The 54,614-nt window shown below is 74.7% G+C and carries 58 protein-coding genes (1 of these 58 cut by a window edge); 18 read left to right on the forward strand and 40 right to left on the reverse strand.

Going from position 1 to position 54,614, the window contains the following annotated elements; translation table 11 throughout:
* Window positions 1–1,137, reverse strand: the 5' portion of a protein-coding gene (gene fahA, locus Sya03_RS07715) for a fumarylacetoacetase (RefSeq protein ID WP_203937493.1). Its footprint begins 15 nt before the window's first position; the window shows 1,137 of its 1,152 coding nt (coding positions 1–1,137); its start codon is at window positions 1,135–1,137; its stop codon lies off the left edge, out of view.
* The gene (locus tag Sya03_RS07720) at window positions 1,134–1,979 is read right to left on the reverse strand and encodes a hypothetical protein (RefSeq protein WP_203937494.1); all 846 of its coding nucleotides are present in this window, start codon (window positions 1,977–1,979) and stop codon (window positions 1,134–1,136) included. Before Sya03_RS07720 ends, fahA begins: the two co-directional genes overlap by 4 nt.
* A 70-nt stretch (window positions 1,980–2,049) precedes the next feature.
* Here Sya03_RS07720 and Sya03_RS07725 point away from each other — a divergent pair, with 70 nt between their 5' ends.
* Both Sya03_RS07725 and Sya03_RS07730 read left to right on the forward strand, forming a co-directional pair.
* Entirely contained in the window at window positions 2,050–3,216 is a 1,167-nt protein-coding gene (locus Sya03_RS07725) for a homogentisate 1,2-dioxygenase (RefSeq protein WP_203937495.1), read from the forward strand.
* A 230-nt stretch (window positions 3,217–3,446) separates the two neighbouring features.
* On the forward strand, window positions 3,447–4,613 hold the full coding sequence (locus tag Sya03_RS07730; protein ID WP_239107190.1) for an ROK family transcriptional regulator: 1,167 nt from the start codon (window positions 3,447–3,449) through the stop codon (window positions 4,611–4,613).
* 22 nt (window positions 4,614–4,635) lie between these two features.
* On the opposite strand, the gene Sya03_RS07735 is transcribed toward Sya03_RS07730, so the two are convergent.
* Genes Sya03_RS07735 through Sya03_RS07755 form a run of 5 tightly spaced genes read right to left on the reverse strand, consistent with a single transcriptional unit; the run spans window position 4,636 to window position 7,866 of the window.
* Window positions 4,636–5,721 carry a tetratricopeptide repeat protein gene (locus Sya03_RS07735; RefSeq protein ID WP_203937497.1) on the reverse strand — a complete coding sequence of 362 codons (1,086 nt, stop codon included), beginning with the start codon at window positions 5,719–5,721 and terminating at the stop codon, window positions 4,636–4,638.
* A 30-nt stretch (window positions 5,722–5,751) separates the two neighbouring features.
* Window positions 5,752–6,141: a PPOX class F420-dependent oxidoreductase gene (locus tag Sya03_RS07740; protein ID WP_203937498.1), complete on the reverse strand. Its 390-nt coding sequence runs from the start codon at window positions 6,139–6,141 to the stop codon at window positions 5,752–5,754.
* Entirely contained in the window at window positions 6,138–6,626 is a 489-nt protein-coding gene (gene ispF, locus Sya03_RS07745) for a 2-C-methyl-D-erythritol 2,4-cyclodiphosphate synthase (protein WP_203937499.1), read from the reverse strand. Before ispF ends, Sya03_RS07740 begins: the two co-directional genes overlap by 4 nt.
* Window positions 6,627–6,630: 4 nt before the next feature.
* On the reverse strand, window positions 6,631–7,338 hold the full coding sequence (gene ispD, locus Sya03_RS07750; protein WP_203937500.1) for a 2-C-methyl-D-erythritol 4-phosphate cytidylyltransferase: 708 nt from the start codon (window positions 7,336–7,338) through the stop codon (window positions 6,631–6,633).
* Between the two features lie 42 nt (window positions 7,339–7,380).
* The gene (locus Sya03_RS07755) at window positions 7,381–7,866 is read right to left on the reverse strand and encodes a CarD family transcriptional regulator (protein ID WP_041832964.1); all 486 of its coding nucleotides are present in this window, start codon (window positions 7,864–7,866) and stop codon (window positions 7,381–7,383) included.
* A 327-nt stretch (window positions 7,867–8,193) separates the two neighbouring features.
* Here Sya03_RS07755 and Sya03_RS07760 point away from each other — a divergent pair, with 327 nt between their 5' ends.
* On the forward strand, window positions 8,194–8,997 hold the full coding sequence (locus Sya03_RS07760; RefSeq protein WP_203937501.1) for a hypothetical protein: 804 nt from the start codon (window positions 8,194–8,196) through the stop codon (window positions 8,995–8,997).
* 4 nt (window positions 8,998–9,001) lie between these two features.
* Here Sya03_RS07760 and Sya03_RS07765 read toward each other — a convergent pair whose 3' ends face one another.
* Genes Sya03_RS07765 through Sya03_RS07785 form a run of 5 tightly spaced genes read right to left on the reverse strand, consistent with a single transcriptional unit; the run spans window position 9,002 to window position 12,848 of the window.
* Window positions 9,002–9,448, reverse strand: a complete 447-nt coding sequence (locus tag Sya03_RS07765; protein ID WP_203937502.1) for a DUF6023 family protein — start codon at window positions 9,446–9,448, stop codon at window positions 9,002–9,004.
* 17 nt (window positions 9,449–9,465) lie between these two features.
* Window positions 9,466–9,921 (reverse strand): DUF6023 family protein, encoded by a 456-nt coding sequence (locus Sya03_RS07770; protein ID WP_203937503.1) that lies wholly within the window; start codon window positions 9,919–9,921, stop codon window positions 9,466–9,468.
* Entirely contained in the window at window positions 9,903–10,973 is a 1,071-nt protein-coding gene (locus Sya03_RS07775) for a type III polyketide synthase (protein WP_203937504.1), read from the reverse strand. Before Sya03_RS07775 ends, Sya03_RS07770 begins: the two co-directional genes overlap by 19 nt.
* 5 nt (window positions 10,974–10,978) lie before the next feature.
* Window positions 10,979–12,145, reverse strand: coding sequence for an acyl-CoA dehydrogenase family protein (locus Sya03_RS07780; RefSeq protein WP_203937505.1), 1,167 nt, complete (start codon window positions 12,143–12,145; stop codon window positions 10,979–10,981).
* A complete protein-coding gene (locus Sya03_RS07785; RefSeq protein WP_203937506.1) occupies window positions 12,135–12,848 on the reverse strand; it encodes a methyltransferase domain-containing protein in 714 nt (237 codons plus the stop codon). Before Sya03_RS07785 ends, Sya03_RS07780 begins: the two co-directional genes overlap by 11 nt.
* A 46-nt stretch (window positions 12,849–12,894) precedes the next feature.
* Here Sya03_RS07785 and Sya03_RS07790 point away from each other — a divergent pair, with 46 nt between their 5' ends.
* From Sya03_RS07790 to Sya03_RS07810, 5 genes are all read left to right on the forward strand, one after another.
* Window positions 12,895–13,737, forward strand: a complete 843-nt coding sequence (locus tag Sya03_RS07790) for a UbiA family prenyltransferase (protein WP_203937507.1) — start codon at window positions 12,895–12,897, stop codon at window positions 13,735–13,737.
* 94 nt (window positions 13,738–13,831) lie between these two features.
* On the forward strand, window positions 13,832–14,599 hold the full coding sequence (locus tag Sya03_RS07795; protein WP_203937508.1) for a copper chaperone PCu(A)C domain-containing protein: 768 nt from the start codon (window positions 13,832–13,834) through the stop codon (window positions 14,597–14,599).
* 37 nt (window positions 14,600–14,636) lie between these two features.
* Window positions 14,637–16,067, forward strand: coding sequence for a DNA repair protein RadA (gene radA, locus Sya03_RS07800; protein ID WP_203937509.1), 1,431 nt, complete (start codon window positions 14,637–14,639; stop codon window positions 16,065–16,067).
* An 88-nt stretch (window positions 16,068–16,155) separates the two neighbouring features.
* Complete coding sequence (gene disA, locus Sya03_RS07805) at window positions 16,156–17,349, forward strand: DNA integrity scanning diadenylate cyclase DisA (RefSeq protein ID WP_203937510.1); 1,194 nt, start codon at window positions 16,156–16,158, stop codon at window positions 17,347–17,349.
* Between the two features lie 2 nt (window positions 17,350–17,351).
* Window positions 17,352–17,885, forward strand: a complete 534-nt coding sequence (locus Sya03_RS07810; RefSeq protein WP_203937511.1) for a dihydrofolate reductase family protein — start codon at window positions 17,352–17,354, stop codon at window positions 17,883–17,885.
* On the opposite strand, the gene Sya03_RS07815 is transcribed toward Sya03_RS07810, so the two are convergent.
* The 3 genes from Sya03_RS07815 to Sya03_RS07825 all read right to left on the reverse strand — a co-directional run bounded on the left by Sya03_RS07815 (window position 17,882) and on the right by Sya03_RS07825 (window position 19,777).
* The gene (locus Sya03_RS07815) at window positions 17,882–18,643 is read right to left on the reverse strand and encodes an adhesin (RefSeq protein ID WP_203937512.1); all 762 of its coding nucleotides are present in this window, start codon (window positions 18,641–18,643) and stop codon (window positions 17,882–17,884) included. The genes Sya03_RS07810 and Sya03_RS07815 overlap by 4 nt on opposite strands.
* An 82-nt stretch (window positions 18,644–18,725) precedes the next feature.
* Window positions 18,726–19,268: a peptide deformylase gene (locus Sya03_RS07820; protein WP_203937513.1), complete on the reverse strand. Its 543-nt coding sequence runs from the start codon at window positions 19,266–19,268 to the stop codon at window positions 18,726–18,728.
* Window positions 19,265–19,777 carry a glycine cleavage system transcriptional repressor gene (locus Sya03_RS07825; protein WP_203937514.1) on the reverse strand — a complete coding sequence of 171 codons (513 nt, stop codon included), beginning with the start codon at window positions 19,775–19,777 and terminating at the stop codon, window positions 19,265–19,267. The genes Sya03_RS07820 and Sya03_RS07825 overlap by 4 nt, the downstream gene beginning before the upstream one ends.
* 63 nt (window positions 19,778–19,840) lie before the next feature.
* Between Sya03_RS07825 and Sya03_RS07830 the strand changes: the two genes are divergently transcribed.
* From Sya03_RS07830 to Sya03_RS07840, 3 genes are all read left to right on the forward strand, one after another.
* Window positions 19,841–20,749 (forward strand): HhH-GPD family protein, encoded by a 909-nt coding sequence (locus tag Sya03_RS07830; protein WP_203937515.1) that lies wholly within the window; start codon window positions 19,841–19,843, stop codon window positions 20,747–20,749.
* Window positions 20,750–20,959: 210 nt separating this feature from the next.
* A complete protein-coding gene (locus Sya03_RS07835) occupies window positions 20,960–21,946 on the forward strand; it encodes a glycosyltransferase family 2 protein (RefSeq protein ID WP_239107192.1) in 987 nt (328 codons plus the stop codon).
* Window positions 21,943–23,139 (forward strand): mannosyltransferase family protein, encoded by a 1,197-nt coding sequence (locus tag Sya03_RS07840; protein ID WP_203937517.1) that lies wholly within the window; start codon window positions 21,943–21,945, stop codon window positions 23,137–23,139. Before Sya03_RS07835 ends, Sya03_RS07840 begins: the two co-directional genes overlap by 4 nt.
* 15 nt (window positions 23,140–23,154) lie before the next feature.
* On the opposite strand, the gene Sya03_RS07845 is transcribed toward Sya03_RS07840, so the two are convergent.
* Complete coding sequence (locus Sya03_RS07845) at window positions 23,155–23,739, reverse strand: TetR/AcrR family transcriptional regulator (RefSeq protein ID WP_203937518.1); 585 nt, start codon at window positions 23,737–23,739, stop codon at window positions 23,155–23,157.
* Window positions 23,740–23,766: 27 nt separating this feature from the next.
* Window positions 23,767–24,774 carry a helix-turn-helix transcriptional regulator gene (locus Sya03_RS07850; RefSeq protein WP_203937519.1) on the reverse strand — a complete coding sequence of 336 codons (1,008 nt, stop codon included), beginning with the start codon at window positions 24,772–24,774 and terminating at the stop codon, window positions 23,767–23,769.
* A 113-nt stretch (window positions 24,775–24,887) separates the two neighbouring features.
* Here Sya03_RS07850 and Sya03_RS07855 point away from each other — a divergent pair, with 113 nt between their 5' ends.
* Entirely contained in the window at window positions 24,888–25,349 is a 462-nt protein-coding gene (locus Sya03_RS07855; RefSeq protein ID WP_203937520.1) for a VOC family protein, read from the forward strand.
* A gap of 65 nt (window positions 25,350–25,414) precedes the next feature.
* Here Sya03_RS07855 and Sya03_RS07860 read toward each other — a convergent pair whose 3' ends face one another.
* The 6 genes from Sya03_RS07860 to nadC form a co-directional block, all read right to left on the reverse strand.
* Window positions 25,415–27,943, reverse strand: a complete 2,529-nt coding sequence (locus tag Sya03_RS07860) for an ATP-dependent Clp protease ATP-binding subunit (RefSeq protein WP_203937521.1) — start codon at window positions 27,941–27,943, stop codon at window positions 25,415–25,417.
* 356 nt (window positions 27,944–28,299) lie between these two features.
* Complete coding sequence (locus Sya03_RS07865) at window positions 28,300–28,653, reverse strand: histone-like nucleoid-structuring protein Lsr2 (RefSeq protein ID WP_203937522.1); 354 nt, start codon at window positions 28,651–28,653, stop codon at window positions 28,300–28,302.
* A gap of 92 nt (window positions 28,654–28,745) precedes the next feature.
* Window positions 28,746–30,254 carry a lysine--tRNA ligase gene (gene lysS / locus Sya03_RS07870; protein WP_203937523.1) on the reverse strand — a complete coding sequence of 503 codons (1,509 nt, stop codon included), beginning with the start codon at window positions 30,252–30,254 and terminating at the stop codon, window positions 28,746–28,748.
* Between the two features lie 14 nt (window positions 30,255–30,268).
* Entirely contained in the window at window positions 30,269–31,048 is a 780-nt protein-coding gene (locus tag Sya03_RS07875) for an SAM-dependent methyltransferase (RefSeq protein ID WP_203937524.1), read from the reverse strand.
* A gap of 44 nt (window positions 31,049–31,092) precedes the next feature.
* The gene (locus tag Sya03_RS07880) at window positions 31,093–31,851 is read right to left on the reverse strand and encodes a type III pantothenate kinase (protein ID WP_203937525.1); all 759 of its coding nucleotides are present in this window, start codon (window positions 31,849–31,851) and stop codon (window positions 31,093–31,095) included.
* Window positions 31,852–31,861: 10 nt separating this feature from the next.
* On the reverse strand, window positions 31,862–32,779 hold the full coding sequence (nadC, locus tag Sya03_RS07885) for a carboxylating nicotinate-nucleotide diphosphorylase (RefSeq protein ID WP_203937526.1): 918 nt from the start codon (window positions 32,777–32,779) through the stop codon (window positions 31,862–31,864).
* A gap of 111 nt (window positions 32,780–32,890) precedes the next feature.
* Between nadC and Sya03_RS07890 the strand changes: the two genes are divergently transcribed.
* Window positions 32,891–34,114 (forward strand): RNA-guided endonuclease InsQ/TnpB family protein, encoded by a 1,224-nt coding sequence (locus Sya03_RS07890; RefSeq protein WP_203937527.1) that lies wholly within the window; start codon window positions 32,891–32,893, stop codon window positions 34,112–34,114.
* Window positions 34,115–34,128: 14 nt separating this feature from the next.
* Here the strand turns inward: Sya03_RS07890 and Sya03_RS07895 are convergent, their stop codons facing one another.
* The 6 genes from Sya03_RS07895 to Sya03_RS07920 all read right to left on the reverse strand — a co-directional run bounded on the left by Sya03_RS07895 (window position 34,129) and on the right by Sya03_RS07920 (window position 40,080).
* Entirely contained in the window at window positions 34,129–35,760 is a 1,632-nt protein-coding gene (locus tag Sya03_RS07895; protein ID WP_203937528.1) for an L-aspartate oxidase, read from the reverse strand.
* A 52-nt stretch (window positions 35,761–35,812) separates the two neighbouring features.
* The gene (locus Sya03_RS07900; protein WP_203937529.1) at window positions 35,813–36,721 is read right to left on the reverse strand and encodes a septum formation family protein; all 909 of its coding nucleotides are present in this window, start codon (window positions 36,719–36,721) and stop codon (window positions 35,813–35,815) included.
* Between the two features lie 76 nt (window positions 36,722–36,797).
* Window positions 36,798–37,226, reverse strand: a complete 429-nt coding sequence (panD, locus tag Sya03_RS07905) for an aspartate 1-decarboxylase (RefSeq protein ID WP_203937530.1) — start codon at window positions 37,224–37,226, stop codon at window positions 36,798–36,800.
* Between the two features lie 11 nt (window positions 37,227–37,237).
* A complete protein-coding gene (gene panC, locus Sya03_RS07910; protein WP_203937531.1) occupies window positions 37,238–38,065 on the reverse strand; it encodes a pantoate--beta-alanine ligase in 828 nt (275 codons plus the stop codon).
* Window positions 38,062–38,808 carry a Rossmann-like and DUF2520 domain-containing protein gene (locus Sya03_RS07915; protein WP_203937532.1) on the reverse strand — a complete coding sequence of 249 codons (747 nt, stop codon included), beginning with the start codon at window positions 38,806–38,808 and terminating at the stop codon, window positions 38,062–38,064. Before Sya03_RS07915 ends, panC begins: the two co-directional genes overlap by 4 nt.
* 87 nt (window positions 38,809–38,895) lie before the next feature.
* On the reverse strand, window positions 38,896–40,080 hold the full coding sequence (locus tag Sya03_RS07920; protein WP_203937533.1) for a phytase: 1,185 nt from the start codon (window positions 40,078–40,080) through the stop codon (window positions 38,896–38,898).
* Between the two features lie 66 nt (window positions 40,081–40,146).
* Between Sya03_RS07920 and Sya03_RS07925 the strand changes: the two genes are divergently transcribed.
* Together Sya03_RS07925 and Sya03_RS07930 are read left to right on the forward strand one after the other, a co-directional pair.
* The gene (locus Sya03_RS07925; protein ID WP_203937655.1) at window positions 40,147–41,109 is read left to right on the forward strand and encodes an SAM-dependent methyltransferase; all 963 of its coding nucleotides are present in this window, start codon (window positions 40,147–40,149) and stop codon (window positions 41,107–41,109) included.
* The gene (locus tag Sya03_RS07930; protein ID WP_203937534.1) at window positions 41,097–42,248 is read left to right on the forward strand and encodes an NADH-quinone oxidoreductase subunit D; all 1,152 of its coding nucleotides are present in this window, start codon (window positions 41,097–41,099) and stop codon (window positions 42,246–42,248) included. Before Sya03_RS07925 ends, Sya03_RS07930 begins: the two co-directional genes overlap by 13 nt.
* Before the next feature lie 4 nt (window positions 42,249–42,252).
* Here the strand turns inward: Sya03_RS07930 and Sya03_RS07935 are convergent, their stop codons facing one another.
* From Sya03_RS07935 to Sya03_RS07950, 4 genes are all read right to left on the reverse strand, one after another.
* A complete protein-coding gene (locus Sya03_RS07935; protein WP_203937535.1) occupies window positions 42,253–44,304 on the reverse strand; it encodes a hypothetical protein in 2,052 nt (683 codons plus the stop codon).
* A 78-nt stretch (window positions 44,305–44,382) separates the two neighbouring features.
* A complete protein-coding gene (locus Sya03_RS07940) occupies window positions 44,383–45,378 on the reverse strand; it encodes a glycine betaine ABC transporter substrate-binding protein (protein WP_239107193.1) in 996 nt (331 codons plus the stop codon).
* 162 nt (window positions 45,379–45,540) lie between these two features.
* Complete coding sequence (locus Sya03_RS07945) at window positions 45,541–46,257, reverse strand: ABC transporter permease (RefSeq protein ID WP_203937537.1); 717 nt, start codon at window positions 46,255–46,257, stop codon at window positions 45,541–45,543.
* A complete protein-coding gene (locus Sya03_RS07950; RefSeq protein ID WP_203937538.1) occupies window positions 46,254–46,940 on the reverse strand; it encodes an ABC transporter permease in 687 nt (228 codons plus the stop codon). Before Sya03_RS07950 ends, Sya03_RS07945 begins: the two co-directional genes overlap by 4 nt.
* Window positions 46,941–46,942: 2 nt before the next feature.
* Here Sya03_RS07950 and Sya03_RS07955 point away from each other — a divergent pair, with 2 nt between their 5' ends.
* Window positions 46,943–47,950 (forward strand): ABC transporter ATP-binding protein, encoded by a 1,008-nt coding sequence (locus Sya03_RS07955; RefSeq protein WP_203937539.1) that lies wholly within the window; start codon window positions 46,943–46,945, stop codon window positions 47,948–47,950.
* A 130-nt stretch (window positions 47,951–48,080) separates the two neighbouring features.
* Here the strand turns inward: Sya03_RS07955 and Sya03_RS07960 are convergent, their stop codons facing one another.
* From Sya03_RS07960 to folP, 7 genes are all read right to left on the reverse strand, one after another.
* On the reverse strand, window positions 48,081–48,575 hold the full coding sequence (locus Sya03_RS07960) for a hypothetical protein (RefSeq protein WP_203937540.1): 495 nt from the start codon (window positions 48,573–48,575) through the stop codon (window positions 48,081–48,083).
* Between the two features lie 65 nt (window positions 48,576–48,640).
* Window positions 48,641–48,934 (reverse strand): hypothetical protein, encoded by a 294-nt coding sequence (locus Sya03_RS07965; protein ID WP_239107194.1) that lies wholly within the window; start codon window positions 48,932–48,934, stop codon window positions 48,641–48,643.
* 41 nt (window positions 48,935–48,975) lie between these two features.
* Window positions 48,976–50,277: an ABC transporter permease gene (locus Sya03_RS07970; RefSeq protein WP_203937542.1), complete on the reverse strand. Its 1,302-nt coding sequence runs from the start codon at window positions 50,275–50,277 to the stop codon at window positions 48,976–48,978.
* Between the two features lie 125 nt (window positions 50,278–50,402).
* Window positions 50,403–50,894, reverse strand: coding sequence for a DUF3180 domain-containing protein (locus tag Sya03_RS07975; protein WP_239107195.1), 492 nt, complete (start codon window positions 50,892–50,894; stop codon window positions 50,403–50,405).
* A gap of 1 nt (window position 50,895) precedes the next feature.
* Window positions 50,896–51,417: a 2-amino-4-hydroxy-6-hydroxymethyldihydropteridine diphosphokinase gene (folK, locus tag Sya03_RS07980; RefSeq protein WP_203937543.1), complete on the reverse strand. Its 522-nt coding sequence runs from the start codon at window positions 51,415–51,417 to the stop codon at window positions 50,896–50,898.
* Window positions 51,414–51,776, reverse strand: a complete 363-nt coding sequence (gene folB / locus Sya03_RS07985) for a dihydroneopterin aldolase (protein ID WP_203937544.1) — start codon at window positions 51,774–51,776, stop codon at window positions 51,414–51,416. The genes folK and folB overlap by 4 nt, the downstream gene beginning before the upstream one ends.
* On the reverse strand, window positions 51,769–52,578 hold the full coding sequence (gene folP / locus Sya03_RS07990) for a dihydropteroate synthase (RefSeq protein WP_203937657.1): 810 nt from the start codon (window positions 52,576–52,578) through the stop codon (window positions 51,769–51,771). The genes folB and folP overlap by 8 nt, the downstream gene beginning before the upstream one ends.
* A gap of 293 nt (window positions 52,579–52,871) precedes the next feature.
* On the opposite strand from folP, the gene Sya03_RS07995 reads away from it, so the two are divergent.
* Window positions 52,872–53,156 (forward strand): hypothetical protein, encoded by a 285-nt coding sequence (locus Sya03_RS07995; protein WP_203937545.1) that lies wholly within the window; start codon window positions 52,872–52,874, stop codon window positions 53,154–53,156.
* A 14-nt stretch (window positions 53,157–53,170) separates the two neighbouring features.
* Window positions 53,171–53,533 carry a hypothetical protein gene (locus Sya03_RS08000; RefSeq protein ID WP_203937546.1) on the forward strand — a complete coding sequence of 121 codons (363 nt, stop codon included), beginning with the start codon at window positions 53,171–53,173 and terminating at the stop codon, window positions 53,531–53,533.
* The last annotated feature ends 1,081 nt before the right edge of the window (window positions 53,534–54,614 follow it).

Genomic DNA, 54,614 nt, shown 5'->3' on the forward strand with positions numbered 1-54,614 from the left:
AACCGTCCCGGTGACCTCGCCGAAGCCGATCGTCGTGCCGTCGGGGCCCGGAGCGGTGGCGGTGATCGACACGGTGTCGCCGTCCTCCAGGAACGTGCGCAGCGAGCCGTCCGCCAGCCGGACCGGCCCGGCCGCCGTCAGCTCCAGGAACGAGCCGACCTCCTCGCGCTGCGGGCCCGAGACGGTGCCGGAGGCGAACAGGTCGCCGGTGCACAGCGACGCGCCGTTGACGGTCAGGTGGGCCAGCTGCTGGGCGGGGGTCCAGTACATGCCGGCGAACGGGGGCCGGCTGACCCGGGTGCCGTTCCACTCGACGGCCAGCGACAGGTCGAGCCCCAGGTGTTCGTCGGCGCGCAGGTAGTCGAGCACCGGCGGGTCCTGCGCCGGCGCGGGCGTCCAGGCGTGCGCGAGCGCCTCCAGCGGCACCACCCAGGGCGCCACGCTGGTGGCGAACGACTTGCCGCAGAACGGGCCCAGCGGCACGTACTCCCAGGCCTGGATGTCGCGGGCGGACCAGTCGTTGACCAGCACCACGCCGAACACGTGGTCGGCCAGGCCGGACACCGGCACGCGGGTGCCGAGCCGGGTCGGGGTGCCGACGACGAAGCCGACCTCCGCCTCGATGTCGAGCCGGGTCGACGGCCCGAACGCGGGTCCGCCGTCGCCGCGGCGCTGCCCCCACGGGCGCACGATCGGCGTGCCCGAGACGGTGACCGTGCCGGCCCGGCCGTGGTAGCCGATGGGCAGGTGCCACCAGTTCTCCGGGATGTCCGGCTGGTTCGGGCGCAGGATCTTGCCGACGTTCGAGGCGTGCCACGCCGAGGAGTAGAAGTCGACGTAGTCGGCCACCTGGAACGGCAGGTGCAGCTCGCAGTCGGCCAGCGGCACCAGCGTGCCGTCGCCCGCCCGGGCCAGCTCGCGCACCCGGGCGCGCACCGCCGACCAGGCCGCCCGGCCCTGCGCCATGTGCGCGTTCAGGGTGGGGGTGCGCAGGGCGCCGCGCGCGTCGATCAGGCCGGCCGCCTCGGCGGCGTCGAGGTCGAGGACGTCGTCGTGCACCCGGACGCCGATGCGCCGCCGCCCGCCGTCGACGCTGAACACCCCGTACGGAAGGTTGTCCAGCCCGTAGAGAGTCACTCGTGTCCTCCGTTGACCAGCCCGAGGCGGACCATGTCGGTGAGCGGCTCGAGCACGCTGCACGAGCCGAACCCGGCCCAGAGCGGCCGCTCGTCGTGCCGGCGCGCCTTGGCCGGCTCCACCAGCGGCAGCGGGTGCGTGACGGCCAGCGCCTCGGACACGGCGGCCACCTCGGCCCCCTCGTCCGCCTCCAGCGCGGCCACCAGCACGTTGAGGAAGCCGTGGTGGGTGAAGCCGGTCTCCGGGTCGGTGTGCCGGACGGCGTGGTGCAGCCCGGCGGTGAGCTTGAAACGTAGCGCGCGGTCGCGGCAGGCGCAGATGACCGCGGCCAGTTCCACCGGGGTGGGGAACAGCTCGGCGGCGAGCCCCCCGGTGCGGAACTTCGGGGTGATCCGCCCGCCCTCCGCCCGCGCCTGCGCCACCGTGTCCAGCGCGCCCAGCAGGCCCCACGTCAGCGGGATCTCGGCGTACACCTCGATGCCGGGGTGGTCGGCGGCGAACGCCCGCAGCCGCTCCAGGCCGGGCTGCGGGTCCTCGCCGCGCTTGGCGACCGCGGCCTCGACCTGGCGCACGTCCAGGCCGGCGGCGAGGGCCTTGTCGACGGCGCCGGGCAGCGCGCCGAGCCCGGTGTCGCCGATGACGCCGATGGTGGGGGCGCGGGCCACGTCGAGCGCGGGCAGCTCGCTCACGGGCACGAGCAGCGGCCCGACCAGCGTGCGGTACCAGGCCATGCGGTGGGCGCGGTGGGACGTCACGGCGTCCGGCAGGGTCGCCGAGCCGGGCGGGAAGACCGCCGCGTCGTCGACGAGCCCCTCGACGAGGCGCGGTACCAGCGTTGACACGAATTCGAACCTAATGGACGCTACGAAGGCCGGACAACAGCGACGTTTTCCGTGCTCCCGGAGGTGCCACGTGCCTTACTACCGCAGCGTGGGCGAGGTTCCGCCCAAGCGGCACACGCAGTTCAGGCGGCCCGACGGCGGCCTGTACGCCGAGGAGCTGATGGGTCAGGAGGGGTTCTCCTCCGACTCGTCCCTGCTCTACCACCGGCACCTGCCGACGGCGATCGTGGCGGCGGAGGAGTTCGACCCGCCCGCGCACATCCGCTCGCCGAACCGGCCGCTCAAGCCCCGGCACCTGCGCACCCACAAGCTCGACGCCGGCCCGGCGGACGCGGTGCTGGGCCGCCAGCCGCTGCTGGCCAACGACGACGTGCGCATCTCGTACGTGGTGGCCGACCGCCCGTCCCCGCTGTACCGCAACGCGATCGGCGACGAGTGCCTGTACGTCGAGGCGGGCGCGCTGACGGTCGAGTCGACGTTCGGGGTGCTGCGGCTGGAGGCCGGCGACTACGGCATCGTCCCCACCTCGGTGGTGCACCGGCTGGTGCCCGACGGCGCGGCGCGGGTGCTGACGATGGAGGCGACCGGCCACATCGGCCCGCCGAAGCGGTACCTGTCGGTGCGCGGCCAGTTCCTGGAGCACGCGCCGTACTGCGAGCGCGACGTCCGCGGCCCGTCGGAGCCGCTGCAGAGCGACGACGAGAACGTCGAGGTGCTGGTGCAGCACCGCCGCGGCTGGACCCGGCACGTGTACGCGCACCACCCGTTCGACGTGGTGGGCTGGGACGGCTGCCTCTACCCGTGGGCGTTCTCGATCCACGACTTCGAGCCGATCACCGGCCGGGTGCACCAGCCGCCGCCGGTGCACCAGACGTTCCAGGGGCCGAACTTCGTGGTGTGCTCGTTCGTGCCGCGCAAGGTCGACTACCACCCGCTGGCCGTGCCGGTGCCGTACAACCACCACAACGTCGACTCCGACGAGATGATGTTCTACACCGGCGGCAACTACGAGGCGCGCCGCGGTTCCGGGATCGAGCAGGGGTCCATCTCGCTGCACCCGTCCGGGTTCACGCACGGGCCGCAGCCGGGCGCGGTCGAGCGGGCGCTCGGCCTGGAGGCGTTCGACGAGCTGGCCGTCATGGTCGACACGTTCCGGCCGCTGGACCTGTGCGACGCGGCGCTGGCCTGCGAGGACTCCGGGTACGCGTGGACGTGGGCCGGGCGCCCTGCCACGTAATGTTCCCCACGTCAATCGGGTAGCTGGATCGTGGCCGGGACCGCTTACGCTGTCGGACGGCATCGCGAACCAGGCGCGTAAGTGTGCCAACACGGTGCGTTGTCGCAGGTCGCAACCTTGACAGTGTCGTCACGCGCCCCTACCGTCCCGGTCGTCCGAATCGGCCAGTCCGCCCCACTATCTGGAGCATCGTGTCGCGACTCGCGCATTCGCCCAAACTGCTCCGCGCGATGAACGAGAGCGCGGCGCTGGCGCACCTGCTCGAACGCGGCCAGCTCACCCGCGCCGACCTGCGCGCCCTGACCACGCTGTCGACGCCCACGATCTCCGAGGTGCTGCGCCGGCTGGTCGACTCCGGCCTGGTCACCATCGCCGGGCGGGTCAGCGGCCGGCCGGGTCCGCACGCCGAGATCTACGCGGTGAACGCCGACGCCGCCTACACGGCCGCCATCAGCGTGCGCGACGCCATGACGACCGGCGTGCCCACGCTGACCGCCGCGCTGTGCGACCTGACCGGCGTGGTCCGCGCCCGGGTCGAGTCGTCGATCGACTTCGAGGCCACCGACCCGGTCGACGCGGTGGTCGAGCTGGTCGAGCGCCTGCACACCGAGTCCGGCGTGCCGACCGGCTCGCTGCGCTACGTGCAGCTGGGGGTGGCCGGCTCGTACGACCCGTTCGAGGCCACCATCAAGCACTCCGACATCCCGAACTGGGAGCGGCCCGGCCTGGTCCCGGAGATCGGCCTGCGGCTGGGCACCCAGGTCGGCGTGGAGAACGACGTCAACCTGGCCGCCGTCGCCGAGCGCGAGCGCGGCGTGGCCCGCGAGGCGGACGGCTTCGCGCTGGTGTGGCTGGGCGAGGAGGGCCTCGGCGCGGCCATCGACATCAACGGCGTCATGCTGCGCGGCGCCCGCGGCGGCGCCGGCGAGATCGGCTACATGCCGATGTCCGCCGCCGGCTCCGCCGACGACGCGTGCGGCGAGCAGACGGTGTCGCTGCAGGAGCTGGTCGGCGGCCCGGCCGTGCTGGAGCTGGCGACCGCGCACGGCATCCCCGGCGACACCCCGGCCGAGGCGGTCGCCGCGGCGGCGGCCGACCCGGAGAACGCCGGCAAGTTCCTCGACGTGCTGGCCCGGCGGGTGTCGGTCGCCATCGCCGCGATCGTCGCCGTGCTCGACCCGGCGCTGGTCGTCCTCGCCGGCCAGGTCTCGCAGGCGGGCGGCGAGGTGCTGCGCGACGCGGTGAGCCGGGCGCTGACGCGCACGACCCCGCTGGAGACCAGCATCGAGGTCACCGCGATCCACGACGACGCGGTGCTGCTGGGGGCGCTGGACGCGGGCCTCGCCGAGGTGCGCCAGTCGCTGCTCGACGGCATCCGCGACAAGTCGGCGCCGTAACCGCAGCCGCCGCCGGCGCCGGTCAGCTCCGGCGGTTCAGCACCACGGCCAGCTCGGCCGCCGCGGCCAGGACCATCGCCGCCACCAGCGGCGCCGGGCCGCCCACCGCCGCGTACGCGACGATGCCGACGGGCGCCAGGAACGTGGCGTAGACCGCGAACGTCAGCCGGCGGCCCTCGACCGCGCGGGCCCGGGCGAACGCCCCGCCGCCGAGCCGCCGCCCGGCCCAGATGCCGAGCACGACCAGGCCGGACACCCCGACCACGCCCGCCCAGGCGCGGGACACGCCCTCGCCGACGACCGACATGAGCGCGGTGACCAGGCCGACCACGAGCGTGACGTTCGCCGCGTACAGCACCACCTGGCGCAGCCGGTCGACGATCGCCCGGTCCTCCACGACGGGCACCGGCGGCTGGAACCCGGGCTGGGCGGCCGGGACGGGCTCGTCCGGCGGGGTGGCGACCTGCCCGGGCATGGTCGCCGCGTCCGCCACCTCCTCGAGCGCGGCCGACCAGCGCCGGCGGTCGTAGCGGATCAGGCCGACGCCCTGCTGCGCCTCGGCGAGCGCCGGGTCGAGCTCCAGGGCCTCGCCGTAGGCGCGCTGCGCCAGGTCGAACAGGCGCAGCCGGGCCGCCACGACGCTCAGCACCAGGTGGGCGTCGGCCTCGGTGGGCTGGAGGCTGACGGCGCGCCACGCCGCGTCGAGGGCGGGCTGGCCGTTGCGGCTCTCGGAGAGCAGGGCGGCGCCGGCCCGCTGGGCGTACGCGTCGGCGGGCCAGCGCCCCAGCACGTCGGCGGCGACGGCGGCGGCCTCGGAGTAGCGGCGCAGGTCGGCGAGCGCGTCGCCGCGGATGATCAGCGCCTCGACCGCGTCGGCGTCGGCGGCGAGCGCCCGGTCGGCGGCCGTGAGGGCCTCGGCGGGCTGCCCGGCGGCGAGGTGCAGCCGGGCGAGCGTCGTCAGCAGGGCGGTGTCGGCGGGCGCGGCGGACAGCCCCTCGCGCACCTCGCCGGCGGCCTCGTCGTAGCGGCCGAGGTCGGCGAGGAGGAGGGCGCGCTGCCGGAACTGCTCGGCGGACGTCTCGGGGGCGGGCTCGGCGTCGCTGGACACGTCCAGAAGCTTAGGGCCCGCCCGCGAACGCTACTTCCCCAGGATCTTCCGCGGGGTCAGCCGGCAGACCAGCCGCACGGTGCCCGCGGGCTCCTCCGGGTACTTCTGGCCGCCGTACTTCATGCTCAGCTCGTCGATCAGCTCGCGGCCGCCCTCGGGCGTCATGGTGACCTCGCCGCTGACCGAGAAGTACGAGTACGGGTTCGCCGGGTCGTACGCGGCGACCGACGCGCGGGGGTCGCGCTCCAGGTTGCGCGCCTTCTGCCGGCCGCGGACGGTGGAGAACAGGACGTCGTCGCCGTCGCGCTTGGCCCACATGGTGGTGGAGTGCGGGGAGCCGTCCTTGGCGAGCGTGGTCAGCACCACGAAGGTCGGCGCGTCGAGCAGCGTCTGCACGTCGTCGGGGAGCGGGATCGTCATGCCACCGATCCTGCCGTCTCGTGGACCAGGGCGACGGCGATCGCCGCGAGACCTTCGCCACGCCCGGTCAGGCCGAGCCCGTCGGTGGTGGTGCCGGCGACGGTGACGGGCGCGCCGACGGCCGCGGACAGCACCGCCTGCGCCTCGTCGCGCCGCCGCCCGATCTTCGGCCGGACGCCGACGACCTGGATCGACACGTTGCCGATGGCGAACCCGGCCGCGCGCACCCGCCGGGCGGTCTCGCCGAGCAGCGCCGCCCCGGACGCGCCGGCCCACTCGGGGCGGTCGGTGCCGAAGTTGCTGCCGAGGTCGCCGAGCCCGGCCGCGGACAGCAGGGCGTCGCAGGCGGCGTGGGCGGCCACGTCGGCGTCGGAGTGCCCGGCCAGGCCGGTCTCGCCGGGCCAGTGCAGGCCGGCCACCCAGCAGTCGCGGCCGGTGGAGAAGGCGTGCACGTCCGTGCCGACGCCCACGCGCGGGATGATCACGGCGTCACGCTACGCCGCCGCCCTCCGCGGCCAGCAGCGCCTCGGCGATCAGCAGGTCCAGCGGACGGGTGATCTTGAGGGCCAGCTCGGAGCCGGGCACGCACAGCACGGCGCCGCCCGCCTTCTCGACCAGTCCGGCGTCGTCGGTGAGCGGGTCGGTGGCCGCCGCGTGGGCCGCCGCGAGCACGGTGCGGCGGAAGCCCTGCGGCGTCTGCACGGCCCGCAGCGCCGCCCGGTCGACGGTGCCCAGGACCGTGCCCGCCGCGTCGACCTCCTTGATCGTGTCGATCACGGGCAGCACCGGGATGACCGCGTCGGCGCCGCCGCGCACCGCCGCCGCGACCGCCTCGACGAGCGCCGGCGGGGTGAGCGCCCGCGCCGCGTCGTGGACGAGCACGATGGGGATGCCGGCCGGGACGGCCGCGAGCGCGGCGGCGACGGACTGCTGGCGTTCCGCGCCGCCGGCCACCACCGTCACCGGGGCGACCGGGGCGAGCAGCGCGCGCACGGCGTCGACCTCGGCGGGCGGCGCGGCGACGACCACGCACCGCACCGACGGCGCCAGGGCGACCCGGCGGACGGCGTGCACGAGCAGGGGCGCACCGGCGAGCGGGCGCAGCGCCTTGGGGGCGCCGGCGCCGAGGCGTACCCCGGCTCCGGCCGCCGGAACGAGGACCGCGACGTCACCGCGCGGGTTGAGCTGCGCGGTCACGTCGCGGTCCTGTTCGGGGTGGTGGTGCGGTTGGGGATGCGATCAGGCCTCGGTGAGCACCTTGTCGAGGAGGACTTCCGCCTCGTCCTTGGTGCTCTTCTCGGCGAGGGCCACCTCGCCGACGAGGATGTCGCGGGCCTTGGCGAGCATCCGCTTCTCACCCGCAGAGAGGCCACGCTCCCGCTCCCGGCGCCACAGGTCGCGGACGACCTCGGCCACCTTCAGCGGGTTACCCGAGGCCAGCTTCTCGAGATTCGCCTTGTAGCGCCGCGACCAGTTGGTCGGCTCCTCGGTGTGCGGAGCGCGGAGGACGTCGAAGACCTTGCCCAGGCCTTCCTCGCCGACCACCTCGCGCACGCCGACGATCTCGGCGTTCTCAGCGGGCACACGGACCGTCAGGTCACCCTGAGCGACCCGGAGGACGAGGTACTGCTTCTCCACGCCCTTGATCGTCCTAGTCTCGATTGCCTCGATGAGTGCGGCCCCGTGGTGGGGGTAAACAACGGTCTCGCCGACACTGAAAACCATAGGTTCGAAACCCCTTTCGCTGTGTCTAGGGTAACACGCTCCGGCACCGATGTCCCACCTCGCCCGTCACTGTTAGTGCAGCTCAGGGGCCCTGTGAGAGGGCTTTCTCCCGCTTGACAGCGGGCGCTGGAGATGCCTCAGCGACGGAGAGTGATGGATCGTTCACCACTCGAGCCAGCGAGTCGGAGATTTCGTGATGTGCGCTATTCGCGAGGTCAAGCGTATCGCCTCGCCCGGAAGCGCCCCCTACTGGCGGTCCGCCCGCACGTGGGGGAGGCTGTGCAGGTAAGGACCCCGGACGAAAAGTGCCGGAGGGGAGGCGCGCGCATGGGCAGCCCTGGCGGCAACGGCGGCAACCGGCCACCCGACGGCCCCGTGCCCGACGGCCCCACCCCCGACGACCTCCCCGAGCTGCCGCCCGAGTGGCGCGAGCTGGTCGTCCCCGACGACGCCTCCGCCCTGGCCGCCGAGGCCGCCGCCGTGCGCGCCGAGCTGCAGGCCCGCCGGCCGCCCGCCGGCCGCCGCCGCCCCGCCCTGCGCGCGCCGGTGCTCATCATGGCCATCGCCGTCGTCGTCACCCTGGCCAGCCTCGGCAGCCTGTTCGTCGCCGGCTGGCCCGGCATCAGCCGGCCCGCCACCGTGCAGCGGCCCACCGGCAGCCCCGCCGGCCGGCTGCCCGCCCTCGACCTGCTCACCGCCGACGGCCAGGTCGTCGCCCTGACCAAGCTGCTGCCCGCCGTCATCGTGCTCGTCGACGGCTGCCGGTGCGACGACCTCGTCCGCTCCGCCACCGCCGCCGTCAGGCCCGGCACCACCGTCGTCACCGTCACCGGCCGGGCGCCGTCCGCCGCCCCCTCGGCCCCCGCGGCGCCCGCCGCCCAGCAGCCGCCCGGGCCCACCACCGCCGCGGGCGCGCCCGCCACCCACACGCCCGTCGTCCCGCCCGCCGGGGCCGCGCCGGCCGCCCGGGCGCTCATCGACCCCGCCGGTGAGCTGCGCCAGTCGTTCCGGCTGCCCAGCCCGGACGGCACCGCGAGCGTGCTGCTCGTCGACCGGGACGGCGGCATCGTGCGGACCGTGCCGCGCACCGCGTCGATCGACGACTTCCGGCCCGACCTCGCCCGGCTCTGACCGCCTAGCGCTCCGGCCGGAACAGCTGCCAGCCGAACACCACCGTCCCGCGGGTCTCGGCGGTCAGGTTCAGCACCACGTCGCCCGACAGGCCCCGGCGCACCTGCACCGGCACCGGGGGGCGGCCGCACTCGATCATCCGCACCGCGTTGACCGACCGGCCGAGCTGGGCGCGCACCCGGCCCTCGCCCGCGCAGGCCAGCAGCACCTCGTACACCGCGAACGGCATCTCCTCCGCCCGCGCCTGCCGGGTCGCGCCCTCGGCCAGCTCGAACGTGTCACCCACCACCAGGTCGTCGGCCGGCGGCAGCACCGCGGCCACCGCCTGGCGCAGGCCCTCCAGCTCCAGCCGCGGCGACGGGCCCGGCGGGGCGTTCACCGTGTACCAGGCCGCGCCCGCCAGCAGCACGGCGGCCGCGCAGCCGTAGAGCGACACACTGCTGCGGTTCACCCCACGAGCGTGGCACGTCAGTAGATGATGCGGGCCAGCTGCCACCGGAACACCGACGTCCCGCGCGACGCCGACGCCTCCATCCGGAACGGCCCCGCCGCGCCCAGCACGGCCGCCTGCGGCACCGGCGTCTCCCCGCACGTCACCGTGTACGCGGCGCCGTTGTCCTGCGGGCCGGTCCGGACGCTGACCACGCCCTCGCCCGCGCACACCATGCGCAGCTGGAACTGGCCGATCGACACGTCCGCGTCCCAGGAGCGCTCCGCGCCGGAGCGCAGCACCGCCGTGCCGGAGGCGGCCACCCGCACGTCGTCGACGGACATCGCCCGCGCCGCCGCCGCACCCCACGCCGCCACCCGGGGGTCCGGGTCGCCGGCGGCCGGGGCCGCGGCCACCCACCACGCCGCGCCCGCGGCGGTCAGCAGCGCCGCGCCGCCGTACAGCGCCACGGTGTTCAGCCGGCCTCGTCCCACCCCAGCAGGGTCGCATAGAGGGTCAGCCCGGGGCCGAACGCCAGCATCACGATCGAGCGCGGCGGCTCCGGGCGCGACCGCAGCGCGTCCAGCACCAGCAGCACCGTCGGCGACGAGCAGTTGCCGTGCGCGGCCAGGGTGGCCTTCGAGGCGTCGAGGGCGTCCGGCGGCAGGGCCAGCTGCTCCTCGACGGTCGACAGGATGCGCGGGCCGCCCGGGTGCACGGCCCAGCCGTCCACGTCGGCGACCGTCAGGCCGTGCCGGCCGAGCAGGCCGTCGACCAGGCCGCGGACGTGCAGCGCCAGCACGTTCGGCACGCGCGGCGACAGGCCCATCCGGAAGCCCAGGTCGGTCATCTCCCACGTCATGTGGTCCGCCGTCGAGGTGTCCGTGACGGCGGCGACCTCGCGGACCGCGTACCCCCGGCCCCCCGGACGGACCACGACGGCGGCCGCGGCGTCGGAGAACAGGGCGTGCGCGACGATCTGCTGGGTGTCGGCGCGGGCGCCCGGCGGCTGGATGTGCAGGCTGGTCAGCTCGGCGCAGAGCAGCAGGGCGGGCCGGCCGCGGGCGGCGACGAAGTCGCTGACGGCGCCCAGCCCCGGCAGGGCGGCGTAGCAGCCCATGTGCCCGACGAACAGGCGCTGCACCGACGGGCTCATGCCCATGTCGCGCGCCAGCATGATGTCCAGGCCGGGGGTGGCGTAGCCGGTGCACGAGCAGACCGCGAACAGGCCGATCTCGTCGGCGGCCACGCCCGACTCCGTCAGCGCCCGGGCGACGGCCTCCTTGCCCAGCGGCATCGCCTCGACCTGGTAGCGACGCATCCGGCGCTCCGTCGACCAGCCCGACACGTCTTCCAGCAGCGGGCTGACCGCCGCGCTGCGGGTGCGCACCCCGGAGTGCGCGAAGATCCGCCGGGCGAGGCTCTGCGCCGCGCCCGTGTAGTGCTTCTCGAAGTAGTCCCGCCACAGCGTGTCCTGATCCGCCTGCGGCGGGAAGGACGTGCCCAGTCCCGCGACGACCGCGCCCACAGTGCCTCCCCAGGCCATCCGATTCACCAGCGCGGCGCCGACCCGTCGGAGTCCGGGTCGCCGCCGAGCGCCTCCACGCCCAGCCAGTCCGCGCAGACGTCCGACGTGGCCGGTTGCAGCGAACCGGCCCGCGCGTCGCGGTAGAGGCGCTCCAGCGGGTGCCCGCGCCGCATCGCCGACGTGCCGGCCGCCTCCAGCATCGACGCGGCCACCTCGGCCGCCGTCGTGCCGGCCAGCAGCTTCGCCCGCCACACCCACTGGTTGGTCTCCGGGTCGCCCGGCGCCTCGTCGACGCGGCGGGCGGCCTCGAACACCGCCAGCCGGGCCGCGGCCACCGCCGCGTCCGCGCGGCCGATCCGGGCCCGGACCGCCGGCAGCCCGGTCAGCCGCCGCTCGCGGACGTGCGCCACCGCCGCGTCCACGGCCGACTGGGCCACCCCGACGTAGACGGCCGCGTAGCTGGCCACCATCCAGTGCGGCATGAGCTGCGCGACGACCAGCGCCAGGCCCTCCACGCCGCCGAGCAGCGCGCCCTGCGGCACGGTGGCGTCGACGTGCAGGTCGTGCGAGCCGGTCGCGCGCATGCCGAGGGCGTCCCAGGTCGGCTCGACGGTCAGGCCGTCGCCCGCCGGCACCAGGAACTGCGACACCACGGCCTGGTCGGTCACGCTGCGGGCGGCCACCAGGTACGCGTCGGCGTGCCCCGCGCCCGAGCAGAACGTCTTCGAGCCCTTCAGGTGGTAGCCGCCGTCCACCGGCTCGTACACGGTGGACAGCTGCGACAGCCGGGAGCCGGCGCCGCGCTCGCTCATGGCGACCGCGTACCAGCTGCCGGCGGCGGCCGCGCGCAGGTACCCGTCGCGGGCGGCGATCGCCTCGTCCGGCAGGCCCAGCGCCTCGGCCAGCTCGGGGGTGACCGCGCCGAGCGCGCCCGTGACCGAGGCGTGCATGTTGAACACCAGGGCGGTGGCGCCGTTGCCGCGGGCCAGCTCGTAGGCGGTCTCCGCGTACGTCCGGAAGCCCGCGCCCGCGCCGCCCAGCGCGGCGGGCACCATCAGCCCGAACAGCCCGGCCGCGCGCAGGTCGGCGAAGTCGTCGACCGGGAAGCCACCGTCGCGGTCGGACGCGCCCGCGCGCGCCGCGAACCGGGGCGCCAGCCGGCGCGCCTCCGTCACCGGGTCACCGACCATCTGCTGCCTCCTCCTTGCGGCCGGCGCCCTGGTAGAGCACCGCCGTCGACCGGGACGGGACGATCCGGCCGCCGGTGCGGCCGGTGAGCCAGCGGACCATGCCGGAGGCGCTGGGTCGCAGGCCGCGGACCCGCAGGCGCACGCCGTGCCGCGCGCACTCGGCGGTGAGCCGGGCGGGGTCGACGAACAGCGCCGCGTCGTGGATCCCCCGTGGCACCCCCGGCAAACGCTCCCCGACGGTGACGATCACGAATCGACTCAGCGCGGTGGCGTTGACGGTGTCGAGCACCAGCAGGCCGCCGGGACGCAGCACCCGGCACAGCTCGGCGACGGCGCCCGGCAGGTCGGTGACGTGCTCGAGGATCTCGCCGGCGACGACGACGTCGGCGCACGCGGTGCGCAGCGGCAGCCGGACCGCGTCACCCTGCACGGGCAGCGCCGCGCGGGCCGCCGCCTGCTCCAGGCCCGCCCGGCGCAGGTCGACCCCGACGTGCCGGTAGCCCTTGCCGACCAGGTGCGGGGCGAGCAGGCCGCCGCCGCAGCCGACGTCCACGAGCAACGCGCCGCGCCGGGTCGCGGCCGGCACCAGCCGGGCCCGCGCGGCGGCGAGCCAGTGCAACACCTCGAACGCCCCGCCGGGGCGCCACCACTCGCCCGCCAGGTCGTCGTACTGGCGCGGGTCGTTCGGCGCGAGCGTGACCATGCGACGAGCCTGGCATGCATCGACGCTTCCCACCACACTGCACGTCATGCTGCGATCACTGGTCGGTCTGCTCCGGTCCTGCCATCCCGAGCCGGGCGGGGCCGTCACCCTGGCGTTGACGCTGCTCGCGGCCGGTGTGGGGCACCGCGGGTGGCGGCTGGCCGGGGTGGCCGCCGCCGTCGCTTCGACGCAGTTCGCCGTCGGCTGGGTCAACGACTGGCTCGACGCCGGCCGCGACCGGGTGGCCGGGCGCGCCGACAAGCCCGTCGCGACCGGGCAGGTCAGCCGCCGCGCGGTCGGCATCGCCGGGCTGGTGTCCTCGGTGTCCATCCCGTTCTTCGGGCTGCCGTTCGGCTGGGCCGCCACGGTCACCATCACGCTCATCGGCGTCTTCGCGCTGCTCTACGACTGGCCGCTGAAGTCGACCCCGCTGTCGGTGCTGCCGTACCTGGTGGCGTTCGGGCTGCTGCCCGCGTTCGTGGTGCTGGCCCTGCCCGGCGACGAGCTGCCGCCCGCCTGGCTGGTCGCGGCGGGCGCGCTGCTCGGCGGCGGCGCCCACTTCGCCAACGTGCTGCCCGACCTGGCCGACGACGCCGCCACCGGCGTGCGCGGCCTGCCGCACCGCATCGGCGCGCGCGGCTCCCAGGTGGCCGCCGCGGTGCTGCTGCTCGGCGCCACCCTGGCCCTGGTCCTCGGGCCGCCCGGGCCGCCGTCGTGGACGGGCGTCGCCGCGGCCGCGGCCGCCGCGGTGGTCCTGCCGCTGGGCGGGTACGCGGGCCACCGGGCGCAGCGGCGCGGGCAGCGGCCGGTCGCGATGTTCCGGGCGGTCATGGTCGTGGCGCTCATCGACGTGGTCCTGCTGGTGCTGAGCGGCCCGGAGGCCTTTTGACGCGGGTCGCCGCACGGTCCGGATCGTGGCCATCTAGGCTGACGGGTGGCCTGTGTTTGGCCGTTTCGCGTTCCGGTGATCGAGGAGGACCGACGTGACGCGCACGATGGGGACCCGCCGAGCCGCACTGCTGGCCGGGGCCGCCGCGGCGGCCGTCGCGGCCCTGTCGGCCTGCGGCGCCGGCCAGATCGCCGAGACCGCCCTGAAGGACGCGTCGGTCTACTCGGCGTCGGCCGAGAGCGCCGACGGCAGCCTGCTGATCCGCGGCCTGTCGGTGGCGTACGGCTCGCCGCAGGGCTACCCGGCGGGCGCCAACGTGCCGCTCGAGGTGCACCTGTTCAACCAGACCACCCGGCCCATCACGGTGACGGTCAGCAGCGCGCCCAGCGCCACGCAGGCCGCGGGCGTGCTGTCGGCCCGCAGCGTCAACCTGGTCGGCCCGGCGCCCACCTCCACGGCCACCGCGCCGTCGGGCGACCTGGAGCCGTCGGGCAGCCGGCCGCCGGCCGTCCCGCTGCCGGAGGACTCGGCCGCGCCCACGTCCATCCCGTCGGCCGTCGCGTCCGAGGGCGCCGGCGCGCCGGGCGCCGGTCAGCAGACCTCGTCGGCGCAGGGCGTGCCCGCCCGGTTCACCATCGAGCCGCTCGGCACGGTCGACTTCCGCCCCGGTGACTCGCCGTCGCTGCAGCTCGTCGGCCTGTCCGGGCCGCTGCGCCCGGGCAACTCGGTCAACCTGGTGTTCGAGTTCGGCACCGGCCAGCCGCTCGTCGTGGCCGCCCCGGTGGCGTCGCCGCTGTCGCCGGCCCCGCGCGGCAGCGTCAAGCTGAACGAGGGCATCGGCACGGGCGAGGACCACGGCTGACGTGTCGCCCGGCGGTGTCGTACCCCCGGGTTAGCGTTTGCGGGTGACCGCCAAGACGACCCCACGGGCCCGGCCCGCGAGCAAGGACCGCCCGGCGTACGAGTGCGACGCCTGCGGTCACCAGCCGCCGAAGTGGCTCGGCCGCTGCCCCGAGTGCGGCGAGTGGGGCTCCGTCGTGGAGTGCACCGTCGGCGGCCCGCTCGTCGCGGGCAAGGTGGTCAGCTCGCGCCTCCCGGGCGAGCCGGCCCGCCCCATCGCCACCATCAGCGCCACGGCGGCCAAGGCCCGCCCCACGGGCGTCGGCGAGCTCGACCGGGTGCTCGGCGGCGGCCTCGTGCCCGGTGCGGTGGTACTGCTCGCGGGCGAGCCCGGCGTCGGCAAGTCCACCCTGCTGCTCGACGTGGCCCAGCAGTGGGCGGCCAGCTCCGGCACGCCGTCGCTGGTGGTCAGCGGCGAGGAGTCGGTGAGCCAGGTGCGGCTGCGCGCCGAGCGCCTCGGCGCCCTGCACGAGCAGCTCTACCTGGCGGCCGAGAGCGACCTGGGCGCCGTCCTCGGCCACCTCGACGCGGTGCGGCCCGGCCTGCTGGTGCTCGACTCGGTGCAGACCATCTCCACGTCCGGCAGCGAGGGCGTGCAGGGCGGCGTCACCCAGGTCCGGGCGGTCACCGCCGCGCTGGTCAGCGTCGCCAAGGAGCGCGGCCTCGCCGTCGTGCTGGTCGGCCACGTCACGAAGGACGGCCAGGTGGCCGGCCCCCGGGTGCTGGAGCACCTGGTCGACGTGGTGCTGCACTTCGAGGGCGACAAGCACTCGTCGCTGCGCCTGGTGCGCGGCGTGAAGAACCGGTTCGGCGCCGCCGACGAGGTCGGCTGCTTCGAGATGAGCGAGTCCGGCATCACCGGGCTGCCCGACCCGTCCGGGCTGTTCCTCACCCGCTACGCCGAGCCCGTGCCCGGCACCTGCGCCACCGTGGCGATGGAGGGCCGCCGGGCGCTCGTCACCGAGGTGCAGGCGCTGATCGGCGCCACGGTGGCCGGCTCCCCACGGCGTACCGTCTCCGGCCTTGACAGCGCCCGGCTGGCCATGGTGCTGGCGGTGCTCCAGCGCCGCACCGAGCGCCTCACGCTGCACGACAAGGAGGTCTTCGCGGCCACCGTCGGCGGCATCCGGGTCGTCGAGCCGGCCGCCGACCTGGCGCTGGCGCTGGCCGTCGCGTCCGGCGGGCTCAACCTCGCCATGGCGCCCACCCTCGTGGCCATCGGCGAGGTCGGGCTCACGGGCGAGGTACGCCGGGTCGGTGCCGTCCCGCGCCGGTTGGCCGAGGCGGCCCGGCTGGGCTTCCGGTCCGCGCTCGTCCCGCCCGGCTGCGGGCCCGACTCCACCGGCGTCAGACCGGAGAACATGCAGGTCGTGGAGGTCGGCGACGTGCGCGGCGCGCTGCAGGCGGCGGCCCGCGCGTCGGCCGGCTGAGGTCACCGACGGTGAACGGTTCTCACGCTGCGCAGTTGTGGCCGAACCGGGACGGTCGTACTGCTGCGGCGGTTCGTAGACTGTACGAGTGCCCCTCGACCGTGACGCCTCCCGGCCCGCCGCCGGCAGCCCCGCGCTGCGGCCTGCGGCGAACGGCTCGACCCCGCCGCGCCCCGTGACGCCGCCCGCCGCGCCGGCCGCGGTCACCCCCGGCACCACCGCCGACCCGCTGCGCGCCAACCTCGCGCTGATGGCCCCCGGCACCGCCCTGCGCGACGGGCTCGAACGCATCCTGCGCGGCCGCACCGGCGCCCTCATCGTGCTGGGCTACGACGCCACCGTCGAGGCGATCTGCACCGGCGGCTTCCGGCTCGACGTCGAGTTCTCCTCCACCCGGCTGCGCGAGCTGTGCAAGATGGACGGCGCCGTGGTGCTGTCCAGCGACGGCACCCGCATCGTGCGCGCCGCCGTGCACCTCATGCCCGACCCGGGCATCCCGTCGGAGGAGTCGGGCACCCGGCACCGCACCGCCGAGCGCGTCGCGAAGCAGTCCGGCTACCCGGTCATCTCGGTCAGCCAGTCGATGCACATCATCGGCCTCTACGTGAACGGCCAGCGGCACGTCCTCGACGACTCCGCGGCGATCCTGTCCCGCGCCAACCAGGCCCTCGCCACGCTCGAGCGCTACAAGCTGCGCCTCGACGAGGTGTCCGGCACGCTCAGTGCGCTGGAGATCGAGGACCTGGTGACGGTGCGCGACGCCGTCGCGGTCGTGCAGCGCCTCGAGATGGTGCGCCGCATCGCCGACGAGATCGCCGGCTACGTGGTCGAGCTGGGCACCGACGGCCGCCTGCTCGCCCTCCAGCTCGACGAGCTGATGGCCGGCGTCGACGCCGACCGCACCCTGGTCATCCGCGACTACCTGCCGAGCGGCCGCAAGGCCCGCACCCTCGACGAGGCGCTGGTCGAGCTCGACCTGCTCTCGGCCACCGAGCTGATCGACCTGGTGGCGGTGGCGAAGGCGATCGGCTACCCGGGCGCGTCCGACGCGCTCGACGCGGCCGTCAGCCCGCGCGGCTTCCGCCTGCTCGCCAAGGTGCCCCGCCTGCCCGGCTCGGTCGTCGACCGGCTGGTCGACCACTTCGGCAGCCTCCAGCGCCTGCTCGGCGCCACCGTCGAGGACCTCCAGGCCGTCGACGGGGTGGGCGACGCCCGCGCCCGCGGCGTCCGCGAGGGCCTCTCCCGCCTGGCGGAGGCGTCCATCCTGGAGCGGTACGTGTAGCCATGCTGCTGTGGCACGCCACCATGTCGCTGGACGGCTTCATCGCCGGCCCCGGCCACCGCATGGAGGGCGTGTTCCGGCACGCCGGCCCCAATCCGGAGGCCGACGCGGTCCTGCGCACCACCGGCGCGATCCTGGCGGGCCGCAACGCGTTCGAGGCGGCCGTGGCCGGCGGCGCCGCCCTGTTCGGCGAGCCGGGGCGGGTGCCGGTGTTCGTGCTGACGAACCGCCCGCTCGACGACGCCCCGCCGGGCGTGACCACCCTGCACGGCGACATCCACGAGGCCGTCGCCGCGGCGCAGGAGGCGGCGGGCGGCCGGGACGTGCTGGTGTTCGGCGCCGAGGCGGCCCGCGAGTGCCTCGACGCCGGCCTGCTGGACGAGGTGCTGGTGCACGTGGCGCCGGTGCTGCTGGGCGACGGGGTGCGCCTGGTGGGGCGCCCGGGCGTCGGTCAGGTCGAGCTGGAGCCGCTGTCGGTGACCCGCGCGGGGGCGGTGACGAACCTGCGGTTCCGGGTGATCGGCCCGCTGCCCTAGGCGGCGACGGTGATCGGCGCGGGGTTGCTGACCTTCGCGCCCAGGCGGCCCATGACCTCGTACTGGCCGGCGAGCGGGAAGTTGCCCGCCGCCATGCCGCCGGTGCACCGGCTGGAGTCGCGGCCGTTCCACGTCACGTAGTAGGTGCGCACGCCGCCCGGGATGAACGTCTCCACCTTGGAGCCCGGCCCGGCGGCCACGGCGCACACGTCGGACGACCAGATCTTCGCGGCGCCCTGCTTGATGTAGATCTCCTGCACGTCGGCGCCGACGTCGCGGGCGCAGGTGCGGGCCGAGACGTTCTTGATGACGAGCTGCAGGTTGAGCGGCTGGCCGCGCTTGGTGGTGGCGCGGGCCGGGATCGGCGTCAGCGCCATCTCCGCGTCGGTGCACGGGCCGGTGCCGTTCGGCGGGACGCCCGGGTCGGCGGCGGGCAGGCCGGGCGCGGCCGAGACCGGGCCGGCGGGGACGTCCGTGGGCGCCGGGGCGGCGGGGCCGCCACCGACCGGCGCACTGTCCGCGAAGGACGGCTCGTCGACCTGGGGCGTGAGGACGCCGGTGCTGGACCCGCCGCTGTTGCCGCTGGCGCCGGGCATCGGGGTGGTGGCACCGGTGCCGCCGGGCGGCTGCGCCTTGTCGTCGTCACCGCCCGTGCAGGACAGTGCGACGAACAGTACGAGGATCAGGACGCCTGCCAGCACGACGAGGCGTCGCCGCCAGTAAACGGCTGGGGGCAGGGGTCCGACCGTCGCACGCATGATGTGCACACGTTAGCGCCGCGGGTCCCGCGCCCGGCGGCGACGCGCCGGGGATGCGACTGCTCCTCGCAACCGCACAGTGTCACAGGTACACCTTGCGCTGATAGATGGCGTGGGGGCCGACCACCCGATCGAGGAACAGCAGACCGGCACAGTGGTCGATCTCGTGCTGCAGGGCGCGCGCCTCGAACGCGTCGGTGACGAGCCGCACCGGCTCGCCGGTACCGGGCAGGGCGGCCTCGACGACGACGCGGCCGGCGCGCTTGACGTCGCCGGTCAGATCGGGCACCGACATGCAGCCCTCGCGGCCGGGCCGCCACCGGCTCGCCTCGACGATCTTGGCGTTGCACAGGGCGAACACCCCGTGCACCGTGCCGGCCTTCGGGTGGCCGGTGACGTCGACGCAGAACACCTGGGCGCTGACGCCGACCTGCGGGGCGGCCAGCCCGACGCACCCCGGCGAGACGCGCATGGTGGCGATCAGGTCGGCGGCCAGGCGCACCACGTCCGGGTCGGCCGGGTCGACCTCGGCGCCGACGCGGCTGAGCACCGGCTCGGGGGCGCTGACCACCGGCAGCACCCGTCCGGTACCGAGCGTGTCCGGCGTCCAGTCACCGAGCGTCACAGCAGGTCGCTTTCCGCCCGGCGGAGGGTGATCTCGACGTCCAGTTCCTTCGCGGCGGCGGCGAGGCGCTCGGACAGGCCGGCGGCCGCGCCGGCGGGCAGGGACACCTCGGCGACGAGCACGTACAGCAGCCCGGCGAGCCGGGTGGTCAGGTCGGTGATGTTGCCGCCGGCCGCGGCGACCTCGCGGGTCACGGCGGCGACGATGCCGAGCCGGTCGGCGCCGTGCACGCTCACCAGGTGCGGCTCGCCGGCGTCCGCCTCGTCCTCCTCGGGCGTGACGGCCCGCACGGTGGCGAGCAGGCGGCCGTCCGCGGTGAGCGGTTCGAGGGCCTGCGACACGGCGTCGGCCTCGGGACCGTTGCACACCAGCGTCCACGCGAAGTGGCCGCGCAGCCGGGTCATGGTGGAGTCGGTCAGGTTCGCGCCGAGCCCGCCGAGGACCTCGGCGACGTCCGCGACGATGCCGGGCCGGTCGTGCCCGATGACGGTGATGGCGAGCTCGTTCACCCCGGCAGTCTCCCCCATCCGGTTGGCGGCGCGGGCACCGGGCCGTGTGAGGATGGTCCGGCGATGACCGATACGACCGTGGCCGACGCCTGCATCGAGTGGTACGACCGCAACGCCCGTGACCTGCCCTGGCGCGTCCCCGGCACGTCCGCGTGGGCGGTGCTGGTGAGCGAGGTGATGCTCCAGCAGACCCCGGTCGTGCGTGTGGAGCCGGCCTGGCGCAGCTGGCTGACCCGCTGGCCGACGCCCGCCGCGCTGGCCGCCGACACCCCTGCCGAGGCGATCCGCATGTGGGGCCGGCTCGGCTACCCGCGCCGCGCGATGCGCCTGCACGCGTGCGCGGTGGCGCTGGTGGAGCGGCACGGCGGCGAGGTGCCGGACGACCTGGACGCGCTGCTGGCCCTGCCCGGCATCGGCACGTACACGGCCCGCGCCGTCGCCACGTTCGCGTACGGCCGGCGCCACCCGGTGGTCGACACCAACGTGCGCCGCGTCGTGGCCCGCGCCGTCAACGGCCTGCCCGACGCCGGCCCCACCACCACCGCCGCGGACCTCGTCGAGACCGCCGCCCTGCTCCCGGCCGACGACGCGCGCGCCGCCCGCGCCAGCATCGCGTTCATGGAGCTGGGCGCGCTGCTCTGCGTGGCCCGCTCGCCGCGCTGCGCGGACTGCCCGCTGGTGGCCCGCTGCGCGTGGCGCGCCGCCGGCGCCGTCCCGGCCCAGGGCCCCAGCCGCCGCCCGCAGGGGTACGCCGGCACCGACCGTCAGGTGCGCGGACTCATGATGGCCGTGCTGCGCGAGGCCCACGGCCCGGTCCCCCGCCCCCGCCTGGACGCGGTGTGGCCGGACGAGGTGCAGCGCGCCCGCGCCCTGGCCGCCCTGGTCACCGACGGCCTGGTGGAACCGGTGACGGACGACGCGACCCACTTCGTCCTGGCCGGCGACCGCCCACCCCCGGCCACACCGGTCTAGCCACCGGCCGCAGCGGGCGCACGGGTTCCGGGGTGGGTGGCCCACGGAGGGATCAAGCCTGACCGCCCGGAGTGGGCCACCCACCCCGGAACCCCCACCGCAACCACCCGCTCTCCCGACTTCGTGCCAGCCCCGCGCGCATAGACGGCGTTGTGACCTTCGGCCGGGAAGCCTCGTCGCGACCGAAGATCGCCGGCAGGGGAGGCCATGGTGACCACACCGATCCTGGAACGGGAGGCGGCGCCGCGGCTGTCCGTCGTCGTGCCCGTGTTCGACGAGCAGGACGTGCTGCCGCTGTTCGCCGAGCGGCTGCGCCCGGTGCTCGACGGCCTCGGCGTGACGTACGAGGTGCTCACCGTCGACGACGGCAGCCGCGATGCCACCCCGGCCGTGCTGGAGGGCCTGCGGCGGCGGTGGCCGGAGCTGCGCACCGTCCGGCTGCGGCGCAACAGCGGCCACCAGAACGCGCTCACCGCCGGGCTGCACCGCTCCCGCGGGCAGTACGTCGTCAGCATCGACGTCGACCTGCAGGACCCGCCCGAAGTGATCGCCGAGATGCTGCTGCTCGCCGAGTCGGCGGGGCTCGACGTCGTGCACGGCGTGCGCACGGACCGCCGCACCGACACCCCGTTCAAGCGGTGGACGGCGGGCCTCTACTACCGGCTGGTGCGCCGCGTGGTCGGCGCCGCCGTGCCCGCGAACGCGGGCGACTTCCGGCTGCTCAGCCGGGCGGCGGTGGACGCGCTCACCGAGCTGCCCGAGCACCTGCCCGTCTACCGCCTGCTCGTGCCGTGGCTGGGGCTGCCCAGCGGCGAGGTGGCGTACGCCCGGGCGTCCCGCGCCGCCGGCCGGTCGAAGTACCCGCTGTCCAGGATGGTGCGGCTGGCGCTCGACAGCATCACCGGCTTCTCCGCCGCCCCGCTGCGGATGGCGACGTGGCTGGGCTGCGCCGGGGTGGCGCTGTGCGTGGTGCTCGGGGGCGCGGCGCTGGCGGCGTACCTGTGGGGCTCGGTGGTCCCCGGCTGGGCGTCGATGTTCGTGGCGCTGGTGTTCCTCGGCGCGGTGCAGCTGCTGTGCCTGGGGCTGCTCGGCGAGTACGTGGCGCGCATCTTCACCACCGTGCAGAGCCGCCCCGCGTACGTGGTGGCGTTCGACTCGCACGCCGCCCCGCGCCGGCACGCCGCGGCCGGCCGATGAGCACCGCACTGGTCGTCCCCGACCGGGTCGCCGCGCCCGGCGACGCCCCGCCGCCGGCCCGCCGGCCGTGGCGCGCGGCGTGCCGGGCGGCGGCCGCGGTCTGGGCCGCCGCCACCGTCGTCCACCTCGCGGTGACCGCGCTGGCCTGGCTGCCGCGCGGCGGCCGCGCCCCGGACCTGTGGTCGGTGGTGCTGGACTGGAACCGGTGGGACGCCGGGCACTACGTGCGGATCGCCGAGAGCGGCTACCACCTCGGGCCGGGCTTCCCCGCGTTCTTCCCGCTGTTCCCGATGCTGGTGCGGGCCGCCGACGTCGTGCTGCCGGGCGGCGCCCTGGTCGGCGCCCTGGTCGTCGCCAACGCGGCCGCGTTCGGCGCGCTGGCGGTGCTGCACCGGCTGGCCGAGCACGAGTTCGGGCCGGAGGTGGCGCAGCGCGCCGCCTGGTACCTGGCGGTGTTCCCGACCGGGTTCTTCCTGTTCATCGGCTACAACGAGTCGCTGTTCCTCCTGCTGGCCGTCGGCGCCCTGTACGCCGCCCGGCGCGGGCACTGGTGGCTCGCCGGGGCGCTGGGGGCGCTGGCGTCCGCCACCCGCCTGTTCGGCCTGCTGCTCCTGCTGCCCCTGGCGATCGAGTACCTGCGGCACCGCGGGTGGCGGCCGCGCCGCATCCGCGCCGACGTGCTGGGGCTCGCGCTGGTGCCGCTCGGCGTGGTCGCGTACGCCGCCTACTGCTGGGTGGACCTGGGCGACCCGCTCGCCTTCAGCACCGCCCAGGACCAGTGGGGGCGCCGCTACACGATCCCGGGCGAATCCTGGCTGATCGCCGTGCGGCAGGGCGCCGGGCACGGCCCGCTGCACCCCGCCACGCTCGGCGCCGCCCTGGACGCGGGCACGGTGCTGGTCGCGGCGGTGCTGCTGGCGCTGTGCGTGTGGGGCCCGTACCGGTTCCGCCGCGACCAGCTGTACCTGGTGGCGTACTCGGCGCTGACCCTGGTCCTGCTGATGTCGACGGAGGTGGGCGGCCGGGCGATGCAGTCGTCGGCGCGGTACGCGATGGAGGCGGTGGCGGTGTTCCTCGTGCTGGCCCGCCTGGGCGCCCGCCCGGTCGTCGACCGCGTCGTGCTGACGACCGGGGTGGCGCTGCAGGCGGTGCTCCTGACGGCGTTCATGGCGGGCACGTTCCTCGTCGCCTGACCCGCCGCCCGGCCGTCAGGTCCAGGCGCCCACCGGGATCGGCCCGTGCTCCCCGGCCAGGGCGACCAGCAGCTCGGCGAGCGCCTCCTGCGGGTCGAAGTCCGGCTCGGCGAAGACCAGCTCGCGCAGGATGAGCCCGTCGAGCTGGTCGATCACCAGGCGGCAGTGGACGTCCGGGTCGGCCGAGCCCACGTCGGCCAGCCAGCCGGCCAGCAGGGAGCGCACCAGCTCCTCGTTGCCGGCGATCAGCGGCCGGAACGCCGGCTCCACCGCCACCTCCGTGAACACCGCGAACCGGGCGAGCGTCAGCGCCCGCGCCGGGCCGACCATGTGCTGCACGTACGCCGCGAGCCCGGCGGCCAGGGTGGCGGGCGAGTCGGGCCGGAACGCGGCGGCGACGGCCTGCCAGGCGGTGCGCTCCCGCGCGGCCAGGTGCTCGATCACCGCGGCGACCAGCGCCTCCCGGGTGCGGAAGTGGTTGCTGGTGGAGCCCATGGGCATGCCGGCCTGCTCGTCGACGGCGCGGTGGGTGAGATGCCGGAGCCCCCGGCTCCCGAGCACCTCGACGGCGGCGGTCAGCGATTCCTCACGTCGGGACATGACCGACACTACGAAGGTAGTCGGGGGTCACCGGGCCACATCGGCCCGGTTGTCCCCCGTACGGGGACGGGCGGCGGTCCGGGCGAACCGGCGGGCCAGGCGCGCGAAGGCCGCGGTGAGTTCGGCGGGGCCGACGACCTCGATGTCGGCGTCGTACCGGGCGACGGCGGCGGCCAGGCCGGCCCACGACCACGATCCCGTGGTGAGCCGGCAGCGGCCGGCGTCGACGGCCTCGACGACGCCGTCGCAGGTGTAGAGCGCCACGGTGGCCGCGGGCAGGTCGAGGATCACCGTGCCGCGGCAGGGCCACTCCCCGGAGCCGTCGCCGGAGCCCCGGAAGACGCCGGTGACGTACGTGGCGACGTCCCCACCGGGCAGCCGCCGGGGGGTGAAGCGGGGTCCGTTGGGGGTGCGCAGCGACATCCGGTCGGCGCGGAAGGTGCGCCAGTCCGCTTGGTCGAGGTCCCAGGCGACGACGTACCAGCGGCCGTCCCAGGTGACGACGTGGTGCGGTTCGGCGCGGCGCGGCGCCCCGCCGGTGCTCGCCGGGCCGTAGTCGAAGCGCAGGGTCTCGCGGGCGCGCACGGCGGCGCTGACCGCCAGGAGCACGTCGCCGTCGACCGGTCCGGCCGGGTCGGTGGCGGGCCGGTCGACGGCGCTGACGTCGAGGGCGCCGACGCGGTGCCGTAGCCGGGAGGGCAGCACCTGCCGGACGGTGTTGAGCGCCCGCGCGGCGGCCTCCGCGAGGCCGCTGCCCTGGGTGGTCGCGGCGACCTGCAGGGCGACGGTGAGGGCGACGGCCTGGTCGTCGTCGAACAGCAGCGGGGGCAGGTCGGCGCCGGCGCCGAGCCGGTAACCACCGTCGGGGCCCTTGACGGCGGCGATCGGGTAGCCGAGCTCGCGGAGCCGGTCGATGTCGCGGCGCACGGTGCGCAGGCTGACGTCCATGCGGTCGGCCAGCACGGTGCCCGACCAGTTGCGGCGGGTCTGCAGCAGCGACAGCAAGGCCAGCAGCCGCGAGGAGGTTGTCGGCATGGGGCCGATCATGCCCGAAGAAGGTGCCACAACCTGGCACCCACTGCTGCGAACCTGGTCCTCCAGCCGGTCACCAGGCGATCCGGCCGGGAACGACGACCCGAGGAGCCAGCATGGCCATCTCCACCACCACCCACCTGAACTTCCGCGGCGACGCCCGCGCGGCGCTGGAGTTCTACCAGTCCGTGTTCGGTGGCCGCCTCACCGTCGTGGAGTACGGCGACTTCGGCATGCCGCGGGACCTGCCGGACGCCGACAAGGTGGTGTTCGGGCAGGTCACCGCCGACAACGGCTTCGGCATCATGGCCTACGACGTGCCCGGCCACGCCCCCGCCGCGAGCGCGCCGGCCGCCACCACCCGCGCCGACGGCATGACCCTGACCGGCGAGCGGTTCTTCGTCTCCGTCCGCGGCGAGACCGCCGAGGAGGTCGGCGCGCTGTGGGACAAGCTCGCCGACGGCGCCGACGTCATCGAGAAGTACGGCCCGTCGGCCTGGGCCCCGGGCTTCGGGATGCTCACCGACCGCTTCGGCGTCACGTGGATCCTCGACGTCGCCGCCCCGTACGCCGGCTGACCGGACACAGCGAACGGCCCGGCTCCCCCGAGGCGGGGGAACCGGGCCGTCGGCGCGCGAAGCGGCTACGCCTCGTCGGTCGCCGCGGAGGCGCCGAGGTCGGCGGGCACCGCGTCCGGGATCTCGACCGGACGGTCGGATCCGTTGAACACCAGCTTGGACTTCTCGATGTTGTTCGGGTCGCCCTCGCAGTCCACGACGACGATCTGGCCGGGGCGCAGCTCGTTGAAGAGGATCTGCTCGGAAAGGGTGTCCTCCAGGTCCCGCTGGATCGTCCGGCGCAGCGGCCGGGCGCCCAGGACCGGGTCGAAGCCCTTCTTCGCCAGGTACTTCTTGGCGTTGTCCGTCAGCTCGAGGCCCATGTCCTTGTTCTTGAGCTGGCCCTCGATGCGGGCGGTGAAGATGTCCACGATGTGGAGGATCTCCTCCTGCCGCAGCTGGTGGAAGACGATCGTGTCGTCGATGCGGTTGAGGAACTCAGGCCGGAAGTGCTGCTTGAGCTCGTCGTTGACCTTCTGCTTCATCCGGTCGTAGTTGGACTCGGTGTCCTCCGACGCCTGGAAGCCGAGCGACACGGCCTTGGCCACGTCGCGGGTGCCCAGGTTGGTGGTCAGGATGATCACCGTGTTCTTGAAGTCCACGATGCGGCCCTGACCGTCGGTGAGCCGGCCGTCCTCCAGGATCTGCAGGAGGGTGTTGAAGACGTCCGGGTGGGCCTTCTCGATCTCGTCGAACAGGACCACGCTGAACGGCTTGCGGCGGACCTTCTCGGTCAGCTGGCCACCCTCGTCGTAACCGACGTAGCCGGGGGGCGCGCCGACGAGGCGGGACACCGTGTAGCGGTCGTGGAACTCGGACATGTCGAGCTGGATCAGCGCGTCCTCGGAGCCGAACAGGAACTCGGCCAGCGCCTTGGACAGCTCGGTCTTACCGACACCCGAAGGGCCGGCGAAGATGAACGAGCCGGACGGGCGCTTCGGGTCCTTGAGGCCGGCCCGGGTGCGCCGGATCGCCTTCGAGACCGCCTTGACCGCGTCCTCCTGGCCGACGACCCGCTTGTGCAGCTCGTCCTCCATGCGCAGCAGCCGGGAGGTCTCCTCCTCGGTCAGCTTGTAGACCGGGATGCCGGTCCAGTTGCCGAGGACCTCGGCGATCTGCTCGTCGTCGACCTCGCTGACGACGTCGAGGTCGCCCGCCTTCCACTCCTTCTCCCGCTGCGCCTTCTGGCCCAGCAGCTGCTTCTCCTTGTCGCGCAGCTGCGCGGCCCGCTCGAAGTCCTGCGCGTCGATCGCGGACTCCTTGTCGCGGCGCACTTGGGCGATGCGCTCGTCGAAGTCGCGCAGGTCCGGCGGCGCGGTCATGCGGCGGATGCGCATCCGGGCGCCGGCCTCGTCGATCAGGTCGATCGCCTTGTCCGGCAGGAAGCGGTCGGAGATGTAGCGGTCGGCCAGCGTCGCCGCCGCGACCAGGGCCGCGTCGGTGATGCTGATCCGGTGGTGCGCCTCGTAGCGGTCGCGCAGGCCCTTGAGGATCTCGATGGTGTGGGCCAGCGACGGCTCACCCACCTGGATCGGCTGGAAGCGGCGCTCGAGGGCCGCGTCCTTCTCGAGGTGCTTGCGGTACTCGTCGAGCGTGGTGGCGCCGATGGTCTGGAGCTCACCGCGGGCGAGCATCGGCTTCAGGATCGAGGCCGCGTCGATCGCGCCCTCGGCGGCGCCGGCGCCGACCAGGGTGTGGATCTCGTCGATGAAGAGGATGATGTCGCCGCGCGTGCGGATCTCCTTGAGCACCTTCTTCAGGCGCTCCTCGAAGTCACCGCGGTAGCGGGAACCGGCGACCAGGGCGCCGAGGTCGAGCGTGTAGAGCTGCTTGTCCTTGAGCGTCTCGGGCACCTCGCCCTTGACGATGGACTGGCTCAGCCCCTCGACGACGGCGGTCTTGCCGACGCCGGGCTCGCCGATCAGCACCGGGTTGTTCTTGGTGCGGCGGGACAGCACCTGCATGACCCGCTCGATCTCCTTCTCGCGCCCGATGACCGGGTCGAGCTTGCCCTCGCGGGCGGCCTGGGTGAGGTTGCGGCCGAACTGGTCGAGCACCAGGCTCGTCGACGGCGCGGCCTCGCCCGTGGCGGTGCCGGCCGCGGCCGGCTCCTTGCCCTGGTAGCCGGAGAGGAGCTGGATGACCTGCTGGCGCACCCGGTTGAGGTCGGCGCCGAGCTTGACGAGGACCTGGGCGGCGACGCCCTCGCCCTCGCGGATCAGGCCGAGCAGGATGTGCTCCGTGCCGATGTAGTTGTGGCCGAGCTGCAGCGCCTCGCGCAGCGAGAGCTCCAGCACCTTCTTGGCCCGCGGCGTGAACGGGATGTGCCCGCTGGGAGCCTGCTGGCCCTGGCCGATGATCTCCTCGACCTGCTGGCGGACGCCCTCGAGGGAGATGCCGAGGCTCTCCAGAGCCTTCGCGGCAACGCCTTCGCCCTCGTGGATCAGGCCCAGCAGGATGTGTTCCGTGCCGATGTAGTTGTGGTTGAGCATCCGGGCCTCTTCTTGGGCCAGGACGACAACCCGTCGCGCTCGGTCGGTGAACCGCTCGAACATGCCCTCGTGCTCCTCACGTGCCGTGCGCCAATGGAGACTGGCGGGGCCAGCGCGCGGGCACCCGGTAGGTGACCGCTTGTCTCACTCTATCGCCGGAGGCCGACCGATCTGCGGCCGTCGTCACTGCTCGGGTCTGCTACCGGCGATGTTTTCCACAACTCTGCACGCTCAGCGGCTGTTCCTCGCGCCCCGGCGCTACGCGCACAGCGAAATCCGGGAGGCCGGAAAGTTGTCCACAGCCTGTGGACAACGTCGTCCACACCTGTGGACAACCCTGCCACAGGGGCCCGCGGGGTGTCCCGGAGACGCCGAAGGCCCGCGGCGGCGCCACGGGCCTTCACGAGCGGGAGCTCCGGTCAGCGACCGGGGCCCTTCGCGTGGAACTCGTCGACGATCTCCTGCGGGATGCGGCCCCGGTCGGAGATGTCCTTGCCGTTCTTCTTGGCCCACTCGCGGATGGCCTTGTTCTGCTCGCGGTCGGCGGTCGCGCCGCCCCGCCCGCGCGCCGCCCGGCCGCCCACGACGACGCCGCCCCGGCCGACCTTGGAGCCGGCGGCCACGTACGGCGCGAAGGCGTCCCGCAATTTGTCGGCGTTCTTCTCCGACAGGTCGATCTCGTACTGAATGCCGTCCAGCGCGAACTTGACGGTCTCGTCGGCGTCGCCTCCGTCGAGGTCGTCGACGAGCTTGTGAATGATCTGCTTGGCCACGCCCGCATGTCCTTCCAACGAACAGAGTTCCCCTGCAATCAGGAGAACAATAACGCTACTGCCGAGCCGTTCGTCAATGGACCTGCCGAAAACTACTCGGCGCGCACCAACGGGAAGAGGATCGTTTCCCGAATCCCCAGACCGGTCAACGCCATCAGCAGCCGGTCGATTCCCATTCCCATGCCGCCGGCCGGGGGCATTCCGTACTCCATGGCCCGCAGGAAGTCCTCGTCGAGGCGCATGGCCTCGGCGTCGCCGCCGGCGGCCAGCACGGCCTGGGCGGCGAACCGCTCGCGCTGCACGACCGGGTCGACCAGCTCGGAGTACGCCGTGCCCAGCTCGAAGCCCTGCACGTACAGGTCCCACTTCTCGGCCAGGCCGGGGGTGTCACGGTGGGCCCGGGTCAGCGGCGACGTCTCCTCCGGGTAGTCGCGGACGAACGTGGGCGCCTGCAGCGACGGCACGACCAGTTCCTCGAACAGTTCCTCGGCGAGCTTGCCCGGGCCCCACTTCGGGTCGGCGCTCACGTCGTGCTTCTCGGCGTGCCGGCGCAGCACCGCGATGTCGGTGTCGACGGTCACCTCCTCGCCGAGCGCCTCGGACAGCACGCCGTAGAGGGTGACCGACCGCCACTCGCCGCCGAGGTCGACCTCGGTGCCGTCGGCGTGCGTAACGACGTGTGAGCCGGTCAGCGCGTACGCGGCCTCCTGCACCCATTCACGGGTGTTGACGGCCATCACGTCGTAGTCGGCGTACGCCTGGTAGGCCTCCAACATCGCGAACTCCGGCGAGTGCGAGGAGTCGACGCCCTCATTACGGAAGTTGCGGTTGATCTCGAAGACCCGCTCGATGCCGCCGACCACGGCGCGCTTGAGAAACAGCTCGGGCGCGATCCGCAGATAGAGATCGGTGTCGAGTGCATTGCTGTGCGTCACAAATGGCCGGGCGGCGGCGCCGCCGTGCACCAGTTGCAACATTGGCGTTTCCACCTCGAGATAATTCCGCCGGTGCAGCGACTCGCGCAGGCTGCGCACGACCGTCGCGCGGGTGCGCACCATGTCGCGGGCCTGCGGGCGCACGATCAGGTCGACGTAGCGCTGGCGGACCCGGGACTCCTCGCTCAGCGGCTTGTGCGCCACCGGCAGCGGGCGCAGCGCCTTGGCGGTGATCTGCCACGAGGCGGCCAGCACGGACAGCTCGCCGCGCCGGCTGGTGATGACCTCGCCGGTGACGCCGACCAGGTCGCCCAGGTCGACGGTGGCCTTCCAGGCCGCCAGCGAGTCGGCGCCGACCCGGTCGAGGCTGAGCATGGCCTGCAGCTCGGTGCCGTCGCCGTCGCGCAGCGTCGCGAAGCACAGCTTGCCGGTGTTCCGGATGAAGATCACCCGGCCCGTCACGCCGACCGTGTCGCCGGTGGCGTGGTCGATCGGCAGGTCGGTGTAGCGCTCGCGGACCTCGGCGAGCGTGGCGGTGCGGGGGTAGCCCACCGGGTACGGCTCCACCCCCTCGGCGAGCAGGCGGTCCCGCTTGGACCGGCGCACCCGCATCTGCTCGGGGAGGTCCTCGGCGGGGTCGGCGGGTACGGGATTCTGCTCGCTCACGGCACGGCTCTCTGTCAGGCGGAAGGGCTCGGGATCGGGGAAAAGCCTAGACGCCGCCGGAGGGCGAAGACGCCCCAGCCCAGGTGCGGGCGCTCGTGCGTCACGTACGCCAGCGGGGCGGCGTCGAGCTCGGCGCGCAGCTCGGCGTACAGCTCGTGGCCGGGGTTGGCGTCGAGCCACTCGCGCACGTTGAGCCACTGCGCGGCCCGGTAGCGGTCCCAGCTGTCGGCGTCGGCCAGCACCATCTCGACCAGGTCCCAGCCGAGCGCGGCGAGGTGGCCGACCAGGCCGGGCAGGGTGCGGAAGTCCTCGGCGGACGTGGCGTGGCAGGCCGCGACGGTGGCCGGGTCGGTGGGCACCCGGTGCCAGTACGGCTCGCCGAGCAGCACCGTGCCGCCCGGCTTTAGGCTGCGTTCCAGCAGGTCGAGGGTGCCGTCGACGCCGCCGCCGATCCAGCTCGCGCCGACGCAGCAGACGAGGTCGACCGGCTCGTCGGCCACGTACCCGGCGGCCTGGCCGTGCACGAAGCGGACCCGGCCGGCGACGCCCAGCTCGGCGGCCCGGGCCTGCGCGGCGCGGGTGAAGTGGGTGCTCAGGTCCACGCCGAGGCCGCCGACGCCGTGGTCACGGGCCCAGGTGCAGAGCATCTCCCCGCTGCCGCAGGCCAGGTCGAGCACCGTCTGCCCGGGGCGCAGCCGCAGCGCCCGGCCGAGCGTGGCCAGCTTGACGTCGTCCAGCGGGTTGTGGATGCGGTGCGACGACTCGCGGACGACGAACGGCAGGGGCAGGTCCATCCGGGCAGCCTGCGGCCCCGGCGGCCGGACCGCGACCGATTTCCTCAGACGTTGCGCTCGTACACCATCCGCAGCCCGATCAGGGTGATCATCGGCTCGTGGTGGGTGATGGTGCGGCACTCGCCCTGCACCAGCGGCGCCAGGCCGCCCGTGGCGATGACCGCGCGCACCGTGCCCAGCTCCTCGGTCATCCGCTCGACGATCCGGTCGACCTGCCCGGCGAAGCCGAAGTACATGCCCGACTGGAGGCACTCGACGGTGTTCTTGCCGATCACCGAGCGCGGCTTGGCCGGCTCCACCTTGCGCAGCTGGGCGGCGCGGGCGGCGAGCGCGTCGAAGGAGATCTCGATGCCGGGCGCGAACGCCCCGCCGAGGAACTCGCCCTTGGCGCTGATCACGTCGAAGTTCGTGGTGGTGCCGAAGTCGACCACGATCGACGGTCCGCCGTAGAGGGTGTGCGCCGCCAGGGTGTTGACGACCCGGTCGGCGCCGACCTCCTTGGGGTTGTCGATGGCGAGCTGCACGCCCGTCTTCACCCCGGGCTCCACGACGATGTTCGGGATGTCGCCGTAGTAGCGGCCCAGCATCGTGCGCAGCGAGCGCAGCGCGGCCGGCACCGTGGAGCAGGCCGCCACCCCGGTGATCTCGACGGCGTCCCCGGCGAGCAGGCCCCGGAACTTCAGCCCGAGTTCGTCGGCCGTGGACCGCGAGTCGGTCTTGATCCGCCAGGAGTGCACCAGCTTGTCGCCGTCGAAGGTCGCCAGCACGGTGTTCGTGTTCCCGATGTCGATGCAGAGCAGCACGATCGAGAGCCTAGCCGCGCGGGCGGAGGTCGAGCGCGATGTCCAGGATCGGCGACGAGTGGGTGAGGCCGCCCACGGACAGGTAGTCGACGCCGGTGGCGGCGTACGCGGCGGCCGTGGCCAGCGTCAGGTTGCCGGTGGCCTCCAGCTCGGCGCGGTCACCCACCTCGGCGACGACCCGGCCCAGCAGCTCCGGGCTCATGTTGTCGCACAGCAGGAACGTGGCGCCCGCCTCGACGGCCTCGACCGCCTCGGCGACCGTGGTCACCTCGACCTGGATGGACAGGTCGGGGAAGGTGTCCCGGACCCGCCGGTACGCGGCCGTCACGCTGCCCGCGGCGAGCTTGTGGTTGTCCTTGATCATCGCGACGTCGTACAGGCCCATGCGCTTGTTGGTGCCGCCGCCCGCGCGGACCGCGTACTTCTCCAGGGCCCGCAGGCCCGGGGTGGTCTTGCGGGTGTCCAGCACCTGCGCCTTCGTGCCGGCCAGGGCCTCGGCCCAGCGGCGGGTGTGGGTGGCCACGCCGGACATCCGGCAGAGCAGGTTGAGGGCGGTGCGCTCGGCGGTCAGCAGCGCCCGGGTGGGGCCCTGGATGACGGCGAGGACGTCGCCGCGGCGCACGGCGGCGCCGTCGACCAGGTGCGGGGTGAACGACCCGCCACCGGCGCTGGTGGCGGCGAACACCGCCGCCGCCACGGCCAGCCCGGCCACCACGCCGTCGGCGCGGGCCACCAGCTCGGCGGTGTCCTCCTGGTCCGGCGGGATCGTCGCCTCGCTGGTCACGTCCAGCGGCGGCACGCCCAGATCCTCGGCGAGCGCGGTCGCGATGATCCGGGCGACCTCCTCGGGGTCGGGCCGGCCGAACGGCCCCGGCTCGGCGGTGACGTCGAACTGCGCGGCCAGCCAGAAGGCGGGGTTGACGCTCATGGGATACCTCCGTGGACGTCCCCGGCTCGAGCCAAGGGGAGGGGAATGGAGGCAACGGCCCGACGGCACGTCGCCTCGATGCTCACTGCTGAGGCCACTAAATTGTGAGGAGTGACCAGGATCGTGAAGCGGGCGTTCAAGTACCGCTTCCATCCAACCGATGCGCAGGCCGCTGAGCTGTCGCGCACCTTCGGCTGTGTCCGGAAGGTCTACAACCTTGCGTTGCAGGCGCGCACCGAGGCATGGACGCTGCGCCAGGAACGGGTCAACTACAACGCCACCAGTGCGCTGCTCACCCGCTGGAAGAAGACCGAAGACCTGACCTTCCTCAACGACGTCTCGTCTGTTCCGCTGCAGCAGGCCCTGCGCCATCTGCAGGTGGCGTTCACGAACTTCTTCGCGAAGCGGGCGAAGTACCCGGCGTTCAAGAGCAAGAAGAGGTCGCGCCGATCGGCCGAGTACAGCAGCAGCGCGTTCCGCTGGCGTGACGGTCGGCTCACTCTCGCGAAGATGGCCGAGCCGCTGGACATGGCCGAGCCGCTGGACATCGTGTGGTCGCGACCGCTGCCCGACGGTGCGACACCGTCCACGGTCACCGTTTCCCAGGACGCGGCGGGCCGCTGGTTCGTGTCCCTGCTCTGCGACGACGTGATCGAACAGACCCAGGCGACGGGTGCGGTCGGGATCGACGCCGGGCTGGAGCACCTGCTCACCCTGTCCACCGGCGAGAAGATCACGAACCCCCGGCATGAGCGGGCCGACCGTGAGCGGCTCGCCAAGGCGCAGCGGAACCTGGCGAAGAAGGCCAAGGACTCCAAGAACCGCGAGAAGGCGCGCCTCAAGGTCGCCCGCGTCCACGCCCGCATCACCGACCGCAGGCACGACCACCTGCACAAGCTGACCACTCGGCTCGTTCGTGAGAACCAAACGATCGTGATCGAGGACCTGACCGTGCGCACCATGGTCACCAACCACAGCCTTGCCCGCGCCATCAGCGACGCGGCCTGGCGGCAGTTCCGCACCCTGCTCGAGTACAAAGCCGGCTGGCACGGCCGCAACCTTGTTGTCGTGGACCGCTGGTTTCCGTCGTCCAAGCTGTGCTCCGCCTGTGGTGCACGCACCGAACGGATGCCGCTGAACGTACGGTCGTGGACGTGCCGGTGCGGCACCACCCATGACCGGGACGTCAACGCGGCCCGCAACATCCTGGCCGAGGGGCTCTCGGTCACTGCCTGTGGAGGCGGTGTAAGACCTCAACGGGCGAACGTCCGGACGGGGCTGTCGCCCGCGAAGCAGGAAACCCAGCGGGCGACCGCTGGAATCCCCCGCCGTTAGGCGTCGGGAAGATGTCAAGCCATCTCCTCGAAGGTGTCGGTCAGGCGCCCGTCCGGACCGAGCGCGGTGAGCAGGTGGCCACGCCAGTCGTCGTCGGCGGCCGGGAAGTCGTCGCGCCAGTGGCAGCCGCGGGTCTCGCGCCGCTCGGTGGCCGACAGCACCAGTGTGGCGGCGACGGTGAGCAGGTTGGTGGCCTCCCACGCGTCGACGCGCGGGGCGCCGCGGGTGCCGGCCAGCTCGGTGAGCGCCTCGGCGGTGCCGGCCAGCGAGGACGCCGAGCGCAGCACGCCCGCGCCGGCGGTCATCGCGGCCTGCAGGCCGGGCCGCACGGCGGGGTCCACGACCCACGCGGGGCCGGGCGCCGGGGCCGGGGTGGCCTGCTCGGGCAGGCCGGCGGCGATGTCGTCGGCGATCCGGCGGGCGAACACCAGGCCCTCCAGCAGGGAGTTGCTGGCCAGCCGGTTCGCGCCGTGCACGCCGGTGCAGGCGACCTCGCCGCACGCGTACAGGCCGGGGATAGAGGTGCGGCCCGCCAGGTCGGTGCGGACGCCGCCGGAGGCGTAGTGCGCGGCCGGGGCGACCGGGATCAGGTCGGTGACCGGGTCGATGCCGGCGGCCCGGCAGGACGCCAGGATCGTCGGGAAGCGGCCCTCCAGGAACTCCTTGCCGAGGTGCCGGGCGTCCAGGTGGACGTGGTCGGCGCCGGTGGCGCGCAGCACCCGGTGGATGCCCTTGGCGACGACGTCGCGGGGGGCCAGCTCGGCGAGCTCGTGCTTGCCGACCATGAACCGCTTGCCGTCGCCGTCGACCAGGTGGGCGCCCTCGCCGCGCAGCGCCTCGGAGATGAGCGGCCGCTGCACGGACGTCACCGACGACGTGACGAACGACGTCGGGTGGAACTGCACGAACTCGACGTCGGTGACGGTGGCGCCGGCGCGCAGCGCGAGCGCGACGCCGTCGCCCGTGGACACCGCCGGGTTGGTGGTGGACGAGTAGATCTGACCCATGCCGCCGGTGGCCAGCACGACGGCGCGGGCGAGGATCGCGCCGACGCCGTCCTCGGAGCCCTCGCCGAGCACGTGCAGCGTGATGCCGCAGGCCCGGCCGTCGCGGGCGCGCAGCAGGTCCAGCACCAGGGCGTGCTCGACGCGGCGGATCCACGGGTCGCGGCGCACCGCCTCGTGCAGCGCGCGCTGCACCTCCGCGCCGGTGGCGTCGCCGCCGGCGTGCACGATGCGGTTGGCGTGGTGGCCGCCCTCGCGGGTGAGCATCAGCGAGCCGTCGGGGTTGCGGTCGAACGCGGCGCCGAGCCGGATCAGCTCGCGCACCCGGGCGGGCCCCTCCTCGACGAGCACCCGCACGGCGGCCGGGTCGCACAGCCCGACCCCGGCGATCTCGGTGTCGGCGGCGTGCGCGGCGGGGGTGTCCAGCGGGTCGAGCACGGCGGCGATGCCGCCCTGCGCCCACCGGGTGGAGCCGTCGTCGATGTTGACCTTGGTGACGACCGTGACGTGCAGGCCGGCCTCGCGCAGGTGCAGCGCGGCCGTCAGGCCGGCGACGCCGGACCCGACGACGAGCACGTCGGTGGTCTCGGTCCAGCCGGGTTCGGGGGCCGCCAGGCGGCGCGGCAGCGCAGGGTTCGCCATGGGCACCAGTCAACCGCGCCCCGGGTACGCGTGTCCCGAAACGTGTGCGTCATTACTCGTACTGGATGGGCAGGGCCTTGTCGCCGCCGCCCTTGACGGACGCGGTCAGGTCGGCGCCCGCCACCCACAGGTAGCAGCGCACGCCGCGGTCGCCGTCGGCCCAGACGTCCTCGCCGCCGGGCAGCGACACGACGCCCGTGCGGAACTCCAGGTTCTTGTCGTTGGGCACGCCCGCGTAGGCGGCGATGAGCCCGCGGCACCCGGCGTGGAACGGCGCCCACTGCGTGCCTCCCGTGGGGTACGGCAGCTCGCCGGCCTTCCACACCCCCACGAACTCGGCGTTGTGGCTGGTGGTGCAGGAGCGGGCGGGCATGGTGTCGATGGCCCCGGCGGCGTCGAGCTGCACCGCGTAGCAGGTCAGCCGCAGCGGCGACGCCTGGTCGGTGAGCGCGCTGCGCAGGGTGCCGGTGCGGTTGACCAGGTCGCCGTCGTCCTCGATCGACGACACCTCGACCAGGTCGCAGCGGTACCAGCGGGCGCCGCCGGTCCACGCGGCCGGCGACGGCTGCACGACCCCGAGCCACAGCCGGGCGGTGCGCCAGTCGCCGCCGACGTGGGCCACGGCCTTGGCGTCGCAGTCGGTGTACGCGGCCTTCGCGCCGGGGCTGCCCTGGGCGGGCGGGGCGGCGGCCGTGGCGGGGGCGCCGGTGAACGTGCCGACGGCGACGGTCTCGGTGCGGTGCGGCTCGTCGCAGTCGACCTGCTCGTAGGCGTCGCGGAAGCCGACGTCGCTGAACGCGGCGGCGTGGCAGGTGTCGGCGGGCGGCACGAAGCCGGTGGGCGCGGCGACGGCCGGCCAGTTGTCGGTGAGGTCGCCGTCGACGCCGCCCGGGGCACCGCAGCCGGTCATCAGGGCGGCCGTCAGGACGGCCGCCACGGCCGCCGCGCCGGTCCGCCGCATGACCGCACCCCCGAGCGGCTAGATGTCCGTTATGTCGAATATACGACGCGGCGGACGCCCGGCACCTCGGAAACCGTCAGACCCCCGCGACGGTCAGGTCGCCCCGGACCAGGTCACCGGCCATGCCGGGCACCGCACCGGCCGGGTCGGTGCCCAGCTCGATGACCCGGTTGTCCGCGTCGACGTGCACCACCGCCGGCTTGTACGCCCGCGCCTCGGCCGTGTCCATCTGCGCGTACGAGATGAGGATGACCAGGTCGCCCGGGTGCACCAGGTGCGCGGCGGCGCCGTTGATGCCGATGACGCCGGAGCCGCGCTCACCCGGGATCACGTACGTCTCCAGCCGGGCGCCGTTCGTCACGTCGACGATGGCCACCTGCTCGCCCGGGATCAGGTCGGCCGCGTCCAGCAGGTCCTGGTCGACGGTGACCGAGCCGACGTAGTGCAGGTCGGCCTGCGTGACGGTGGCCCGGTGGATCTTCGACTTCAGCATGGTGCGCAACATGGCGAACTCCTTCAGGCCAGCTCGAGCGGCAGGTTGTCGATGAGGCGGGTGGTGCCGACCCGGGCGGCGACCAGGATCCGGGCCTTGCCGGCCCGCGGGGCGGGCCCCAGGTCGGGGTCGGTCAGCACGAGGTAGTCCAGCTCGGCCCCGCCGCCCTCGGCGAAGCGCTTGTGCGCGGCGGCCAGCGCGGCCTCCGGGCCCTCGCCGCCCGCGGCGGCCGCCGCCCGCAGCGCCGCCGACAGGGTCAGCGCGGCGCGCCGCTCGGCGGCGTCCAGGTAGCGGTTGCGGCTGGACAGCGCCAGCCCGTCCGGCTCCCGCACGGTCGGCACCCCGACGATCTCCACGCCCAGCTCCAGGTCGCGGACCATCCGGCGGACCATCGCCAGCTGCTGGTAGTCCTTCTCGCCGAAGTACGCCAGGTCGGCGCGGGTCAGGTTGAGCAGCTTCAGCACCACCGTCAGCACGCCGTGGAAGAAGCCGGGGCGACTGGCGCCCTCCAGGATCTCGCCCAGCGGGCCGGGCACCACGCTGACCTGCGGGTCACCCTCGGGGTACATCTCCTCGCGGGCGGGCGCGAACACCAGGTCGACCCCCTCCGCCTCGCAGATGTCCAGGTCCGCGGCGAACGTGCGCGGGTACCGGTCGAAGTCCTCGTTCGGACCGAACTGCAGCGGGTTGACGAAGATCGTGGCGATCACGTGGTCGGCGTGCCGGCGGGCGGCGCGCAGCAGCTCGCGGTGGCCCTCGTGCAGGGCGCCCATCGTCATGACGACCGCCACCGCGCCCGTCCAGTCGGCGCGGTGCTCCCGCAGGTCTTCGCGCGTGTCGAGGACGATCATGCGAGCACAGCCTCCATGGTCGTGATCCTGCCCGCCCGCTCGGCGGTGCGGCGGGCCAGCGCGCGGTACGCGGGCGTCAGGTCGGCGGGCAGCGCCGCCAGGTGCCGGGCGACCGTGCCGGCGTCGCCCCGGGCGACCGGCCCGGTCAGCGCGCGGTCGCCCACGGCCAGCACGTTGTCCAGCGCCGCGGTCAGCAGCGGGCGCAGCACGGCGGCCGGGTCGCCGACGCCCGCGGCGCGCAGCGCGTCCGCGGCGTCGTTGACGAGCGTGACCAGGTGGTTCGCGCCGTGCGCCAGCGCCGCGTGGTAGAGCGGGCGGGCCTCGTCGGCGATCCACTCCGGCACGCCGCCCAGGTCGGCGACCAGCCGGGCGGCCAGGTCGCGATCGCGGTCGCGGGCCGTCACGCCCCACCGGATGCCGCGCAGCCGCGCGACGTCCGCCGGTGTGCCGGTGAAGGTCATCGCCGGGTGCAGCGCCAGCCCCACGCCGTCCTTGAGCCCGTGCGCGCCCGAGGTGTGCGCCACCGCCCGGCCCGCGCGCGGCGCCAGGTCCGCGACGACCGCGTCGAGGGCGTCGTCGGGGACGGCGATCAGCAGCAGGTCGGCCTCGGCGGCCAGCACGGCGGCCCGGCCCGCGCGGCCGGAGGCGGCCACGACGTGGTGCCCGGCGGCCGCCAGGGCGGCGCCGAGCGCGGACCCGACGCGGCCCGCGCCGAGCACCGCGACGCGCAGCGGTGCGCTCATGGTCTGATCCAGTCCTCAGAACGTAGGTACCGGTCGACCGCAAGTATGCGCCCTGGACCTTGGCCCGCTACGGGACTGTGAACTGCTTCACGCCCGCCACAGGAAGCCCGCGTCGACGAACTCGAAGTTGGTCGCCGGGCGGTCGCCGTCCGGCGTCTCCCGCCCGTCGTGCACCACCAGCAGGCCGCCCGGGAAGCCCGGCAGCGGGGTCGCCGTCACGGCCGCGCCGTCGCACTCCTGCGAGCCGTCCGCCCGCGCGCCCGCCACCACCGCGAACCGCCCCAGCGGCCGGTTCGAGCGCCGGTCGTACGTGTAGAAGGTGTCGTCGCCCTGGCTGGACACCACGAGCGTGTTCCGGGCGATCGTCAGCCCCTCGACGTCCGCGGCGATCCGGCCGCCGAAGCCGGGGTCGCGGGAGTGGTCGACGACGCACTCCTCGGTCGCCTCGTCGTAGGCGGCCGGGACGCCGAACTCGCGGACCCGCTCCACGCTCGCCGGCCGCCCCGCGAACCGGCCGCGCGCCACCGGCACCCGCCACAGGCCCACGTCCTCCTGCGCCAGGTACGCCACCCCGCGCGCCGCGTCCACCACCGTGCCCTCGACCTGCGGGCCGTCGCCCGGGTCCGCGCACGGCGCCCAGGCCGTGCCGTCGGGCAGCCGGAACGTGGCCGGCAGCGTCAGCCCGTCCACCTTCCGGTAGGTCACCGCGCGGCCGCGGTCCAGGATCTCGAAGATGCCCACCTCGGGGGTGCTGCGGCGGCTCACCACCGCGTACAGGCGACGGCCGTCGCGCCACAGGCCCAGCCCGTACGCCGTGCGCTGCAGCGCCACCTCCGCCTCGTCCGCGCTGAACGCGAACGGCACGCCCGCGGCCGTCACGTCGGCCAGCCGCGACGTCGCCCGGTCGATCCGGTAGAACCGCAGCTGGTCGCGGCCCCGGTCGGTGACCACCGCCAGGTCGCCCGCCAGGTCCACGTTGTTGAACCGGCCGCCCGGCGGCACCGCGACCGCCTGCGTCTCCCGCCCGGCCAGGTCGTACACCCGCAGGCCGCCGTTCTTCGCCGTCGCCAGCACCCGGCTGCGCCGCCGGTCGCCCGGGTGCACCCAGATCGCCGGGTCGTCGGCGTCGGCGTCGCCGCCCGCCTCGTCGTCGTACAGGGCGGGCGTCTCCACCCGCGCCGTGACCTCGGTGATCCGCCCGCCGGCGGCCACCGCCGGGGTCGCGGTCACCAGCAGCAGGGGTACGGCCAGCAGCACGGTCAGTCGTCGCATGCCCCGCACCGTAGGGTGTGCCCGGTGACGGCGGCTGAACGTGACGTGAACGGGTGGCGGGCCGCGATGGACGCGGCGCTCTACGGCCCCGGCGGCTTCTTCGTCGGCCCGGCCGGACCCCGCGACCACTTCCGCACGAGCGTCCACGCGTCGCCGCTGTTCGCCGGCGCGATCCTGCGGCTGCTGCACGCCGTCGACGCCGCCCTCGGCCACCCCCGCCCCTTCGACGTCGTCGACGTCGGCGCCGGCCGCGGCGAACTGCTCGCCGCGCTCGCCGGCCACCTGCCCGACCCGCGCTTCAGGTTCACCGCCGTCGAACGGGCGCCCCGCCCCGCCGGCCTCGACCCCCGCGTCGGCTGGGCCGCCGAGCCGCCGCCCGGGCGCACCGGCCTGCTGCTCGCCACCGAGTGGCTCGACAACGTGCCGCTCGACGTGGCCGCCGTCGCCGCCGACGGCACCGTCCACCTCGTCGGCGTCGCCCCCGACGGCACCGAGCGCCCCGCCGGGCCGCCGTCGGCCGCCGACCTGGCCTGGCTGCGCGACTGGTGGCCCCTCGACGGCGCCCCGCCCGGCGCCCGCGCCGAGATCGGCCACCCCCGCGACGCCGCCTGGGCCGCCGCCGTCGCCACCCTCGACCGCGGCGCCGCCCTCGCCGTCGACTACGGACACCACCGCGACACCCGCCCCCGGGCCGGCACCCTCACCGGCTACCGCGCCGGCCGGCAGGTGCCGCCCGTGCCCGACGGCGGCGCCGACCTCACCGCCCACGTCGCCGTCGACGCCGTCGCCGCCGCGGCCGGGCACCCGTACACCCTGCTCACGCAGCGCGAGGCGCTGCGGGCCCTCGGCGTCGACGGCGCCCGGCCACCCCTGGCCCTGGCCTCCACGGACCCGGCCGCCTACCTGCGCGCCCTCGCCGCCGCGGGCGCCGGCGCCGAACTCACCGACCCGGCCGGCCTCGGCGGGCACTGGTGGCTGCTGCACGGCGTCGGCGTCGACCCGGGCCGCGCACTACGATGCGCAGGGTGAGCGACCTCCGGGAGATGACCGTCGGCACCGGCGCCGGCCTCGACACGGCCGACATGGTGCTGAACATCGGCCCGCAACACCCCTCCACCCACGGCGTGCTGCGCCTCAAGCTCATTCTCGACGGCGAACGCGTCGTCGCCTGCGAACCCATCGTCGGCTACATGCACCGCGGCGCCGAGAAACTGTTCGAGGTCCGCGACTACCGGCAGATCATCGTGCTCGCCAACCGGCACGACTGGCTGAGCGCCTTCTCCAACGAGCTCGGCGTCGTCCTCGCCGTCGAACGGCTCATGGGCATGGAGGTCCCCGAGCGGGCCGTGTGGCTGCGCACCGCCCTCGCCGAACTCAACCGGGTCCTCAACCACCTGATGTTCCTCGGCTCGTACCCGCTGGAGATCGGCGCCATCACGCCCATGTTCTACGCGTTCCGCGAGCGCGAGACCCTCCAGGCCGTCATGGAGGAGGTGTCCGGCGGCAGAATCCACTACATGTTCAACCGGGTCGGCGGCCTCAAGGAGGAGGTGCCGGCCGGCTGGACCCGCCGCGCCCGCGAGGCCATCGACCTCGTCCGCCGCCGCCTGCCCGACCTCGACAACCTCATCCGCCGCAACGAGATCTTCCTCGCCCGCACCGTCGGCGTCGGCGTCCTCACCGCCGAACAGGCCGCCGCGTACGGCGCCTCCGGCCCCGTCGCCCGCGCCAGCGGCCTCGACATGGACCTGCGCCGCGACGAGCCCTACCTCGCGTACGGCGAACTCGACGTCCCCGTCGTCACCCGCACCACCGGCGACTGCCACGCCCGCTTCGAGGTCCTCCTCGACCAGGTGTACGCGTCCCTCGACCTGGCCGCCCAGTGCCTCGACCGCGTGGACACCATCGGCGGGCCCGTCAACGTCCGCCTGCCCAAGGTCGTCAAGGCGCCCGAGGGCCACACGTACGCCTGGACCGAGAACCCGCTCGGCCTCAACGGCTACTACCTGGTGTCGCGCGGCGAGAAGACCCCGTGGCGGATGAAACTGCGCACCGCCTCCTACGCGAACGTCCAGGCCCTGGCGACCCTCATCCCCGGCTGCCTCGTGCCGGACCTCATCGCCATCCTGGGCTCGATGTTCTTCGTCGTCGGCGACATCGACAAGTAACCGCTCACCGCCCCGGGAACGGGTCGTGCCCGTCCGCGTCGTCACCCGACGTCCACCATGCCAGGTCGTCGTACCCCGCCTGGGTGTCGGCCATGGTGCGGGGCGGGGGCTGCTTGCGGGCGGCGAGCCGGTCCTTGAGCGAGTCCTTGAGGGCGTCCTTGAGCGACTCCTTCTCCGGCCCCTTCGGCCTCGGCGCCGGCTCGGCGTCGCCGCCCGCCGGCGGGGCGGCCGGCACCCGCGCGGCCCCGGCCGGCTGCACCGGCGGCCTCGCCGCACCGCGCGGGGCCTCCGCCGGCGGCCTCGCGGCGCCGCGCGGGGTCTCTGCTTGCGCCGCGCCGCGCGGGGCCTCCATGGGCGGCCTCGCGGCGCCGCGCGGGGTCTCCAGCTGCGTCGCGCCGTGCGGGCCCTCCATCGGCGGCCTTGCGGCACGGCGTGGGGTCTCCACCGGGCCGGAGCGCTGGCCGGGGCCGGGTGAGCCGGGCGCGGGCACCTGCGCCGCACCCGCAGGACGGACCCCGGGCACGGCCGCCGCGGCCCGCGGCACCGGCGCCGCGCCCTGCGGCACACCTGTGGCGCCCTGCGGGGCCGGTCGCGGCGCGGGCGGCGGCTCCACCGGCGCTGACCGCGGCGGGGGCACGTTCCTGACCTGCGCCGTCTGCCGCACCGGCCCGGCCGCGGCAGTACCGCCGTAGACCCGCGGGCCCGGCGGCGGAAGCTCGTCGTGATCGGCCGCACCACCCCGGCGGCGCACCTCGCCCGCCGGCCCGGCGCCGGGCTCGTCGGGGGCCGCCCGGCGGCCACCGGTTCGCGCCTGCCCGGCGGCGCCGTCGTCGTCCGGCGCGGCCCGGCGCCCGCCCGGTCGCACCTCGCCGGTCCCCCACGGCGGGTCCTCGCGGGACGGCTCCACCAGGTCGGGCTCGGCCGCGCGACGGCCCGGCGCCGTCGCGGGGCGCCGGCCCACGGCGATCTGGGCGGACGCCCCACGCCCGCTGGGCGCGGGCTCCTCACCGTGCCGGCCCTCGGCCGACCGCCGACCCGCCCGGCGCGCCGACGGCGCGTCGTCGCCGACCAGGTCCTCCAGCCCGGCGGGGCTCTCCCAGTACCGGACCTCGGCGGCGTCACCGTCGTGCCGGCGGCGCAGCACGTCACCGGACCGGTCACCGGGCAGCTCGCCGGACCGGTCCACGTACCGTTCCGCGGTCCGGTGCCCGGTCCGGTCGTCGGCGGACCGCCCGGCGTGCCGGCCGCCCACCTCCCCGGCCGCCGCCTCACCGCGGCCTGCGGCCCGGTCCGCGGCCCGCTCCCCGGCGTGGTCGGCGGCCCAGCTCCCGGCACGGTCCGCGGTCCGGCCCCCGGCACGGTCCGCCGCGCGGTGCAGCCGAGCCACCTCCTGCAGCTCCGCGACCGTCATCCCGGTCGAGGTGTTGGAGAGGGCGTGCGCCCCGCGCCGCCGCGGCGCGTCAGGCTCAGCGTCCTGCGGGCCCGCGGCCGAGGGCGGCACGACCGCCGCCCGAGGCGGCACGACGGCCGCGGACCGAGCCGCCACGGGCGCGGCGCCCGCCCGGCCCCCGGCCGGAAGCGACGGCGACAGCGTGGGCGACAGCGGCGGTGGGGAAAGCGCCGGAGGCCCGGCCGGGGGCGGCGCAACAGGCGGCGCCGGCGGCCCGACGGGCGGGCGCTGCGCCGCCGGGGGGCGCGCGTTCTGGGCGAGCTGCACGGCGACCAGGCGGCGGTGCAGTTCTTCGAGGCGTTCCTCGAGGTCGGCGCGGGTGGCGTGGTCCGCGGCGGCGATGTCGGCGCCGACCGCCGCGCGCACGGCGTCGGTCTGGCGGGCGAGGAGGTCTTCGGCGTCGAGGCGGGGCAGCACCGGGTCGGTGCGGATGAGCTGGGACGCTCCGATGAGGACGATCGCGGCCGCCAGCAGCAGCACCGACAGGCGGGTGGCGTCGGCGGCCAGGAGCAGCACGGCGAGCGGGGCGAGGGACACGCCCGTCCACAGCAGGGCGGCGGGCAGGCGGGTCGGCCGTGGCGCGTCGGAACTGTCCACATCGGGCATGGGCGCAGATGCTACCCAGCCGTGATCTTCGGCGGAAAGGGCTCGCGCGCGCCGCCGTGACGCGCGCGAGCCCGATCGTCAGCTGGCGGCGAGGGCGCTGTCGGAGGAGAAGACGAGCCCGACGCTGACGGTGCCGGTGCGCAGGCCGTTCTTGGTCTGCGGGCCGCCCGCGTCCAGCGAGCTGAACGAGCCGGCCTGGAAGTTGTAGACCTTGATCAGGCCCGCCTGGCACTGCGGGCGCTGCGGGCACTCCGGCGGGCCGGCGAGCACGGTGGCGGAGCCGGAGCACTTGGCGGCCAGGTCGGACAGCGTCTTGACGCCGTACTTCTCGGCGAAGGCGGTGGTGACGGCGAACGCGTTCTGGTCCTGCGCCGCCGACGGGACGCCGAAGACGATGTTGTACTTCTCGCCGAGCGGCTTGAGCGCGGCCATCGTCTTGTCGATGTCGGGTGCGGCGGCGGGCGCGGCGCCCTCGCCGTTGGCCTTGCCGTTGAGGAACTCGGCCATGGTCGCCGCGTACTCCGGGACGACCTGGATCTCGCCCTTCTCCAGGGCGGGCTGGTAGAGCTCGCGGTTGCCGATCTGCTGCACCTTCACGGTGTAGCCGGCGGCGGTCAGCGCGATCTTGTAGAGCTCGCCGAGGATCTGGTTCTCGCTGAAGTTGGCGGCGCCGATCGTGATGGCGCCGCCGGCGCCCTTGGCGATGCCGGCGGTGACGTTGTTCGCGGTGGCGAACTCCTGCGCGGCGACGGCCGGGGTCTTGCGGTCGGTGTCGACGGCCTTGTTGAGGCCGATCAGCTTCGGGGTGTCGAGCGACGCGGCGACCTTGTCGAGCGCGGCGACGACGTCGGGCTTGGCCGCGTCCTTGTTGATGGCCGCGACGATGTTGTCGGTGTTCTGCAGGGCCTTGTCGTCGGTGAGGGCGACCAGCCCGTCGCCGGCGACGGGGGCGCAACCGGCGCCGGCCGCGGCGCTGGCCGGGGCCTCCGTGCCGGACGAGCCGGCCTCGCCGCACGCGGTGAGCGCGACGAGGGCGGTGAGCGAGGTGAGGACGAGGGCAGGGTAACGACGCATGCTGCCGCCTTCTGTGTCCCGGCGCGTCCCCTGCCCAGGGGGCGGCCGCGTGTCCGACGGGCAGCTGTCATGCAGCGCCCGTGGCGGGCGACCGGCTGTGGCGCCCACCATCGCCGACCATAGACCCGCCCACCGACACTTCCGCAACCGTTGCGTCGATGGTCACGCCCCGGCGGTGACCGCCGGCCGCCGCCGCGGCGCGGTGGCGCGCAGCGCGCGCGGGGTCGCCAGGCGCTGCACGACCGCGAGGACCGCCTCGACGAGCAGGGCGAGCACGGCCACGGCGAGACCGCCGGCGACGATCTGGCCGGCGCCGCCGTTGCTGATGCCGATGCCGAACCCGGCGGCGATGATCTGGCCGAGCCCGCCGCCGTTGACGAACGACGCCAGCGCGGCCGTCGCCACCACCTGCACGCTGGCCGTCCGCAGGCCCGCCGCCAGGTACGGGACGGCCAGGGGCAGCTCGACCCGGCGCAGGATCTGCCCACCGGACAGGCCCATGCCGCGGGCCGCCTCGATGGTCTCGCGGTCGATCTGGCGCACCCCGGTGTACGCGTTGGCCAGCAGCGGCGGCACCGCGAACACGGCGAGCGCGATGACCACGGGCGGCTTGCCGAAGCCGATGGGGGTGAGCGGCAGGATGGTCAGCAGCGCGACGGTGGGGACGGCGAGGGTGAGGTTCGACACGGTGACGATCACGGCGCCGCCGCGGCCGCGGTGCCCGAGCAGCACGCCGACCGGCCAGCCGACGAGGCAGCCGACCAGCACGGCGAGGGCGGAGATGAGCAGGTGCTCGCCGAGCCGGTCGAGGACGCCGCCGGGGTTCGTCCAGTTCAGCGGGTCGTTGAGCCAGAGCAGGCCCTCGTTCAGGTAGTTCACGCGCGTACCCTCCGCTGCCACGGGGTGAGCAGCCGGCCGACACCGGCCAGCAGCAGGTCGAGCACGAGGGCCAGGCCCACGCAGAGGATCGTGCCCGTCATGATCTCGGCCCGGTAAAAGTTGTTCCGGAACCCGCCGAGGATGAGGTCGCCGAGGCCGCCCTGGCCGATGAGCGCGCCCACGGTGACGAGCGCGACGGTCGACACGGTGGCCAGCCGCACGCCGGTGATGATGCCGGGCAGCGCCAGCGGCAGCTCGACCCGCCACAGCCGGCCGAACCGGCTGTAACCCATGCCCTGCGCGGCCTCCCGGGCCTCGGGAGGCACCTGTTCCAGCCCGGCGAGCGTGTTCCTGATTATCATCAGCAGGGCGTACAGGACCAGAGCGATCAGCACCGCCGCCCGGGTCGTCACCCCCACCAGGGGCGCCACGAACGCCAGCAGCGCCAGCGACGGAATCGTGTAGAGCACACCCGAGAGTGCAAGAATCGGCCCGGTGAGCGGGCGCACCCAGTACGCCAGCACCGCCAGCGGGAGCGCGACGAGCACGGCCAACCCGACCGCCTGCGCGGTCACCTCCGCGTGGAACGACAGCGCGGACAGGATGGTCTCGCGGTTGTCGTTCACGTAACGCCAGGAGAACCACGGGTTGCCCGGCCCGTCCGGGACCGCCAGGAGGGACATACGTGGACGCTACCGTGAACGGGTCCGCCGGACAGGGCAGGACGGCCTCGAGCATCAGGCTCGACGGGGTGAGCAAGGTCTACGGCGACGGCACCGTCGCGGTGGGCGGCCTGACCCTCGACGTGCCGGCCGGCGAGCTGGTGGTGCTCATCGGCCCCTCGGGGTGCGGCAAGTCCACCGTCCTGCGCATGATCAACCGGCTCATCCAGCCCACCCAGGGCCGCATCCTCATCGACGGCGACGACGTCACCGACGTCGACCCGGTCGAGCTGCGCCGCCGGATCGGGTACGTGATCCAGAACGTGGGCCTGTTCCCGCACCAGTCCATCCGGGCGAACGTGGGCACGGTGCCGCGACTGCTGGGCTGGAAGAAGGACCGGGTCCGCCGCCGCGCCGACGAGCTGCTGGAGCTGGTCGGCCTCGACCCGGCCCGGTTCGGCAAGCGGTACCCGCACGAGCTGTCGGGCGGCCAGCGGCAGCGCGCCGGGGTGGCCCGCGCGCTGGCCGCCGACCCGTCGGTGCTGCTGATGGACGAGCCGTTCTCGGCGGTCGACCCCATCGTGCGCGGCAAGCTGCAGGAGGAGTTCCTGCGCCTGCAGGCCGCCGTCGGCAAGACGATCGTGCTGGTCACCCACGACATCGACGAGGCGGTCAAGCTGGGCGACCGCATCGCGGTGCTGTCCGAGGGCGGCAAGCTGGAGCAGTACGCCCCGCCGGGCGAGCTGCTCGCCGAGCCGGCGTCGGACATGGTCCGCGACTTCGTCGGCGCCGACCGCGGCGTCCGCCGGCTCGCCGTCACCCCGCTGAGCACCGTCATGCGCAAGGTGGGCCCCGGCCACGACACGGCGGGCCTGCCGTCGGTGCCGGACACCGGCACGCTGTACGACGCGCTGGCCGCCATGCTGACCGCGGACGCCCTGCACGTGGCCGTCCGCAACCGCGACCGGGTGGTGGGCACGGTGTCCCGCTCGGCCATCTTCGAGGCGCCGGCGGACGCGATCGCGCGCTAGGACACCGAGAACCGGCCCCTCGCACCGATGGCAGAAGGTGCGCGAGGGGCCGGTCTCTTCGATGCCGCACCGGCGGTGTGGGTCCGGTGCGGCCGGGCGCCCGGTGGGGGGTTCCGGGCGCCGAGGGGGGTCAGCTGCGGGTGCCGCGCCACCCGCCCAGCGTGGCCAGGCCGATGATCCAGCCCACGAACAGGCCGTACGTGGCGCCCTCGCCGGCGGCCCGGAACGCGCCGAGCAGCGTGGGGTCGCGCAGGATCAGCGCGGCGATCAGCGCGGCGAAGCCGCCCGCGAAGACGTACGACGCCCAGCCGGCGAAGAACTGGCTGAGGGTGCCGCGGGCGCGGGCGAGCTGCGAGCCGGGCAGCATGTAGAGGAACAGGAACGTGAGCGCGACGACCAGGATGGCGCGCAGGTCGGTGGAGAGCACGTTCTGGATCGAGTCGTCGGAGTCGAAGCGCCAGCGCGGCCACGCGAGCAGGCGCAGCCACCAGCCTCCGGCGGTCTCGGGGTTGGTGTTGTCCGTGGCCCAGTCGGCGTACCAGGGGGAGCCGAAGACCAGGACCAGGATCAGTGCGGCGAGCGTGCCCGCACCGGGGGCGGTCTTGTAGCGGTTGGTGAGAGCCATGAAACCGGTTTTTCCCAGCTACGGCGACTCTCCAAACGCGACACCCAGAGCGACGTCGGCGCTACTCAGCCGTGCTTCTGCAGGTAGTCGATGAAGGCGGCGCGGAGCAGGGGCTCGGACTCGCCGTAGCCGTGGCCGGTGAGCTGGCGCCACAGGGCGACGGCCTCGTCAACGGTCACGCCCAGCGTGTTCGGGGCGCCGTCGAGGGCCTCCGCCTCGTCCGAGTTCGGCAGGTGCCGCAGGACGTTCCAGTAGAAGCCGAGGTCCCGTTCGCGGCGGGCGACCGCGAAGGCGCGCTCGCGCAGCTCCTCCGTCGAGAGGGCGTCGAGGGCGGCCAGGTCGGTCGGGTGGTCGGTCATGACCGCGAGCATATCCGGGCGGCAACCGCCCGAAACGGCGATCAGCGGGCGTTCGTGCCCCACCGGTCGTCCCACCGATCGGCGCGGCCGCCGGACGGCTGGGCCGGGGCGGCCGTCGACCAGGTGTCGGGCATGGCGGGCGACCAGCTGGCCGTGGTGCCGGTGGTGGCCTGCCAGTCGTCGTCGTCACCCGGGGCGGGCAGCGGGCGGCCGTACGTCTCGACGAGGCGGGTGACGACGAGCCCGGCGCCGAGGGCCGCGGCGGCGATGGCGAACAGGGCGATGTCGAGGTCGCGGCGGGCCGCGTAGTCGAGGAAGACGGTGAGGATGACGACGGCGAACAGGGTGCCGAAGATGCCGCCGCGGCGGCCGTACGCGCTGGTGCCGGCGATGAGGGCGGCGCCGACGGCGATGCCCGTCCACTCCAGGCCGGTGCGGGGCGCGACCGGGCCGGTGGCGTTCGCGGCGAACAGCACGCCGGCGCCGACCGCCATCACCGACGACAGCACCAGCGACGTGATGACCGGCAGGGCGGCGGCGCCGCCGGGGCGCACGGCCGGGTCGCCGGTGGGACGCAGCCGGCCGAGCCAGCGCCGGACGCCGGGCAGGACGCCGAGCAGACCGCCGCCGAGGGCGAGCACGGCGAACCCGGCGAAGACGAAGTAGGCGCGGTTGCTGGGGTCGAAGTCGCCCTGCACGTTCACCGGCGCGACACGCAGCTGGTTGTACGTGACGACGGCGAGCGCACCGCCGAGCGTGGCGACCCAGCCGGGGACGTGGAACGCGACGACGATCAGCGCGATGACGACGGCGCCGACGACGGCCACGGCCACGGCCTGCCCGGCGGCGGGGACGACGCCGCGGTCGCCGTTCTCGGCGAAGTGCAGGGCGGCGGCGATGGCGATGGGCCCGACGGCCAGGTTGGGCACGCCGGCCCGCAGGGTGAGGCCGGCGGCGAGGGCGAGCAGGCCGATCGCGGCGCCGGACAGGAGCAGCGTGTCGAGCGCGTCGCCCTTGAGGGCGTCGGCGTCCTCGCGCCACAGCAGGTAGCCCATCGCGGCGGCGCCGAGCAGGAGGACGACCTCCCAGCCGAGGTGGATGCCGATGCGGTCGCGGCCGTCGGCGGGGTCGGGTCCGGCGAGGGCGCCGCGCCGGGACGCGTTCTCGTCGAGGTCCTCGGTGGCGCCGAACTCGGTCTGGGCGTAGTCGACCGGCGGTTGGTAGTCCTGGGTGCTGCGGCGGGCCCGGTAGTCCGGGCTGGCGAAGGTGCCGGTGCGGTATCCGCCGCCGTCGCCGTCGCCGGTCGACGTGTGCCGGCGGTAGCTCGGCTCGTCGTACGCCATCGCGCGCCTCCTCTGGCTGGTCGAGGCACGGCTACGTCGCCGGTCCGACCGCTGGTCGCAACCTACCGGCGGCCGGGCGTGTCGTCACCCCCGTCCGGAAATACGCAGCCGGCGGGGGCACCGGTTCAGGGGCGCCCGGGCGCGTCCTCGTCCTCGGGGCGGTCCGGGACCCGGCAGGCGCGCTCCAGCCAGAGCGCGGCGCCGACGAGCGCCAGGGACGCGGCGAGGGCGGCGGCCGCGGCGGGCACGTCGTCGCGGGCCGCCACGGTGGGTTCGAGCACCAGCCAGCCCAGCAGGCCGGCGGAGAAGCCGGCGAAGATCGCCCCGGCCAGCGACGACGCCCGCGCCAGCACCGCGTAGCGGGCGACCGCGAGCGGGTCGACCTTGGGCTGGCCGGGGCGGCGCTCGATGCGGGCCCGGGTGTTCTGCGCGAGGATGCCCTCGACCACCGCGAGGGCCGCCACGGTGAGCGTGGGCAGCCACGGCAGCGCGGGCATCCGCCCGTACAGGGTGCTCAGCAGCAGCCACCCGGCGGCGGCCGCGGCGAGGCCGGCCACGACGAGCAGGGACGGGCGCGTCGGCCCGATGCTCGGGTCGCGGACCGGCTGGTTGCTCACGCTACGACTCTAGTGCGAGATCGGGTCGCGGGCGCACGCCGGGAAGGTCGGCGAGGACCGCCTCGGTGTTCATCAGGTCGGTCAGCCAGCCGTGCCCGGGCAGCTGCCCGTACGGCATGATGTCGATCCACGGCCGCAGCACGAAGGCCCGCAGGTGCGCGCGCGGGTGCGGCAGCGTCAGGTCCTCGTCGTCCGACACGATCGGCTCGCCGTCGTCGGTCCAGGCCGCGATCACGTCGACGTCGAGGGTGCGCGGGCCGAACCGGCGCCGCGGGTCGCGTTCGCGCCCGGCCGCGGCCTCCAGCCGCTGCGCGCGCCGCAGCCAGTCCCGCGGGGCCGCCGCCGGGTCCGCGACCAGCACGGCGGCGTTGAGGTACGCGGGCTGCGCGGCGTCGCCCCACGGCGGCGTCTCGTACACCCCGGAAACCACCAGCAGGTACGGGTCCAGCGCGGCGACCGCCGCCCGCAGGTGCGCCTCGCGGTCGCCGAGGTTGCCGCCGAGCGACAGGACGGCCCGGGTCATCCGCGCTCCCGCCGCACGGTGACGGAGACGTCGGCGAACGTCAGCGGGATCGGCGCCTGCGGCTTGTGCACGGTGACGGTGGCGGCGGCGACCCGGCCGTCGCGCAGGCACACCGCGGCGAGCCGGGCGGCCAGCGTCTCGATGAGGTTGACCGGCTCGCCCGCGACGACGGCGGCGAGGTCGTCGGCCAGCTCGCCGTAGTGCACGGTGTCCGACACGTCGTCGCTGGCTGCGGCCGGCGCCAGGTCCAGCTCCAGCGCCACGTCCACGACGAAGTCCTGGCCGCGCTCGCGCTCGAAGTCGAAGACGCCGTGGTAGCCGCGGACCGTCAGCCCGGTCAGCGTGATCACGTCAGGCACGCGTACCCCCGATCGCCGGGCTGCCGGAGGCGCGCCACACGGCGAGGGCGTCCGCCGTACCCCGGACGTCGTGGACCCGGACCCCCCACGCGCCCGCCGCGGCCGCGAGCACGCTGGTCGCGACGGTCGCGGCCTCGCGGCCGTCGACCGGCCGCGGCGTGCCGTCGGGCCCGGCCAGCAGACTGCCCAGGTACGACTTGCGGCTGGCCGCGAACAGCAGCGGGTAGCCCAGGCCGATCAGCCGGTCGAGGTGCCGGGTCAGCTCCCAGTTGTGCTCGGCGGTCTTCGCGAACCCGAGCCCCGGGTCGATCACCAGCTGCTCGTCGGACACGCCGGCCTTGAGCGCGTCGTCGACCCGCTGGGCCAGCTCGGCGCGCACCTCGGCGACGACGTCGCCGTAGACGGCCAGCTTCTTCATCTGCCGGGAGTGCCCGCGCCAGTGCATCAGCACCCACGGGCAGCCCGCGTCGGCGACCACCCGGGCCATGTCGGGGTCGGCCAGACCGCCGGACACGTCGTTGACGACGACGGCGCCCGCCTCCAGCGCGGCGGCGGCCACCCGCGCCCGGGTGGTGTCGATGCTCAGCGGCACCCCGGCCAGCTCCCGGATGACCGGCACCACGCGGGCGATCTCGGTGTCGGCGTCGACCCGGTCGGCGCCCGGCCGGGTGCTCTCGCCGCCCACGTCGACGAGGTCGGCGCCGTCGGCGCGCATCAGGTGCGCGTGGGCGACGGCGTCGTCCACGCCCGCCCAGCGGCCACCGTCGGAGAACGAGTCGGGGGTGACGTTCAGCACCCCCATGACGACCGTCCGGTCGCGGGTCAGCAGGTCTGCGGGCTCGGGCACCCCCTGACGGTACCGACGGCCCGGCCGGGCCCGCGGGCGGACGTGGGGTTCGTACGTGTGTTCTAATACCGTGACAATGTTTCACTCACGCGTGCACCTTGGGTAACGAATCAGGCAGCTTGTTAGTCGACAGGACGGCCCGTACGCTTCGGACTTGGGCATCATTGAGGAGCCGGAAGATCGCAGATGGGTTCAGGTAGGACAGGGGCGCCCTTTCGAGGTCACCAGCGCACCCAGGAGGTTTACCAGTGATCGCCACAGAGCTCATCGCCAGCACGCTGGCGCAGTCGAGCGTGCTCGCGGCGGAGCCCACCGGGATCAACACCGAGGGTGTCGTCACCTTCTTCGCCAGCAACATCGCGCCGATCCTGCTCGCGGTGCTCGGCGTCATCTTCATCGGGCGAGCCAGCCGCGGTGAGATCTCGAAGGTGCTGACAAGCTCCGCCATCGCCATCGTCGGCCTGGCGTTCATCGCCGGCGCCGCGACGCTGTTCTTCGTCGGGGATTACCTCATCGATCTGATCTTCCAGTAGGCCGCGGCGGGACCATGCGGCTACGCACCGACGACGACATCTACCGGGCCCGCCTGGTCTACCTCGGGCCGCCCGGCTACACCCTTCCGATCCACCTGCCGTACGCCCAGTACGGCATGTTCATCCTGCTCGTCCCGTTCTACATCTTCCTGCACTGGTTGATCACCTTCAGCATCGACCCGTTCCCCGCCTGGGAGATCGCCCTGGCGATGGTCACCACCTCGTACGTCTTCCGCCACGTCGACCCCGATCGGCCCGCGCGCAAGGTGATCCACACCGCGCTGACCGACTGGCGCCGCACCCGCGAGCCCGCCGTCGAGCAGCGCGACCCCAAACTCGTCGCGACGCGCATCCGGGTACGGGAGGAGCTGGTATGACCGAGAACTCCAGCCGCACGACCCTGGGCAGGGCGGCGGCATGACGGGTCCACACCAGCCGGACGACACCCGTTCGGCGGGACGCGCGCCGGGCGTGCAGAGTAACGGTGTGCATTCGGAGCGCTACCCAGAGCCAGAGACCGAGCTTGTCACCAGCCCGGACCACGGCACCGTGGGCTACTTCCAGGCCCCCCAACCGGCCCGCGGCCGCACCGGCGGCCCGGCCGCACCCCGCCGCGCGCCGGACAACCTGGACATCGACAGCCCGTTCCTCGACCTGTTCAGCCCGCCCCCCACCTCGGCGCCGCCGGCCCAGACCGGCGCCACCGACTTCGACACCCCCAGCGGCCCGGCCGACCTCCCCGGCCACGCCCCCGCTGCAGTGCCTGCCCCGCTGCCCGCCCCGCCGTCATCCGCAGGGGGGATCTTCGGCGCCCGCCAGACCCCCGGCGGCATCTTCGGCCACCGCCCGTCGACCACCCCGGCCGCCGAGCCCCCGGCCGCGGAGGGCATCTTCCGCGGCCGCACCCCGGAATTCGGCACCCCGCCCCGCCCCGGCCCCGCGCCCGATCGCACCGGGTCTGCCGGCGGCGACAGCCCGGTCCCGGCGCGAGGGCTTCAGCGCACCCGGCCCGGGACGGGACGGCTGCTGTCCGAACTGAGCGGGCTGGCCCCGGACCGCCGCACCACCGGCCCAGCCACCACGAACGGCAACGGGCACGGCGCCGCTCCTGAGACGCGGTCCACGGACGACAGCGGCCGCACGGCCGGGTCCCACGCCGCCGACCGGGCCAACGGCCAGATCGTCGAGCCGGCCGAGGGCCAGGCGCCGGGCCGGGCCGCGGACGAGGCTGCGGAGCAGCCTGCCGGCCAGGCCTCCGAACAGCCTGCCGGCCACGCCTCCGGGCACCCCGGCGGCCAGGTCGCGGAGCACCCTGCCGACCAGGTCGCGGACCACCCCGGCCACCACGCCTCCGAGCAGGCCGGCGGCCAGGCTGCCGAGCAGCCCGGCGGCCATGGCGCGCTGGTTTCGGACCACTCCGGCGGGCAGGCCGCGGAAGCGGCCGCCCAGGTCGTCGAG

It is taken from the genome of Spirilliplanes yamanashiensis (genome assembly GCF_016863475.1).
Taxonomy (GTDB): domain Bacteria; phylum Actinomycetota; class Actinomycetes; order Mycobacteriales; family Micromonosporaceae; genus Spirilliplanes; species Spirilliplanes yamanashiensis.

What these genes read in the sequence shown, in the direction of transcription:
- Sya03_RS07730 (WP_239107190.1), top strand. Translation starts at nt 3,447, where the DNA reads ATGAACGAGAGCGCGGCGCTGGCGCACCTGCTCGAACGCGGCCAGCTC.
- Sya03_RS07740 (WP_203937498.1), bottom strand. Translation starts at nt 6,141, where the DNA reads ATGACGATCCCGCTCCCCGACGACGTGCAGACGCTGCTCGACGCGCCG.
- Sya03_RS07755 (WP_041832964.1), bottom strand. Translation starts at nt 7,866, where the DNA reads ATGGTTTTCAGTGTCGGCGAGACCGTTGTTTACCCCCACCACGGGGCC.
- Sya03_RS07760 (WP_203937501.1), top strand. Translation starts at nt 8,194, where the DNA reads ATGGGCAGCCCTGGCGGCAACGGCGGCAACCGGCCACCCGACGGCCCC.
- Sya03_RS07775 (WP_203937504.1), bottom strand. Translation starts at nt 10,973, where the DNA reads ATGGCCTGGGGAGGCACTGTGGGCGCGGTCGTCGCGGGACTGGGCACG.
- Sya03_RS07780 (WP_203937505.1), bottom strand. Translation starts at nt 12,145, where the DNA reads ATGGTCGGTGACCCGGTGACGGAGGCGCGCCGGCTGGCGCCCCGGTTC.
- Sya03_RS07785 (WP_203937506.1), bottom strand. Translation starts at nt 12,848, where the DNA reads ATGGTCACGCTCGCGCCGAACGACCCGCGCCAGTACGACGACCTGGCG.
- Sya03_RS07790 (WP_203937507.1), top strand. Translation starts at nt 12,895, where the DNA reads ATGCTGCGATCACTGGTCGGTCTGCTCCGGTCCTGCCATCCCGAGCCG.
- Sya03_RS07810 (WP_203937511.1), top strand. Translation starts at nt 17,352, where the DNA reads ATGCTGCTGTGGCACGCCACCATGTCGCTGGACGGCTTCATCGCCGGC.
- Sya03_RS07815 (WP_203937512.1), bottom strand. Translation starts at nt 18,643, where the DNA reads ATGCGTGCGACGGTCGGACCCCTGCCCCCAGCCGTTTACTGGCGGCGA.
- Sya03_RS07830 (WP_203937515.1), top strand. Translation starts at nt 19,841, where the DNA reads ATGACCGATACGACCGTGGCCGACGCCTGCATCGAGTGGTACGACCGC.
- Sya03_RS07840 (WP_203937517.1), top strand. Translation starts at nt 21,943, where the DNA reads ATGAGCACCGCACTGGTCGTCCCCGACCGGGTCGCCGCGCCCGGCGAC.
- Sya03_RS07845 (WP_203937518.1), bottom strand. Translation starts at nt 23,739, where the DNA reads ATGTCCCGACGTGAGGAATCGCTGACCGCCGCCGTCGAGGTGCTCGGG.
- Sya03_RS07850 (WP_203937519.1), bottom strand. Translation starts at nt 24,774, where the DNA reads ATGCCGACAACCTCCTCGCGGCTGCTGGCCTTGCTGTCGCTGCTGCAG.
- Sya03_RS07855 (WP_203937520.1), top strand. Translation starts at nt 24,888, where the DNA reads ATGGCCATCTCCACCACCACCCACCTGAACTTCCGCGGCGACGCCCGC.
- Sya03_RS07860 (WP_203937521.1), bottom strand. Translation starts at nt 27,943, where the DNA reads ATGTTCGAGCGGTTCACCGACCGAGCGCGACGGGTTGTCGTCCTGGCC.
- Sya03_RS07875 (WP_203937524.1), bottom strand. Translation starts at nt 31,048, where the DNA reads ATGGACCTGCCCCTGCCGTTCGTCGTCCGCGAGTCGTCGCACCGCATC.
- nadC (WP_203937526.1), bottom strand. Translation starts at nt 32,779, where the DNA reads ATGAGCGTCAACCCCGCCTTCTGGCTGGCCGCGCAGTTCGACGTCACC.
- Sya03_RS07895 (WP_203937528.1), bottom strand. Translation starts at nt 35,760, where the DNA reads ATGGCGAACCCTGCGCTGCCGCGCCGCCTGGCGGCCCCCGAACCCGGC.
- Sya03_RS07900 (WP_203937529.1), bottom strand. Translation starts at nt 36,721, where the DNA reads ATGCGGCGGACCGGCGCGGCGGCCGTGGCGGCCGTCCTGACGGCCGCC.
- panD (WP_203937530.1), bottom strand. Translation starts at nt 37,226, where the DNA reads ATGTTGCGCACCATGCTGAAGTCGAAGATCCACCGGGCCACCGTCACG.
- panC (WP_203937531.1), bottom strand. Translation starts at nt 38,065, where the DNA reads ATGATCGTCCTCGACACGCGCGAAGACCTGCGGGAGCACCGCGCCGAC.
- Sya03_RS07915 (WP_203937532.1), bottom strand. Translation starts at nt 38,808, where the DNA reads ATGAGCGCACCGCTGCGCGTCGCGGTGCTCGGCGCGGGCCGCGTCGGG.
- Sya03_RS07920 (WP_203937533.1), bottom strand. Translation starts at nt 40,080, where the DNA reads ATGCGACGACTGACCGTGCTGCTGGCCGTACCCCTGCTGCTGGTGACC.
- Sya03_RS07925 (WP_203937655.1), top strand. Translation starts at nt 40,147, where the DNA reads ATGGACGCGGCGCTCTACGGCCCCGGCGGCTTCTTCGTCGGCCCGGCC.
- Sya03_RS07930 (WP_203937534.1), top strand. Translation starts at nt 41,097, where the DNA reads ATGCGCAGGGTGAGCGACCTCCGGGAGATGACCGTCGGCACCGGCGCC.
- Sya03_RS07935 (WP_203937535.1), bottom strand. Translation starts at nt 44,304, where the DNA reads ATGCCCGATGTGGACAGTTCCGACGCGCCACGGCCGACCCGCCTGCCC.
- Sya03_RS07940 (WP_239107193.1), bottom strand. Translation starts at nt 45,378, where the DNA reads ATGCGTCGTTACCCTGCCCTCGTCCTCACCTCGCTCACCGCCCTCGTC.
- Sya03_RS07950 (WP_203937538.1), bottom strand. Translation starts at nt 46,940, where the DNA reads ATGTCCCTCCTGGCGGTCCCGGACGGGCCGGGCAACCCGTGGTTCTCC.
- Sya03_RS07960 (WP_203937540.1), bottom strand. Translation starts at nt 48,575, where the DNA reads ATGGCTCTCACCAACCGCTACAAGACCGCCCCCGGTGCGGGCACGCTC.
- Sya03_RS07965 (WP_239107194.1), bottom strand. Translation starts at nt 48,934, where the DNA reads ATGACCGACCACCCGACCGACCTGGCCGCCCTCGACGCCCTCTCGACG.
- Sya03_RS07970 (WP_203937542.1), bottom strand. Translation starts at nt 50,277, where the DNA reads ATGGCGTACGACGAGCCGAGCTACCGCCGGCACACGTCGACCGGCGAC.
- folK (WP_203937543.1), bottom strand. Translation starts at nt 51,417, where the DNA reads ATGACCCGGGCCGTCCTGTCGCTCGGCGGCAACCTCGGCGACCGCGAG.
- folP (WP_203937657.1), bottom strand. Translation starts at nt 52,578, where the DNA reads ATGGGGGTGCTGAACGTCACCCCCGACTCGTTCTCCGACGGTGGCCGC.
- Sya03_RS08000 (WP_203937546.1), top strand. Translation starts at nt 53,171, where the DNA reads ATGCGGCTACGCACCGACGACGACATCTACCGGGCCCGCCTGGTCTAC.